At 62.6% G+C, this 57671-nt stretch carries 40 protein-coding genes (1 of these 40 cut by a window edge); 23 read left to right on the forward strand and 17 right to left on the reverse strand.

The genetic code is table 11. From position 1 onward, the window contains the following. The first annotated feature begins 130 nt into the window (after window positions 1-130). Window positions 131-1015: a threonine/homoserine exporter RhtA gene (gene rhtA, locus LG385_RS12695; RefSeq protein WP_225774577.1), complete on the forward strand. Its 885-nt coding sequence runs from the start codon at window positions 131-133 to the stop codon at window positions 1013-1015. Window positions 1016-1024: 9 nt separating this feature from the next. On the opposite strand, the gene LG385_RS12700 is transcribed toward rhtA, so the two are convergent. Continuing rightward, complete coding sequence (locus tag LG385_RS12700) at window positions 1025-2833, reverse strand: aminopeptidase P family protein (protein ID WP_225774578.1); 1809 nt, start codon at window positions 2831-2833, stop codon at window positions 1025-1027. A gap of 174 nt (window positions 2834-3007) precedes the next feature. Between LG385_RS12700 and LG385_RS12705 the strand changes: the two genes are divergently transcribed. From LG385_RS12705 to LG385_RS12715, 3 genes are read left to right on the forward strand one after another with little or no spacing between them, the layout of a single operon-like run. Next, window positions 3008-3385 carry a termination factor Rho gene (locus LG385_RS12705; protein WP_225774579.1) on the forward strand — a complete coding sequence of 126 codons (378 nt, stop codon included), beginning with the start codon at window positions 3008-3010 and terminating at the stop codon, window positions 3383-3385. A 14-nt stretch (window positions 3386-3399) separates the two neighbouring features. Beyond that, window positions 3400-4509, forward strand: a complete 1110-nt coding sequence (locus LG385_RS12710; RefSeq protein ID WP_225774580.1) for a DUF3182 family protein — start codon at window positions 3400-3402, stop codon at window positions 4507-4509. After that, complete coding sequence (locus LG385_RS12715; RefSeq protein WP_225774581.1) at window positions 4493-5263, forward strand: alpha/beta hydrolase family protein; 771 nt, start codon at window positions 4493-4495, stop codon at window positions 5261-5263. The genes LG385_RS12710 and LG385_RS12715 overlap by 17 nt, the downstream gene beginning before the upstream one ends. A 13-nt stretch (window positions 5264-5276) precedes the next feature. Here LG385_RS12715 and LG385_RS12720 read toward each other — a convergent pair whose 3' ends face one another. The 3 genes from LG385_RS12720 to LG385_RS12730 all read right to left on the reverse strand — a co-directional run bounded on the left by LG385_RS12720 (window position 5277) and on the right by LG385_RS12730 (window position 7242). Beyond that, the gene (locus LG385_RS12720; RefSeq protein WP_225774582.1) at window positions 5277-5531 is read right to left on the reverse strand and encodes a hypothetical protein; all 255 of its coding nucleotides are present in this window, start codon (window positions 5529-5531) and stop codon (window positions 5277-5279) included. Window positions 5532-5697: 166 nt separating this feature from the next. Beyond that, complete coding sequence (locus tag LG385_RS12725; RefSeq protein WP_225774583.1) at window positions 5698-6705, reverse strand: ABC transporter substrate-binding protein; 1008 nt, start codon at window positions 6703-6705, stop codon at window positions 5698-5700. 66 nt (window positions 6706-6771) lie between these two features. Then, complete coding sequence (locus LG385_RS12730) at window positions 6772-7242, reverse strand: hypothetical protein (protein WP_225774584.1); 471 nt, start codon at window positions 7240-7242, stop codon at window positions 6772-6774. A 309-nt stretch (window positions 7243-7551) separates the two neighbouring features. Between LG385_RS12730 and LG385_RS12735 the strand changes: the two genes are divergently transcribed. Further along, complete coding sequence (locus tag LG385_RS12735) at window positions 7552-7815, forward strand: DUF2789 family protein (RefSeq protein WP_181122540.1); 264 nt, start codon at window positions 7552-7554, stop codon at window positions 7813-7815. Window positions 7816-7821: 6 nt separating this feature from the next. Here the strand turns inward: LG385_RS12735 and LG385_RS12740 are convergent, their stop codons facing one another. Together LG385_RS12740 and LG385_RS12745 are read right to left on the reverse strand one after the other, a co-directional pair. Next, the gene (locus LG385_RS12740) at window positions 7822-9432 is read right to left on the reverse strand and encodes a methyl-accepting chemotaxis protein (RefSeq protein ID WP_413247325.1); all 1611 of its coding nucleotides are present in this window, start codon (window positions 9430-9432) and stop codon (window positions 7822-7824) included. 112 nt (window positions 9433-9544) lie between these two features. Continuing rightward, window positions 9545-9949 (reverse strand): TraR/DksA family transcriptional regulator, encoded by a 405-nt coding sequence (locus tag LG385_RS12745; protein ID WP_181115795.1) that lies wholly within the window; start codon window positions 9947-9949, stop codon window positions 9545-9547. A gap of 267 nt (window positions 9950-10216) precedes the next feature. Between LG385_RS12745 and efeU the strand changes: the two genes are divergently transcribed. From efeU to LG385_RS12780, 7 genes are all read left to right on the forward strand, one after another. Further along, window positions 10217-11056, forward strand: a complete 840-nt coding sequence (efeU, locus tag LG385_RS12750; protein WP_225774585.1) for an iron uptake transporter permease EfeU — start codon at window positions 10217-10219, stop codon at window positions 11054-11056. A gap of 8 nt (window positions 11057-11064) precedes the next feature. After that, the gene (gene efeO, locus LG385_RS12755; protein WP_225774586.1) at window positions 11065-12261 is read left to right on the forward strand and encodes an iron uptake system protein EfeO; all 1197 of its coding nucleotides are present in this window, start codon (window positions 11065-11067) and stop codon (window positions 12259-12261) included. Window positions 12262-12274: 13 nt separating this feature from the next. Further along, window positions 12275-13579: an iron uptake transporter deferrochelatase/peroxidase subunit gene (gene efeB, locus LG385_RS12760; RefSeq protein ID WP_225774587.1), complete on the forward strand. Its 1305-nt coding sequence runs from the start codon at window positions 12275-12277 to the stop codon at window positions 13577-13579. A 17-nt stretch (window positions 13580-13596) separates the two neighbouring features. Further along, window positions 13597-14418: an iron uptake system protein EfeO gene (gene efeO, locus LG385_RS12765; RefSeq protein ID WP_225774588.1), complete on the forward strand. Its 822-nt coding sequence runs from the start codon at window positions 13597-13599 to the stop codon at window positions 14416-14418. 152 nt (window positions 14419-14570) lie between these two features. Continuing rightward, window positions 14571-15638: a phosphotransferase family protein gene (locus LG385_RS12770; protein ID WP_225774589.1), complete on the forward strand. Its 1068-nt coding sequence runs from the start codon at window positions 14571-14573 to the stop codon at window positions 15636-15638. Between the two features lie 11 nt (window positions 15639-15649). Continuing rightward, window positions 15650-16414: an SDR family oxidoreductase gene (locus tag LG385_RS12775; protein WP_181115809.1), complete on the forward strand. Its 765-nt coding sequence runs from the start codon at window positions 15650-15652 to the stop codon at window positions 16412-16414. A gap of 135 nt (window positions 16415-16549) precedes the next feature. Further along, window positions 16550-17329: a TSUP family transporter gene (locus tag LG385_RS12780; protein WP_225774590.1), complete on the forward strand. Its 780-nt coding sequence runs from the start codon at window positions 16550-16552 to the stop codon at window positions 17327-17329. Here LG385_RS12780 and nudC read toward each other — a convergent pair. The 5 genes from nudC to gnd form a co-directional block, all read right to left on the reverse strand. Beyond that, the gene (nudC, locus tag LG385_RS12785; protein ID WP_225774591.1) at window positions 17297-18127 is read right to left on the reverse strand and encodes an NAD(+) diphosphatase; all 831 of its coding nucleotides are present in this window, start codon (window positions 18125-18127) and stop codon (window positions 17297-17299) included. The two genes, LG385_RS12780 and nudC, sit on opposite strands and share 33 nt — an antisense overlap. A gap of 28 nt (window positions 18128-18155) precedes the next feature. Beyond that, complete coding sequence (locus tag LG385_RS12790; RefSeq protein ID WP_225774592.1) at window positions 18156-18968, reverse strand: crotonase/enoyl-CoA hydratase family protein; 813 nt, start codon at window positions 18966-18968, stop codon at window positions 18156-18158. A gap of 54 nt (window positions 18969-19022) precedes the next feature. After that, window positions 19023-19838, reverse strand: coding sequence for an HAD family hydrolase (locus tag LG385_RS12795; protein WP_225774593.1), 816 nt, complete (start codon window positions 19836-19838; stop codon window positions 19023-19025). Further along, complete coding sequence (gene zwf, locus LG385_RS12800; protein WP_225774594.1) at window positions 19835-21346, reverse strand: glucose-6-phosphate dehydrogenase; 1512 nt, start codon at window positions 21344-21346, stop codon at window positions 19835-19837. Before zwf ends, LG385_RS12795 begins: the two co-directional genes overlap by 4 nt. 103 nt (window positions 21347-21449) lie before the next feature. Next, on the reverse strand, window positions 21450-22427 hold the full coding sequence (gene gnd / locus LG385_RS12805) for a phosphogluconate dehydrogenase (NAD(+)-dependent, decarboxylating) (RefSeq protein ID WP_225774595.1): 978 nt from the start codon (window positions 22425-22427) through the stop codon (window positions 21450-21452). A gap of 313 nt (window positions 22428-22740) precedes the next feature. On the opposite strand from gnd, the gene LG385_RS12810 reads away from it, so the two are divergent. After that, a complete protein-coding gene (locus LG385_RS12810) occupies window positions 22741-22923 on the forward strand; it encodes a DUF6026 family protein (RefSeq protein WP_181115840.1) in 183 nt (60 codons plus the stop codon). Window positions 22924-22970: 47 nt separating this feature from the next. Here LG385_RS12810 and LG385_RS12815 read toward each other — a convergent pair whose 3' ends face one another. Together LG385_RS12815 and LG385_RS12820 are read right to left on the reverse strand one after the other, a co-directional pair. Further along, window positions 22971-27518 (reverse strand): dermonecrotic toxin domain-containing protein, encoded by a 4548-nt coding sequence (locus LG385_RS12815; protein WP_225774596.1) that lies wholly within the window; start codon window positions 27516-27518, stop codon window positions 22971-22973. A 91-nt stretch (window positions 27519-27609) separates the two neighbouring features. After that, entirely contained in the window at window positions 27610-32349 is a 4740-nt protein-coding gene (locus LG385_RS12820) for a dermonecrotic toxin domain-containing protein (protein WP_225774597.1), read from the reverse strand. A gap of 347 nt (window positions 32350-32696) precedes the next feature. Here LG385_RS12820 and glgA point away from each other — a divergent pair, with 347 nt between their 5' ends. The 7 genes from glgA to LG385_RS12855 all read left to right on the forward strand — a co-directional run bounded on the left by glgA (window position 32697) and on the right by LG385_RS12855 (window position 44611). Beyond that, entirely contained in the window at window positions 32697-34268 is a 1572-nt protein-coding gene (gene glgA / locus LG385_RS12825) for a glycogen synthase GlgA (protein WP_225774598.1), read from the forward strand. 15 nt (window positions 34269-34283) lie between these two features. After that, entirely contained in the window at window positions 34284-36077 is a 1794-nt protein-coding gene (treZ, locus tag LG385_RS12830) for a malto-oligosyltrehalose trehalohydrolase (protein WP_225774599.1), read from the forward strand. Further along, window positions 36074-38164, forward strand: a complete 2091-nt coding sequence (gene malQ / locus LG385_RS12835; RefSeq protein WP_225774600.1) for a 4-alpha-glucanotransferase — start codon at window positions 36074-36076, stop codon at window positions 38162-38164. The genes treZ and malQ overlap by 4 nt, the downstream gene beginning before the upstream one ends. After that, window positions 38161-40947: a malto-oligosyltrehalose synthase gene (locus LG385_RS12840; RefSeq protein ID WP_225774601.1), complete on the forward strand. Its 2787-nt coding sequence runs from the start codon at window positions 38161-38163 to the stop codon at window positions 40945-40947. The genes malQ and LG385_RS12840 overlap by 4 nt, the downstream gene beginning before the upstream one ends. Window positions 40948-40961: 14 nt before the next feature. Continuing rightward, on the forward strand, window positions 40962-41303 hold the full coding sequence (locus tag LG385_RS12845; RefSeq protein WP_225774602.1) for a DUF2934 domain-containing protein: 342 nt from the start codon (window positions 40962-40964) through the stop codon (window positions 41301-41303). A gap of 155 nt (window positions 41304-41458) precedes the next feature. After that, entirely contained in the window at window positions 41459-43648 is a 2190-nt protein-coding gene (glgX, locus tag LG385_RS12850) for a glycogen debranching protein GlgX (RefSeq protein ID WP_225774603.1), read from the forward strand. A 228-nt stretch (window positions 43649-43876) separates the two neighbouring features. After that, a complete protein-coding gene (locus tag LG385_RS12855) occupies window positions 43877-44611 on the forward strand; it encodes an endonuclease/exonuclease/phosphatase family protein (protein WP_181116376.1) in 735 nt (244 codons plus the stop codon). A 79-nt stretch (window positions 44612-44690) separates the two neighbouring features. Here LG385_RS12855 and glgB read toward each other — a convergent pair whose 3' ends face one another. The 3 genes from glgB to LG385_RS12870 are packed head-to-tail and all read right to left on the reverse strand — an operon-like array spanning window position 44691 to window position 52316. Further along, on the reverse strand, window positions 44691-46961 hold the full coding sequence (gene glgB, locus LG385_RS12860) for a 1,4-alpha-glucan branching protein GlgB (protein ID WP_225774604.1): 2271 nt from the start codon (window positions 46959-46961) through the stop codon (window positions 44691-44693). Then, window positions 46958-50278, reverse strand: coding sequence for a maltose alpha-D-glucosyltransferase (gene treS, locus LG385_RS12865; RefSeq protein WP_225774605.1), 3321 nt, complete (start codon window positions 50276-50278; stop codon window positions 46958-46960). The genes glgB and treS overlap by 4 nt, the downstream gene beginning before the upstream one ends. A 13-nt stretch (window positions 50279-50291) precedes the next feature. Further along, window positions 50292-52316 (reverse strand): alpha-1,4-glucan--maltose-1-phosphate maltosyltransferase, encoded by a 2025-nt coding sequence (locus tag LG385_RS12870; RefSeq protein WP_225774606.1) that lies wholly within the window; start codon window positions 52314-52316, stop codon window positions 50292-50294. A 214-nt stretch (window positions 52317-52530) separates the two neighbouring features. Between LG385_RS12870 and LG385_RS12875 the strand changes: the two genes are divergently transcribed. The 3 genes from LG385_RS12875 (at window position 52531) to LG385_RS12885 (ending at window position 55195) form a co-directional block, all read left to right on the forward strand. Then, window positions 52531-52692: a DUF935 domain-containing protein gene (locus LG385_RS12875; protein ID WP_225774607.1), complete on the forward strand. Its 162-nt coding sequence runs from the start codon at window positions 52531-52533 to the stop codon at window positions 52690-52692. Window positions 52693-52905: 213 nt separating this feature from the next. Next, window positions 52906-53985: an enoyl-CoA hydratase/isomerase family protein gene (locus LG385_RS12880; RefSeq protein WP_225774608.1), complete on the forward strand. Its 1080-nt coding sequence runs from the start codon at window positions 52906-52908 to the stop codon at window positions 53983-53985. A gap of 58 nt (window positions 53986-54043) precedes the next feature. After that, on the forward strand, window positions 54044-55195 hold the full coding sequence (locus LG385_RS12885) for an acyl-CoA dehydrogenase family protein (RefSeq protein ID WP_225774609.1): 1152 nt from the start codon (window positions 54044-54046) through the stop codon (window positions 55193-55195). 112 nt (window positions 55196-55307) lie between these two features. On the opposite strand, the gene LG385_RS12890 is transcribed toward LG385_RS12885, so the two are convergent. Continuing rightward, window positions 55308-57671: the 3' portion of an autotransporter domain-containing protein gene (locus LG385_RS12890; RefSeq protein WP_225774610.1), read on the reverse strand. It continues 591 nt past the right edge of the window; the window shows 2364 of its 2955 coding nt (coding positions 592-2955); its start codon lies off the right edge, out of view; the stop codon is at window positions 55308-55310.

A 57671-nucleotide genomic window follows, 5' to 3' on the forward strand; every position in this document is an offset into this window, starting at 1 on the left:
AAGTGGGGCGCATTATAAGGGCTTTCGAGAGGGCGTCAACACTTATTTAACACCTACCGGCAATAAAGCCCGTTGCCGTGGCTGAGGCCTTGCAGGATCATGCACAGCTGCCCTCTGTTTCAGGATTGTCATGCCCTCCCCCGCCTCTCTCCGTACGCTTGCGTTCCCCATTGGCCTTCTCTTGATAGCCATGGCTTCCATACAGTCTGGCGCCTCACTGGCAAAATCGCTGTTCCCGTTGATAGGCGCGCCGGGTACGACCGCCGTTCGCTTGGTATTCGCCGCTGTCATCCTGCTGATCGCCTTGCGCCCTTGGCAAACGAAGATGTCCTTTCACGGGCTTCGCCACGTCTTTGTCTATGGCCTGGCGCTGGGGGGGATGAATCTCCTCTTCTATATGTCGTTGCGCACGGTTCCACTGGGTATTGCCGTCGCGCTGGAGTTCACCGGCCCATTGGCGGTAGCGGTAATGTCATCCCGGCGCAAAGTGGACTTCTGCTGGGTAGGGTTGGCGCTGGCCGGCCTGCTACTGCTGGTACCAGGTGCCGCCAGTGCCGGAGCGGTAGACCCCACCGGCGCGCTGTTCGCATTGGCGGCCGGTGCATGTTGGGCGCTTTATATAGTGTTCGGGCAGAAAGCCGGGGCCGCCCATGGCATTCAGACCGCGGCGCTTGGGGTTACCCTGGCTGCCATCTGTATCGCGCCGTTCGGTGTTATCTCCGCCGGGGCTGCGCTGCTGAATCTGTCGATCCTCCCTGCCGCCATCGGCGTAGCCATCTTATCGACGGCACTTCCTTATAGCCTGGAGATGGTTGCGCTCACCCGGATGCCTGCGCGTACGTTCGGTATCCTGATGAGCATGGAGCCCGCGATTGGCGCGCTGTCCGGGCTGCTGTTCCTGGGCGAGGCGCTTACCTTGAACCAATGGCTGGCGATCGCTGCCATTATCGCCGCCTCGGCGGGTGCAACGCTCACTCTGCCGCGCCAGCCAACCGCGGTAGCGGCGGCTGACTAGGGCAAGGCCTCACACTGCGGCTGTGCGGCTAGTCAACCAGGCCAAGGCATCGCCGTTCACCCTCGGGGCAAGGCGCTCGCGCACCTGGGCATGATACCGGTTGAGCCACTCGCGCTCATGCGGTGTCAGGCGCTCCGGTAGCAGGCAACGGGTGTCGATGGGGCATAAGGTCAGGGTTTCGAACTGCAGAAACTCACCGAACTCACTCCGCGCCGCCGCCCGGGTCGCTACCAGGTTCTCAATGCGCACACCCCAGCGACCTGGCCGATACGTGCCTGGCTCGATGGAGGTAATCATGCCCTCTCGCATCGCCGTATGAGGCGCGGGCGCGGCCTGATAGGCGATGACCTGAGGGCCTTCATGCACATTGAGGAAGTAGCCCACCCCATGGCCGGTGCCGTGACCGTAGTTGACGTTGTCTGCCCAAAGCGGCGCCCTCGCGATCGCATCCAGCAGCGGCGTGAGTATGCCCTCAGGGAAGCGCGCGGCGGACAGTGCCATCATGCCTTGCAGCACGCGAGTACAGTCTGCTTTCTGCTCCTCGGTGGGAGTGCCAACCGGAACCATGCGCGTGATATCGGTGGTACCCCCCAAGTACTGGCCACCTGAATCAATCAGCAGCAGGCCATCACCTTCAATGATCGAATGTGACGATGGCGTGGCGCGATAGTGCGGCAACGCGCCGTTCGGGCCATAGGCCGCGATCGTCGCGAAACTGGGGCATACGTAGCCGGCTTGACGCGCACGTGCGGCAATCAGCTGCTCGTCGATGGTCACCTCGGTCACTACTTCGTTACCCAGCGCGCTCTCCAGCCAGGCGAAAAACTCGCAAAGCGCAGCGCCGTCCCGTTCCATCGCTTCCCGTACATGGGACAGCTCCGCTTCGCTCTTGCACGCCTTGAACAAGGTGCTGGGGTTGATCTGCTCAATCAGCCGGACCGAGTTGGGCAGCTTGGCGACCAGACCCGCGGTGACCCTTGCCGGGTCGATCAACAAGGACGTCTCAGGGTCCAACCCCGCCAGGTCTGTCATCACCTGGTCGTAATCCCGTACTTCCACTCCATCGGCGGCCAGCATGGCCTGCAAAGGGGGAGCGACTGTGCCCTGCCCTACCCACAGCACCGCGTTGTCTTCGAGCACCATCGCGAAGGCAAGGAACACCGGGTTGTAACTCACGTCACTGCCGCGCACATTGAACAGCCAGGCGATATCGTCGACAGTGGCAATGAAGTGAGCATTCGCCCCGGCCTCGGCCATCGCCTGGCGTACCCGCCGCAATTTGCTGGTCAAGGCCTCGGTGGCCTCAGGCGCCGCATGGGCAACCACGGGCTTGCCGGGCAACGCTGGCCGGTCGGTCCACACCTCGGCGATCCAGTCGCGCCCACCCAGCAATTGAATGCCATTGGGCTCAAGCTTTTGCCTCAGGCTGCGCTCGGCCTGCAACGCCAGCACACGAGCATCCACCGCAACGCTGCCGCCATTGGGTACATGCTCGGCAAGCCAATCCAGTGGGCCGGGGGCACCCGGTTGCAGCTTCATCAGGCTGATGCCGCTACCGTTCAATTCCCGCTCAGCCTGTTCCCAATACCGGCTGTCTGCCCACAGCCCGGCAAACGCACCACTGACCACCAACGTACCCACGGAGCCTTCGAAGCCGGAGAGCCAGCGGCGCGCCTGCCAATGGCCCGGGAGGTATTCGGACAGGTGAGGGTCGGCCGACGGTACCAGTAAGGCATCCACACGCTCGCGTTCCAGCAGCGCGCGAACGGCGGCAATGCGATCAGGAACCGAGCCGTGAGGGCGAGAAGAGGATGTCATTGAAGCTCCAGCACCATGAATAAAGAAGCAATCATGCGGCACGCCCGGCATCAGCGGCAAGTCAGGGCCCAGGCGTTGACGCTGAACTTCCGGCGGTTGCGCTCTTCATAACTTGAGAGGATGGCCGTTCAGGCCCGCGTTAGTGTTCCGACTTCGTCAAGCTGGAGGTGCATCATGCCCCGTGGAAGCAAAGACAAATACACCGACAAACAAAAAGACAAGGCTGCAGCCATCGAGAAGCAGTATGAGGCCAAGGGAGTACCCGCAAAGGCAGCCGAAGGGCGTGCCTGGGCTACGGTCAACAAGCAGTCCGGCGGCGGGGAAAAGTCCGGCAGCGGCAAAAGTACCAGCCCCAAGGCGAAATCCCGCGCCCGACATGACAGCGCGGAGCGCGCTGCGGCGAGCCGCAAGGGTGAATCGCGCTCATCCAACGGCTCGCTCGCCACGCAGACGAAAGCCTCACTGATGGCCGAAGCCCGTAGCAAGAATATTCCCGGCCGCTCGTCAATGGACAAGCAGGCCCTGATAGACGCATTGCACAAAGCCTCCTGATGCGGAAGCCGACCATGAATGCAGTCTCGGCCTATGATGCGGTGAAGCTTCTGGCGGGCGATACGGCCACCCCGCAACACGAACGTGACGTTCACCAGAAGCTTGCCGCAATGTTATGCGACCTACTGGGCATCCGGCCTGCGCGGGTGTTACAGACGGACGACACCCCCACACCTCGTACGTACTACCTCCCTGCTCGCACCCTCACAGGCGAGGCCGCGATGCAGTTGAATGTGCACTCGCAGGCAGATTTCTTCGGCGGCTGGGTAAGTGACCCTTTCATCGCCACCAAGGCAATTTCCCATCCTTTATATCCCGACAGCCAGGCGCCTTCCACTTGGCAGCCTGGATTTGCACGGGTGGCAGGCGATGCGCTGCTGCCGGGATGGACTGTTTTCAGTAAGGCTGACGCGGTACGTGCGGGCCGCTCCATGCTCGAACAGGCAGCATTCCGGCTCAAGCCGGTACGGGCGACGGCGGGCCGAGGACAACAAGTGATCGACTCTCTCGCGGCGCTCGAAAGGGCCTTGGCACCCATGGATGAAAACGAGCTGAACGACTGGGGCCTGGTGCTTGAAGAAAACCTTACAGATGTCGAAACCTTCAGCGTCGGGCAAGTACGCGTGGGAGGTCAGACAGCCAGCTATTACGGCACCCAACGGCTGACCGAAGACAACCAGGGTGAATGGGTCTACGGCGGCTCCGACCTCAACGTTTACCGGGGCGACTATGACGCCCTGCTGCAAGACAACCTGGCGCCTGCGCTGAAAACAGCGATACGTCAGGCTCGGGCCTATGAACAGGCCGTGGAAAAGAGCTACCCCGGCTTTTTTGCCTCCAGGCGCAACTACGACATTGCGGTGGGTACTACCCAAGACGGCCGTCGGCTGAGCGGCGTGCTGGAGCAGTCGTGGCGGGTGGGCGGCGCCAGCAGCGCGGAAATCCTCGCCCTGTTGGCATTCAAGCAGGACCCGACGTTGCACAAGGTGATCGCCTCCACCCACGAAGTGTTCGGCCCTTTCAGTGTGCCCGAAGGCGCCAAGCTGTTTTTCCAGGGCGATGACGCCGCAGTAGGCTTCATTACAAAATACGCACGGATCCGACCCTATGGCCATAGTGAGTGAACCCATCGAACTCACCGTCGACGATCAAAGCATCGCCGGCACCCTGTTGAGCCCCAGCCCGAAGCTACCTGGCATTTTATTCGTACACGGATGGGGCGGCAGCCAGCAGCGCGACCTTGGCCGCGCCAAAGGCATAACAGGCTTGGGCTGTGTATGCCTGACCTTCGACTTGCGCGGCCATGCGCGAACCGAAAGCCAGCGTCAGACGGTGAATCGGGAACAAAACCTTAAGGATGTATTGACTGCATACGACAGGTTGGTCAGCCACCCGGATGTAGATCCCAACTCCATCGCCGTTGTCGGCAGCAGTTACGGCGGTTACCTGGCTGCCCTGCTGACCGCGCAACGCAAGGTTCGTTGGCTGGCCCTTCGGGTGCCTGCCTTGTATTGGGACAAGGAGTGGGACGTGCCCAAGTCTGCATTGAACCGGGAAGGCCTGGCCCATTACCGTCGTACTGTGCTCACTCCGGCCGACAACCGCGCCCTTGCCGCATGCGCCGAATTTGCTGGCGATGTCTTGCTGGTAGAGTCAGAGCATGACGACTACGTGCCGCACACCACCCTCATGAGCTATCGCTCCGCCTTCGTCGGCGCTCACTCGCTGACCCATCGTATTGTCGATGGCAGCGATCATGCCCTTACCAGCGAAGCCTGCCAGAAGGCCTACAGCAGTATTCTGACCAACTGGATCAGCGAAATGGTCATCGGCTCTCGTCTGGAAAACTACCCGCACCATTCGGCAGTGTATTCCTGACAAGGCCTGTACCTCAGCTTTCGCGGCCTGCCTGGGCGGCTGGCACAGCATCTTGAGCCAGGCCGGTAGCATTGGCGTTCTGCCCGCGGACCAGCTTGGCCCGGGCCTGAACGTATTGATCGAAAGGCAACCCTTGCCTGTTCAGAGCTTCCATGGACAGCTCGAAGCGCTCTTCAGCGGAATACGGGCGGGTTTCAGGGCCAGCGGTGGTGCAACCGGCCAGAATGGCAACGGACATCAGCGGAATCAGCAGCAGCGAGCGTTTCATGGGAACCTCCAGCCCCATCGGGCGGTTACGTTTCGGGAATGAGCTCAGGCTAAGCCCGCGCTCGTTCACAGAAAAATCACCGGGTTTGATAGTGGCTATTGCTCGCGCAACGGTATGGCGATGGAACCCCCGCGCCAGGGCGCGCGGGGGCTGGTGAAACAGGGGATCAGAGGGTGCCCTGAACCTTGCTGGCGATGTCCGCGGGCAGCCAGGCTTGAAGCCATTCGGGATGAGCCTTGAGCAGCTCGGCCGCCACCTTGCGCGGCTCGAGGTGTTTCTCGCTCATGGTCGCCAGCGCCTGGTTCAGCGGGGTAATGGGCAGGTCTACCTTGGCAAGGAAGGCGCTGATTTCCGGGTGCGCCTGCTCGAATGCAGCGGAAACGCCCACCGACAGCTTCGAGGCCAAAGACCGCGTGGGCCGCGGGCTAGGGTTGCTGGCATCGGTGAGGGTCTTCCAGGCTTCGGCGTCGAACGGCGGCTCTTCCAGTTGAATGAAGTCATAACGGCCGAGCAGTGGCGTGGGGCTCCAGTAATAGAACAGCACTGGCTTGCCCCGTTTTACCGAGGAGCTGATTTCGGCGTCGAGGGCCGCGCCGGAGCCTGCCCGGAAGTTGGTAAAGCTGTCGGTCAGGCCATAGGCCTTGAGCTTCTGCCCGTTCACCACTTCGGATGTCCAGCCGGTGGGGCTGTTGAGAAAACGCCCCTTCCCGGGGCTCTCCGGATCCTTGAACACGTCCTTGTACCGCGCGAGGTCCGTCACGCTACGCAGGTCCGGCGCGAGCGGCTTGATACCCCGGGCGGGGTCGCCCTTGATCACGTAGGCCGGCACCCACCAGCCTTCGGTGGCGCCTTTCACGATATCGCCCAGGCCTTTGACCTGGCCCTTGGCTTCGGCGTCGTTCCACACCGGGCTGCGGCCAGCCCACTCCTCGGCGATCACCTGGATGTCGTTTCTGGCAAGGGCCGCTTCCAGGGTAACCGTGGTACCGGGCAGTGTTTCGGTGGGCAGGCCGTAGCCCTTCTCCACTACATAGCGGAGCATTTCGGTAATGAGGCTACCGCTTTCCCAGTTCAGATCAGCGAACCGGACGGTGTCGTTGGCGCTGGCGCTCGACAGATAACCGAACGCAAGCGCGGCGCAGAACCCCGCCAGGGTTCTATGGAGTCGTTTCATGGGTACCTCCTGGGCTGTAGGCAGATGACAGCCACAGCCTAGCCGAGGTTGCGCCAAACGCTGCGCTTACTGCTCGCTTGCCTTGAACGTGAGCTCACCGGCTCGCCATTTGGCTGCCTTGGCCACTGCAGCCTTGAGAGGTTTGGTCAGCCCTCCCACAAGTTGCTCGTTGGCCGCGAACACCAGCATTACGCTCTGGCCCTGGCGGAGCACCACGCCGTTGCCCATGGGCGTTTGCACGAAGGCGTATTCGCCAAGGCCATAGATGGTGAACTTGAGGTCGCGGAACTTGATCTCGAACTTGCCGCCTTCGCGGCTTGGCAGCACGGCAGCGCGAAAATGATCGCCTACTTTCAACTGCAAACCTGGCTTGTCATCGACTACAAGAGCGGTTTCGGTATCCACTTCAGCCATGTAAAGGCTGTCGGCGGACTGTTCGGTGATGTAGACAAAACGAGATTGAAATAACTTGACCAACTTAGCGCGCAAATCGCCCAGAACAAAAAGAGCGTGCATATCCAGATTGCTGACTGCCAACGAAAGATCCTCAACCCGATGGTAGAACCGGTCACTTCCGGTTTGTGGCCAGCATGCAGCCGACCATGAAAATACGGGGCAAAGCCCTGACATGAACAAATGGCCCGGCAGATGGGCAACGATCGCGAATGGATCATCCCTCTGAAGCGGTTGCCGGTAACCCGGGATTCTCTGCCAAAACCCCCGGTAAAGAAAAGCCCTTTCCGATCATTGTCGAAAACAGTCACGAAAAGGGCGAACTCCGCGCAACATACGGGGTTCAAATCCAGCGACGTAACCGTGTTTACAGAACCTGAATCGGAGCCCCCAATGGAAGACGTCCATCACGACCTGGAAAGCCTGTTCGCCCAACTCGGCCTGGGTACCAGCGGGCCGGAAATAGACAAGTTCATCGACGAACACCAACTTCCAGCCGACGTAAAGGTGTCAGAGGCCGAATTCTGGAACGACTCCCAGGCCGCCCTGCTGAAGGAATCGATCATGGCAGATGGAGAAGAAGCCATGTGGGTCGATGAGCTCAATACCCGCTTGCACCACGACGCCAACCAGCAGGCCACTCCTCCGGCCGTTTGACCGCGCCTACCCCCTTGCCGCCTGGGGTTTGTACCCCAGGCGCAACCCTCCCCAATGGCGACCCTGCACCATGATCGGCACGGAAAGGTCGTGCATCAATTCTCCCGTATCCCGGGTATAGGTCTGCAGCAATAGCGGCTTTTGATGGCTGCCACAGCGGATACCGGTGCGGTCGTCGAACTTGCGCTTGCTGCGTGAATACACCATGTCCTGTTGCGGGTCACCCATTGGCGGCCGGCTGAAGGCCTGATTATGAGTAGGCACATAGCCCTCTGGCGTACAGGCGATGGCGAACACCATCCCCTCATGGCGCTTGAGCAATGGTTCCTGGATCGAGGGCAGGGTGTCATCGGTATAACGATCGAAGCGGGTCTGATACTTGGGCGGTGTGGTGCCCGGAATCAGCCGATACTGGCGATCGAACAGGTCATCGAGGCTGATACGGCCGGCGGCAAGGTCCTGCTCGAAGCGCTGCTCGATAGCACGCGCACCTTCCAGCGCCAGGCTGTACACCCGCTGGTGATAGTCATCCAGCCCCACTTCCGCCAGGCGCTCGCTGATCACCTCCGCCTGCCGCTCCATATTTTCCGCAGCCTGCGCCAGCGCTCGGGTTTGTTCGTCGCTGATGGCCAAATCTTCGCGCATGCCGGCGATAGCTTCGAACAAGGCTTCCAGCTGCTGCTGATTCCCGCGGGCGCCCTCGGCGATGGTCTGCACCTGACGCTCCACGCCCTCTGATAGCTCGGCAATCCGTGACAGCTCGCTGCCCGTGTGCTCTACCTGTTCCACGCCCTGGCGCAGGTCGTCACTGAGCAAGGCAATCTGCTCCATCACGTCAGCGGTACGCTGTTGAATCTCGCCAACCATCTTGCCCACCTCTTCCGTAGCCGTGGCGGTGCGCCCGGCCAGGCTTCGCACCTCGTCGGCCACCACCGCGAAACCGCGCCCGTGCTCCCCGGCGCGGGCGGCTTCGATGGCGGCATTGAGGGCAAGCAGGTTGGTCTGGCTGGCAATCGACTGAATAACCAGCGCCACACGCTGGATATCCTCACTGCGCTGGCTGAGCATCTCGATGGACGCGCGGCTGGCAGTCGCCCGTTCGCTAAGCTGATGCATCCGCTGGATGGACTGTGCCAGCACGCCGCGGCCGCTGGCACTGCTCTGGCGGGCCTGGGAGGACGCCGCCAGGGCTTGCTCGCTAAAGGTACTGGCCAGGTGCTCGGTGCGGATCATGGCCTCGGCGCTGCCAACGATGCGGGCAGCGCCAGCCAATTGTGATTGCACCCTGCCGGCCAGCAGGCGAACCGACCAGGCGACCCCGGCCGCAGAAAGGGCGTTATGGCTTGTGGCGCGTGAAAGGTCGCGCGTAAGGGTGGCCATGGGTGCGGCCGCGACGGGCGTAGCCGGGGCGGACCTGCCGGCTGGCAGCACTGGCAGCCACAGTGCAACCAGCGCCAGCAGCCCGGTGATGGCCGGAGCGAAGCCCGCAAGCTCACTGGCAACGACGGCCATTAGCACCAACAGGCTTTGCAACAGGGCCCGGCGCCATGGCCGGGCCGGGACCGAGGGGCTATCCGGGGTAGACGACAAACCCTGCACTGCACCGGGAAGGTTCATGCCTGCGACTCCTGCTGGGGCTTATTATTGGCTTTCCCCATCTTGGTCTATCGTCGCGTTGCCAGCCATGCTGCCTTCGTCTCACTCGATGACTGGCACCCAGGCGGCGGGATCAGGCCTGGCGCTGATGCCGGTCGATCTGCTCGTGGCGCTCCTGCGCTTCGATGCAGTATTTGGTAGTGGGGCTGATCAGCAAGCGCTTGAGGCCGATAGGCTCGCCGCTGTCTTCGCACCAGCCGAAGGTATCCTCGGCGATACGCCCCAGTGCCTGCTCCAGTTGCGGCAACAGGCGCTGGTCGCGCTCGATGGCATTTACCAGCCAGTGGCGTTCTTCTTCCACGGAGGCAGCGTCCGCCGGGTCGGCCGGGGAGTCCAGGCTTTCGATCGCAATACGGCTCTCGTCGATACGTGCCTGGGTTTCGACCTTCATGGCTTGCAGCAGCTTGGTGAAATAAGCCTGCTGTTCGGCGTTCATGTAGTCATCGGCCGGCATGGCCAGCAACTTTTCCTTCGTCATTGATATCTCGATAAACCTGCGTGAGACGGATCGTTGGCCGGTCGCACCAGCGGTGCCGGGCGACGGGTAAAATCAAATAAGGGGCGGGAGTCTACGGGCGTGAGCAGCATGCAGCAATAGCGCGGGCCCAATTGCCGGAATACCGAGCGCAGGGCGCCGACCGTCGGTGAACATGACAGCTTCATGAAACATGCTGGAACGCACGTTCAATAATGAGTCTCATTATGTTACAAAACGCAATCTCATTCTTTATTGACGCGGTGCTTAATGCTCGTTCCATTCCTGATCATGCTGCGCGAAGGCATCGAAGCCGCGCTGATCGTAGGCATCATCGCCAGCTACCTCAAGCAAACGGGCCGTGGCGAATGGATGCCTGCCGTATGGGTGGGTGTATTCCTCGCCGTGGCCGTAGCGTTGCTGGCCGGTGGTGGCCTGGAACTGGCCAGCGCTGAATTTCCGCAAAAGCAGCAAGAGCTGTTCGAAGGGGTGATCGGGCTGCTGGCGGTGGGCATTCTCAGCTCCATGGTGTTCTGGATGCGCAAGGTGGCGCGCTCGATCAAGCACACGCTTCATGCATCCCTCGACACAGCGCTGGCCGGCTCGCGCAATCAGGTTTTTGCATTGATCGCCATGGTGTTCTTCGCCGTAGCCCGCGAGGGGTTGGAAACCGTGTTCTTCCTGTTGGCCGTGTTTCAGCAGAGCGAGGGCACTGGCGCCCCGCTAGGCGCGCTGCTGGGGCTGATGGTTGCGGTGGCCGTGGGGGTCGCCCTGTACCGCGGCAGCCTGAACCTGAACCTGTCGCGGTTCTTCCGCTGGACCGGGCTGTTCATCCTGGCGGTGGCAGCGGGCATCCTGGCGAATTCCGTGCAGGCCTTGCATGAAGCCGGCGTATGGAACGGCTTGCAGCACGTGGTGTTCGACTGGAGCGCGCAACTGCCTGTCGACAGCCCTGCCGGCGCGGTGCTGGCGGGCATGTTCGGCTACCAGGACACGCCCACCGTCAGCACGCTGGGCGCCTGGGCCGGCTACCTGGTGATCGCGCTGGCGCTGTTTTTCGCACCGGTGCGCCCCGCCCGCAACACCGCACCCACTGTAAGCCATTCCTAAGGTTCTTCATGCCCACATCTGCTCCTCGGCCGCCACGCCTCATGCGCGTGGCCGTAGCCGGTTCGGTGATCCTGATGATCGCCGCTGGCGGCCTGTTCTATTACGCCTCGCAAGTAGCCAACGAAAAACGCAAGGCCCATGCCGGCCAGGAAACCGTTGTCACTATCCACGACCACAGCTGTGAGCCCGCCGCGCTGAGCGTGCCGGCGGGCAAGGCCGCCTTCCGTATCGTGAATGCCTCCGACCGTGCCGTGGAATGGGAAATCCTCGATGGCGTGCTGGTACTCGAGGAGCGGGAAAACATCGCGCCTGGCATGAGCCAACTCATCAATGCCAGCCTTGAACCCGGCCACTACGCGATCACCTGCGGCCTGCTCAGCAACCCCCGTGGCACATTGACCGTTACGGCTACCGCAGAGTCCGACGCCCGCGCCAAGGCGCGTCCTTCGCTCACTACCTTTATTGGCCCGCTGTCCGAGTACCGGGTGTACCTCAGCCAGCAGGGCACAGCCTTGGTGGCGGCAGTCACTGCCTTGTCCGCGGCTATCGATGCCGGAGACCTCAGCAAGGCGCGCGAACTGTATGCGCCAGCCAGGGCGACTTATCAACGCATTGCTGGCGCAGCACAACGCTTCTCCGAATTGAACAATGCCATCGATGCCCGGGCTGACTACTACGAACACCGCGAGCAGGACCCAGCCTTCGCAGGCTTCCATCGGCTGGAGTATGAACTGTTCGATGCCAGCGCCAAGGCTGCTCAGCCGCTGGCACCCATCGCTCGCAAGCTGTTGGCTGATGTAACCCTGCTGAAAACCCAGCTGCTCGCCCAGCCGATTCCGCCCGAGCAACTGGTGGCCATGGTGTCGCGCAACCTGCGCAGCCTGGCCGACCACCGCTTCAACGGCGAGGAAGAGCGCTACAGCCACACCGACCTCAATGGCTTCGCCGCCAACCTGGAGGGGGCGAACAAGGTTGTTTCGCTGATGCGCCCTCTGGTGGAAAAAACCGCCCCTGACGTGCAGCACCGCATCGATAACGCCAGCGCAGCCCTGAATGACACGTTGCAGGCGGTGCGCAGCGACGGCCAATGGCCTGCCTATACCCAACTCACCCAGACGCAGCGCCAGGCAATCGCCGATCGCGCCCGCGATCTGGCCGACGCCCTGGATGGCATCGATCCGGCCCTTGGCCTGTCCGATCTCTGAAGGCATACATGCAATGACCGATACACGCCACCTCCCCTCCCTTGAACGCCGCCGGGTGCTGTTTGGCCTGGGCGCCGCGGGTGCCGCCCTCGCTGGCAGCGGCCTGGGCTGCCCGATGATGGCGCAAGCCAACGAAGGCAAGGTGACCGAGGCGCCGAAAAGCGAACGCACCGAAGACCGCCACCCCTATGAAGGCGTGCACCAGGCCGGGATCGTTACGCCACGCCCTGCCGCGGGCATGGTCGTGGCGTTCGACGTGCTCGCCAACGATCGCAACGACCTTGAGCGCCTGTTCCGCACCCTGGACGAGCGTATTCGGTTGCTCACTCGTGGGGGCCCTGTGGACAACCTGGACCCGAAACTGCCGCCGGCCGATTCCGGGATTCTTGGCCCAGTGGTAAGCCCGGACAACCTCACTATCACGGTGTCCGTGGGCGCTTCGCTGTTCGATGACCGCTACGGGCTGGAGGCGCTCAAACCAAAACGGTTGAGCCGAATGGTGGGCTTTCCCAACGACGCGCTGGAGGAGGATCGCTGCCACGGCGACCTCAGCCTGCAGTTCTGCTCCAACACGCCCGATACCAACATTCATGCCTTGCGGGACATCATCAAAGCATTGCCAGACCTGCTGTTCGTGCGCTGGAAGCAGGAGGGTTCGGTCCCGCCCCAGGCGCCGACCAAGCCGGGCGAGCCTGCACAGAACGCGCGTAACTTTCTGGGCTTTCGCGATGGCAGCGCCAACCCGGACTCCACTGATACCCAGGCCATGGATCGCCTCGTGTGGGTACAGCCGGGCGGTGACGAGCCTGCCTGGGCTGCTCAAGGCAGCTACCAGGTGGTGCGCGTCATCCGCAACTTCGTGGAGCGCTGGGACCGCACCCCGCTGCAGGAGCAAGAGAGTATCTTCGGCCGCCGCAAGGCCAGCGGCGCGCCCATGCAAGGCGGCGATGAGTTTGCCCTCCCCGACTACAGCAAGGACCCGGAAGGCAAGCTCACTCGCCTTGACGCGCATATACGCCTGGCTAACCCACGCACGCCAGGCAGCGAGGCGAACCTGATCTTGCGCCGGCCGTTCAACTACTCCAATGGCGTGAACAAGAACGGCCAACTCGACATGGGGCTGCTGTTCATCTGCTATCAGGCCGACCTGGAGCAAGGGTTCATCACGGTTCAACGCCGGCTCAACGGCGAGCCGCTGGAGGAATACCTCAAACCCACCGGTGGGGGGTATTTCTTCACCTTGCCGGGGGTGCGCAACGCCGAGGACTTCATCGGCCGCGCGCTGCTCGCTTCGCCTTACAACAACACCACTACTTGACCCTGGGGATGCATCACATGAAACGAACCTTGCTCGCGTCCATGATTGCCATGACCGCCCTCGCCGCCCCGGCTTTTGCCGCCACGCCGGCAGGCCTGGACCTGGTACAGCCGACTTCCGACTACAAGATCTACGTCACCGAAGAAGTCGGCAAGCTGGTCAGTGAAACCCAGGCGTTCACCGATGCGGTCAAGGCGGGCGACCTGGCGACGGCAAAAAAGCTCTACGCACCTACGCGCGTACACTATGAAGCGATCGAACCCATCGCCGAACTGTTCAGCGACCTGGATGCCTCCATCGACTCACGCGTGGACGACCACGAGCAAGGCGTGACGGCGGATGATTTCACCGGCTTCCACCGTATCGAATACGGCCTATTCGACCAGAACACCACCAAAGGCTACGAAGGCTTCGCCGATCAGCTGGTCAAGGATGTGAAAGACCTTCAGGCCCGCATCGACGGCTTGACCTTCCCGCCGGAAAAAGTAGTGGGTGGCGCCGCGGCGCTGCTTGAAGAAGTGGCCGCCACCAAGGTGACCGGCGAAGAAGATCGCTACAGCCATACCGACCTGTATGACTTCCAGGGCAACGTGGACGGCGCCAAGAAGATCGTCGAGCTGTTCCGCCCGCAAATTGAGAAGCAGGACAAGGCGTTCGTTGCCAAGGTGGACAAGAACTTCGCCACCGTGGAAACCATCCTGGCCAAGTACAAGACCAAGGACGGTGGCTTTGAAACCTACGACAAGGTAAAGGAACGTGACCGCAAGGCCATGATCGGCCCGGTAAACACCCTGGCTGAAGACCTTTCCACCCTGCGTGGCAAGCTCGGCCTGAATTAAAGCGACACCGCCCGGGGGTGATCGTACCCCCGGGCATTATCTGTTCTGTATGCCCCGCCAACAGCTTCACTGATAACACGCCTGCTAGTCTTGTCCCGGCAAACCTGCGCAATTAGATTGCCAGCCAAGAGCCATTTACCTAAGGGATCCGCATGGCGCTCACTGATCAGACCATCAGCTTGCGTGAAGGCGAAGCACTCGACGGCGCCGCTGTCGATGCCCTTCTCAAGGCGCACTTGCCCAGCCTCAACGGCGCACCCACGATCCGCCAGTTTCCCGGTGGCGCGTCCAACCTTACTTACCTGCTTGCCTACCCGGACCGGGAGCTGGTGTTAAGGCGCCCGCCGTTCGGTCACAAAGCCCGCAGCGCCCACGACATGGCGCGCGAATACCGCATCCTGGATAAGCTCAGCCGTAGTTTCAGCTATTGCCCCAGGCCAGTACTGCTCTGCACCGACGAAAGCGTCATCGGCGCGCAGTTTTACGTGATGGAGCGGTTACGCGGGGTCATCCTGCGCAAAGACCTGCCACCGGAATTGGGCCTGGATGCCGACGCGACCACTGCCCTGTGCAAGAGCTTCGTCGACCGCCTGGTGGAGTTGCATCAGGTGGACTACAAAGCCTGTGGCCTGGAAGACCTCGGCCGCCCCGAAGGCTATGTGCAGCGGCAAGTCGAAGGCTGGTGCGAGCGCTACACCAATGCGCTCACACCGGATGCCCCGGTGTGGACGCCAGTGATGGACTGGCTACGTGACAAGCGCCCCGCCGACAGTGGCCGGGCCAGCCTGATCCACAACGACTATCGCTTCGACAATGTGATTCTCGACCCTGCCAACCCCATGCGCATCACCGGCGTACTGGACTGGGAGCTCGCCACCCTGGGCGACCCGCTGATGGACCTGGGCAATTGCCTGGCGTACTGGGTGCAAGCCGACGATCCACACGCGGTGCAGCTCACTCGTCGCCAGCCCAGCAATGCCCCCGGCATGCTTACCCGCTCGGAAATGGTCGCGTACTACGCGCAGCGCTCGGGCCTCACCGTGGGCAACTTCGACTTCTACTACGTCCAGGGGCTGTTCCGCCTGGCCGGGATCGTCCAGCAAATCTATTACCGTTATTTCCATGGGCAGACCCGCGATCCGCGGTTCGCTCAATTCATCGCCATGAACGCCTTGCTCGAGCAGATGAGCCTGCAGGTGATCGGCCGTTCTACCCTTTGAGAGGAGGTTGCATGCCCACCGATCTATTTGACCTTGGCGGCAAAGTCGCTTTTGTTTCTGGTGCCAGCCGCGGCATTGGGGAAGCCATTGCACGGCTGCTGGCGGCCCAAGGCGCCCACGTGATCGTTTCCAGCCGCAAGCTCGAGGGCTGCCAGGCGGTGGCCGACGCGATCGTCGCGCAGGGTGGCCAGGCCACGGCGTTGGCGTGCCATATCGGCGAGCCTGAGCAGATTCAGCAGGCTTTCGAGACCATCCGCTCGCGCTTCGGCCGGCTGGACGTGCTGGTCAACAATGCCGCCACCAACCCACAGTTCTGCCATGTGCTGGACACCGACATCGCGGCGTTCCAGAAAACCGTGGACGTGAACATTCGCGGCTACTTCTTCATGTCGGTGGAAGCGGGCAAGCTGATGCGTACCCATGGCGGCGGCAGCATCATCAACGTAGCGTCGATCAATGGGGTATCGCCTGGTGCGTTCCAGGGGGTGTATTCGATCACCAAGGCGGCGGTGATCAACATGACCAAGGTGTTCGCCAAGGAATGCGCAGCCCTGGGCATTCGTTGCAACGCACTGCTGCCAGGGCTCACCGACACCAAATTCGCGTCGGCGCTGGTGAGCAACGAGAAGATTCTGGCCCAGGCGCTTACCCACATTCCGCTGGGGCGCGTGGCGGCGCCCACGGAAATGGCCGGCGCGGTGCTGTACCTTGCCAGCGCCGCTTCCAGCTACACCACGGGCACAGCGCTCAATGTGGATGGCGGGTATCTGGCCTGAGCAGCTGCGGGTGCTACTCACGGCTGCGGCATGGCCGGCAGCTGTGAAACTTTATTCGACATTCCCGGGCTCCGCGCCCGGTCCCATGTCGATTCAAGCTAGAATGCGCACCCCGTTCCGACGCAGTAGCGCGCCATGCCTTTCGATCTCAGCGTTGCCCCCACCACCCTGGCCATCCTCGCCGGGGTGGCGTTCCTTGCCGGTTTCATCGATGCCATCGCTGGCGGGGGTGGCTTGCTCACCACGCCTGCCCTGCTTACCGCCGGCCTGCCCCCGCACCTGGTGCTCGGCACCAACAAGCTCAGCTCCACGTTCGGTTCAGGCATCGCCAGCTTCACCTATTACCGCCGCAAGTTGTTCCAGCCCCGGCAATGGGTGCACGCGCTGGTATGCACCGGGATAGGCTCACTGCTTGGCGCTGGCGTGGCTCACTACCTGCCGGCCGAGTGGTTGAATAAAATGCTGCCGGTGATCGTATTTGCCTGTGGGCTTTACCTGTTGTTCGGCGGCACGCCCAAGGCGCCGCTGGACAGCAACGCACCGGTGCGCAAGAAATGGCAAGCGCCGCAGGGGCTTGGGCTCGGGTTCTACGATGGCGTGGCGGGGCCGGGCACAGGTGCGTTCTGGACGGTCAGCAGCCTGCTGCTCTATCCCATTGATCTGGTAAAGGCCAGCGGTGTGGCGCGCAGCATGAACTTCGTCAGCAATGCCGCCGCGCTGGCAGTGTTCATCGCTTCGGGGCAGGTGGACTGGATCATCGGCCTTACCATGGGCATCAGCCTGATGGTGGGTGCGTTCCTGGGCGCCCGCACCGCCATCAACGGCGGCGCGGCCTTCATTCGCCCGGTATTCATTACCGTGGTGCTGGCGCTGACCGTACGGCTAGCCTGGCAGCACTGGTTCGGGCAAGCCTGACCGGCGCGCAACATACAGGTCAATCAGATAGCGCGCGATGGAGCGCGACGCCGGCAGTGGCGGCAGCGCGTCGATGCGGAACCAGCGGGCGTCCTCGATCTCATCCAGCTGAGGAATGATCTCCCCGCTGGCGTACTCGGCATGGAAGCCCAGCATCATCGAGTGGGGGAATGGCCAGCACTGGCTGCCCATGTACTGGATGTTACGCACCTCCAGGCTCACCTCTTCCCGCACCTCGCGGATCACGCATTCCTCGGCGCTTTCGCCCGGCTCGGCGAAGCCGGCCAGGGTGCTGTACACGCCGGTGACGAACCGCGGCGACCGTGCCAGCAGTACCTCGTCGCCTCGGGTGATCAGCACGATCATGCTGGGCGAAATGCGCGGGTAGGCACGCAGCTCGCAGCGGTCACAGTACATGGCCCGCTCACCGGGCACCTGCACCATGGGCTTGCCACAGCTGCCGCAGAAGCGGTGCTCGCGTGCCCAGGTGCCGATCTGCGCGGCATAGGCAAGCATGCGGTAATGCTCGAAGTCGGTCTGCAGCATGAACTGCCGCAGCCCTTGCCATTGGCAATTGCTCACCACTACAGGGCCTTCGAACTCCAGCAAGTACACCGGCTGATCGTCCAGGTAACCTATGCCATGCTCGAACAGAATCGGCAGGCCCAGGCCTTTGAGCCAGTCACGGGCGAACAACACACCCTTGCTGTCGAACATGAAGCCCTCGGGGCTTCGGGCCACGGCCCAGCCCCCGGTGGGTTCGGTATCCAATACTGCGGTAGTCCAGCGATGCGCCATGGTCAAAAATCCTGGTAATGCCGTGCGGTCAATCCTCGAAGCGCGCGGCCTGTTTGCTCAGGCTCGCAGCCAATGCCACCCTGAGGTCGCTTCCCTGTAGCATGGCCGCGTTCCAGGTGGCCACGTATTCAAGCCCATCCTCCACCGAATGGTCGCGCATGTAGCTCAGCATGCGCTTGGTGCCTGTCACCGCCAGCGGCGACTTCTCCGCGATCTGCTGCGCAACAGCGAACACGCCCTCTTCCAGCGCCTGCGCCGTGGCGAATACCTGATTCACCAGGCCCAGCCGCAATGCTTCTTCAGCGCGGACCTCGCGCCCGGTGTACGCCAGTTCTCGCAGCATGCCGTCGCCGATGATGCGCGGCAGGCGTTGCAAGGTGCCCACATCCGCCGCCATCCCCATGTCCACTTCCTTGATCGAAAAGCGAACATCCTGGCTGCAGTAACGCATGTCGCACGTGGCGATCAGGTCTACCGCGCCGCCAATGCAGTAGCCCTGGATGGCGGCAAGTACCGGTTTGCTGCAGCGCTCTACTGCGGTCAAGGCGGCCTGAAGCGCGAGGATCTTGCGCCGTAGCAAGCGTGCGTTGCGGCCAACATCAGGCCCCAGCTCGGCAGCGACCTGGGCGAGCATCGCCAGGTCGATACCGGCGCTGAAATGTTCGCCGGCGCCGCTGAGTACCACCGCGCGCACGTCATCGGAGGCGTCCAGGGTGTCGAATATCTGTTCGATCTCCACCCAGAACGCATCGTTCATCGCATTACGCTTTTCCGCCCGGTTGATCACCACATGGGCGACCGCCCCTCGTCGCTCTACGCGAAACGCGCTGTACTCGGTCATCGCCAGGTCCTTGTTGTTATGGAGCGCGGACTATAGCAATCGCTACCGGCCGGGTCACCGGAGCACGCGCGGCAGAATGAACCGTTCGATCGCGGTGGCCACCCCGTCCTGCTCGTTACTATCAGTGACTACATCCGATGCCTCGCGTACATCGGCACTGGCCTGGCCCATCGCAATCGCCAGGCCCGCTACCCCGAACATCGCCACGTCGTTATGCCCGTCGCCCAGCACCGCTGTTTGCTCCAACGGCACGCCCAGGTGCCGCGCCAGCCGGGCCAACGCCTTGCCTTTGTCCGCTTCAAGGGCCGTGATGTCCAGGTAGTAAAGCTGGGAGCGTGCGGCATGTGCCTTGCCACCGAGCACTGGCTGAATTGCCGCTTCGAGCTGTTCCAGCAGCGCGTGGTCCGCAGTGGTGGCGACGATCTTGTCCACCCGGTCCAGGTAGGGCTCAAAATCGGCTACTTGAACAGCGTCATAGCCCAGGGCATGCCGTTCCGTTTCCAGATGCGCCGCGTCCCGGTTTTTCAGCAGCCAGTCGCCGTCTGCGAACAGCCATACGTCTACCGGGTGCTCGGCGAAGAAGGCCAATGCCGCCTTCACCGCTTCGGGGGCGATGGTGTGCGCTTCCAGCAAGCGGCCGTCCGGGTACACCAGGTTGCCCCCGTTGAAGCCGGCGATCGGTACGGTCACGCCCAGCAAGCGGGCCTGTTCGAGCATCGCCCGCGGTGGGCGGCTGCTGGCAAGAGTAAAAGTCGCGCCGGCCGCCTGGAGTTTCCGTACGGCTTCCACCACGGCTGGCGTGAGGCTGTGATCGCGGCGCAGCAAGGTGCCGTCCATGTCGCTGAGGACCAGCCTGATTGGCGCGCTCATCCGAGGGAATGCCAGGTACGGCCTTCACGGGCCAGCAATTCATCCGCGGCCGCCGGGCCATCGCTGCCGGCAGGGTACTCGCTCAAGCCGCCCTGCTCGCGCCAGGCATCCAGAAACGGCTGCACGGCCCGCCACCCGTTCTCGATATTGTCCGCACGCTGGAACAACGTCTGGTCGCCAATGAAGCAGTCGTATAGCAACGTTTCGTAGCCGGTCGAGGGTTGCATCTGGAAGAAATCCTTGTAGGCGAAGCCCAGCTTCACGTTGTCGATTATCAGGGCCGGGCCTGGGCGCTTGGCCTGCAGGTCGAACCACATGCCTTCGTCAGGCTGGATCTGCATATGCAGGAAGTTGGGCTTGATGTAGTCCACGTTGGTATCGCGGAACTGCGCGTAAGGCGCCGGCTTGAAGCAGATGGCGATCTCGGTGTCCCGCACGCTCAGCCGCTTGCCGGTACGCAGGTAGAAGGGCACGCCCATCCAGCGCCAGTTATCGATCATCACCTTGAGGGCCACGTAGGTTTCGGTGCGGCTGTCGGGCGCTACACGATCCTCTTCGCGGTAACCCTTCATGCCCTTGTCCCCGGCCGCATACTGCGCGCGCACGGAGTTGGCGAGCGCTTCTTCGGTCGTCCAGGGCCGGATGGCACCGATCACCTTGGCCTTTTCGCCGCGCACGGCGTCCGCCCCGAATGCAGCTGGGGGTTCCATCGCAACCATGGCGAGCAACTGGAACAGGTGGTTGGGGACCATGTCCCGTAGCGCACCAATGCTGTCATAGAACCCACCGCGGGTTTCCACCCCCACGGCTTCGGCCGCAGTGATCTGCACGTGATCGATGTAATGGTTGTTCCAGAAGGCCTCGAAGATACCGTTGGAGAAGCGGTTGACCATGATGTTCTGCACGGTCTCCTTCCCCAGATAATGGTCGATCCGGTAGATCTGGGACTCGCTCATCACGTCCAGCAGCTGGGTATTGAGCGCCTGGGCGGTTTCAAGGTCGGAGCCGAACGGTTTCTCCACAACCACACGCCGGTAGGCATTGGGCTGTTCATAGAGCAGGCCGGCACGCGCCAGGCGCTGTGAAACTTCGGTGAAAAACCGCGGCGACGTCGCCAGGTAAAACACGGCATTGCCTGTGCCGGTGGCCTGAAGGGTGCGACCCAGGGTCTGGTAGGTTTCGTCGTTGGTGAAGTCCCCGGTCACGTAGCTGATGCGCTTGGCCAGGGGCTCCCACACAGCAGGATCGATGATGGTGTCTTCGGCTTGCTCAGGGTGGCGGGCACGGGCCTGATCGATGATGAAAGACTTGAGACGTTCGGCGAACTCGGCATCGCCGACTTCGTTGTGGTCAACGCCCACGATATGCAGGTGGGGGTCCAGCAGCCCATCACGGGCCAGGTTGTACACCGCCGGCATCAGCAGGCGTTTTACCAGGTCGCCATGGGCGCCAAAGAGAAACAGGGTAGCCGGGGGTGCCGGCTCGGCCGTGGTTTTGCCTCGCTTCATACAGCTGTCTCCAGCGCTGATGGGCATACGCTGCACGGCCAGTGGCGCGAGCAACGGCAAGTCACCCGGGCTGTGGCGCGCCGCCACAACCCGGGTGTTGGAACTACTTCTTCACTTCGATGTGACCACCGAAGCCAAAACGCATGGCCGACAACATCTTGTCGCCATAGGTGGCTTCCTGACGGGAGCGGAAGCGCGCGAACAACGAACTGGCCAGCACCGGTACCGGAACAGCCTGTTCCACGGCTGCGTCGATGGTCCAACGGCCTTCGCCGCTGTCGGACACCGAGCCTGAGTAACCGGCAAGTTCGGGGTCCGACACCAACGCGTCAGCGGTGAGGTCCAGCAACCAGGAGGACACCACACTGCCCCGGCGCCATACCTCGGCGATGTCGGCCAGGTTCAGGTCGTAACGCTGGTCTTCCGGCAGTTGGGTCGAATTCTTCGTCTTGAGGATGTCGAAGCCTTCGGCGAAGGCCTGCATCATGCCGTACTCGATGCCGTTGTGAATCATCTTCACAAAGTGCCCAGCGCCAGCAGGGCCTGCGTGGATATAGCCCTTTTCGGCACGAATGTGCTCGGCTTCGCGGCCCTTGGTACGCGGGATTTCACCCACGCCCGGCGCGAGCGTTTCGAACAGAGGCTCGAGGCGTTCGAAAACAGCCGTCTCGGCGCCGATCATCATGCAGTAGCCGCGGTCCAGCCCCCAGACGCCACCCGAGGTGCCGACGTCCACGTAGTGCAGTTGTTTCTCCAGCAAGGCCTTGGCGCGGCGGGCGTCGTCCTTGTAGAAGGTGTTGCCACCGTCGATGATCACGTCGTCCGGCTCGAGCAGGCCGGCCAGTTCATTGATGGTGTCCTCGGTCGGCGCGCCGGCGGGCAGCATTACCCATACCGCGCGAGGCCGCTCGAGGTTGGCGACGAGGTCTTCCAGGCTGTGCGCCCCCTTGGCGCCTTCCGGCTCGAGCGCTTGCACGGCTTGCGCGTTGCGGTCGTATACCACCGTGTGATGGCCGTTACGCATGAGGCGTCGTGAAATATTCCCACCCATGCGACCCAGTCCCACGATTCCCAATTGCATGCCGGTAACTCCAGAAAATGTAAGAAAAGCCGTAACAGCTTATAGCAGCCCGCCGCTGAAGGTTAGTCCGAAGCACCTGCGGAAGGTTTCAGCCCTCTATGTAAAAGTTCCCGACAAGCGGTAAACCGTCTCAAACCCGCGCGCGACGTGGCTTTGGCGTCATTTACCTGCCGGAAGCCGAGACAACGTTGAAATAAAAAGTTCCCAAGCGGCCCTAAAGAAATCAGAATCGGAGCCGATCAAGGACATAACCCGGCGGGGAACACCCCACGAGGTCAGCCCTTAACGTAGTGATCCGCCATCGAGGTGTGCAATGGGTAACGTAGTCGTAGCCAAACAACCCCAAACGCTGTACGTCACAATCCGTCGTGACGAGTTGCACGACCTCAAGGCCGAGCGCGACCAGCTCAAGCGTAAAGTCGCCCAGTTGAGCGCCATGCTCTCCCAGGCTACCCACGGCGCTCTCGACTTCGTGCCCACCGCGCGTATCGCCTGATACCGCGAAGCAGGCACGGCATTCAGTGCCGTGCCTGGCGCTCCCCGTCAGGAGCGGTTCAGAAACAACTCCCTTGCTGCTACAGGATCGATTCGGCTTCGATAGATCTTCAGCACGTCTGCATCCGAGGCCGCTTGCGCCAGCTGGGCTTGTAGCCCGGTAAAACGCTGGCTCACCGTTTTCAAATGCGCCGCCACATATTGGCTATCCGCTACATCAAGGCTGGCATAGTGGAAATGCGCATACCACAGCACTGTGCCGTTCGGCTCACGTATGGCGTATTCCTGCACAAGGTCTTTCCGCTTGCCCTGCCCCTTGAGCGCAACCCGGCTACCTGATCGTTCCACTCTCGCCTCTCCTTCCCGCACCAGGTAGCGCACTCGTTCTGCCGTTGGCAGGGCCGCCTTGGTAAGCCGGATGCGCAAGGTCCGTCCCTCGGTGATCAACCGCGCCGCCATGTCACGAAGCGCCCGAGCCTTGCGCTCGGCACTACCCCAGGCTTCGACCGCCACATCGGTTTCATTGCGATGGGTGAGCCCACCCTCGATCCTGTCGGCAAGATCCGCCAGGTTTCGAGCAGAGCCAGTCAATAGCTCTTCCAGTTCCAGCGGGATGCGGGTAACCCGGGCCAATCTTGGCGCCTGCTGCAGTTGTCGGGTGGCACCTTCGAGCTGGCGATCAGCCTCCTCGGCGAGGCGCTCCAGGTCGTCATGCGGCCCTCGATTGGAGGGTGACGCTGCGGCAGACGGCAACGGCTGCTCGACCCAATCACCATGGGCCGGGTCTTGTTCAAAGCGGGCAACCACCGTGTTATCCAGCGGGGACACCACCTCCGCGATTTCCTCGGCAGGTTTTTCAGGCCTGGTACGCACCCTGGCGACCACGGCGCCCCGCGTGCGGGTGCGGATCACCCTGCGCCCTCCATGGGCCGCCCCGGCAGAAGGCTTTGCAGGCGCCTGCGTCGAGGCGGTGGTTTCACGAAGCAGGCGCCCAAGCCACGCTTCTGCGTCTGCATTCAGAGTCGCGAGCATCCCGGACAGCCGATCCAGCGCTGGCGTAACATACTCCGGACGCAGGGTCTGTCGCAGCCATTGCAGGGTGTCTTCTGCCGCTTGGTAGGTGTGAACCACCCCATCGAGCAGTTCCAGGGCGGCGCCGTGCGCCAGCGCGGTATCAAGCGTCATTTCCTTGTGGGTGTTCAGCCCCAGCGTCAGTGGCTTCATGGCCTCATGAACGCTTCGCCGAACGCTCTCATCCCCCACCATCGGTTCTTCCATCAGGCTCAATTCGGTGTATACGCTCAAAGCCCTGTATTCAATAAGCTGCCGGAACGTCGCCATTCTCGGTTCCAGGGCTGCCAGGGCGGCTCGACCGGCCACCGGTATTTCACCCAGCTTGCGCATCCGTTCATCCAGCCGCATACGCCAGCGGACACCTGCATCGGCAACGTCCCGGTATTCATGAAGAAACGCAAACCAAGCCGTAACCTCGGCCGGCTGCATGGCCCCATCCGCCTGGAACGCCGGCGCGCTCACTTGAGCAGCGGTCAGCTGGTCCATCAACAGGTCGCGGTTAAGGCTAAGGTAGTAAGCACACAGGTTGGCTTCGGCAGTGAGCGCGACACTCAGTTCCTTGCCGCGCTCCGGCATGGCGACCTCGGCACTAATACCCTCATATTCCTCTCGCAGGCCGGCGCACGTATCCAGTGCCTGCGACACGCGCGCTGCTTCTTCGAGCCGGCGAGCGTGGGCGGCACTGGTGTTGCCGGCGCTGATGGCCTTATCCCCCTCCACTCCCGCTGCACGCACCACGCGATAGGTCCGTTCGATTTCAGTGAGGCATTGCCTTGCCCGCTCACGCCTTTGTCGATTGAGCTCACGCTGCTGCTCGATCCTGCGCTTGGGGGCTCCGCCCCGAAGCCGGAGCCGCAGGTCCAGGCGCCAACGCCCCGCTTCGTCGCGGCGCAGCCAAGGGCCATTTGCCTCCCCTGACACTGGGTCCAGCACAACGGCTTCGCCATTTCCGGGTGCTACCTCGAACAATGCGCCATCGATCCAGGCGAGCCAGCGGCGATCATCCTGCAACAATCCTTTCAGCGGGCCGGCAGGCACCTGCGGCGGGAGATCTGTGGGGCGAGGCGTGGCCAACTGGTCCAGGCGCTGGCGCAGCGCCGCGTTCAATGTCATGGTCGCCGTACCCCAGCCTGCTTCAAGCACCGCGCGTTCCGGCAAAGCAGTGGGGGTCCCATGGCCAGTTACCATTTCAACACTGCCCGTCGAGGAAGGGGTTCCGAGGGTTCGGGTTGACGCTTCGCTGACGAGGGCCAGGGCAATATCAAACAGCAATTCATCCACACCGGAATCCGGCGGAGTGTCGGGGCCGCCAACCCCATTGAAATGCTCGTCCAGTGCATGCCCTATCTGTATCAGCCAGCCGGCCGTGGCGACGGGGCCGCTGAAAAAAGGCGTGACTTGATTAAACATAAGCCAACCCACCTCTCGGGCGGAAATCCAGAAGCTTTCCTGGTTCGACACGGTCTGCCGGTCGGCGGCCAGCGTGAGTGCATCCACTACCCCTTCATAAAACGCATCCAGAGGATTGCCTTGCACCGGCACCGGCATCACCGTGGCGGGCGTGATAGTGGGCACCGGTGAAAATTCATCGCCTTGGCCAAAGCGCAGCCAGTGTGGGGCACGCAACCCACCGTTGCGGTAGCGCGTCTGTGCCGTTTCGCTCAGCCAGCTCAGAACCATTTGACGAAGTTGCGGTTCGTCCATGATGGCCTCCATGAGCTTTCCACGGCTTTGAAACTGCCTCAGCGGTAGCGAAGCCAGGGGAGCGTAAAGCACAACGTTATCGCTGGCTTCGGGCTGGTACAGCAAAAACATCCCGGTAGCGATGTCCGGGGGCAGGCCGATAGCCGCTTCAAGCCCTAACCTGGCTACCTTTGGGCGAGGTAGTTCGTTGTCGGGCACGAAACTGCGACGCACCAACGTCACACCCTGCTCGTCGAAGCCACATTCCTGCTTGAGCCGAAGCTCCAGCGCCAGCAACGGCACTTGCACCGCGACCATTGCCTTGAAGGTGCCTCGCCGCCGAGCCGCCTCCTCGCCAGTTGTCACCGCCCCGTGCAGCAACCTCAGATAGGCCCCTCCCACATCCACGGCTTTGACCAAAGCTATCGCGCTACCGTCGTCCAGCCAGGCCGGAATTGTCTTTCCCTCCCGAGGGCTGATCGTCATCCATCCCGCAGGGCGCCCACCGGTGTTCAGCAAGCTGAGATCCACCAGGCTGATCTGCTGCTCACTCAAATGAATACTGCCGGCTCCCCCGGCGATGGAAAGGAGGTCATCGTCGGTGCGGGTGAAGATGTGCACCACGACGTCGTCCGGGTCGGCCAATGGCGCAAGTGGATGCTCCGTGGCAGCCTGCTCGATCAACCGCTGTCGGGCGTACTGCGCCGCCGTCGGAATGCCCGAGAGGAAGCCGTCATCGCCGGTGGTACGCCGGGCAGCGAGCAGCGCATCAAGGCCCAGGGCATAGCGTAGGCGGTCGCTCTGGATGGCTTCGGTCAGCCAGCGCGGCAGCTGACGCTTCAGGGTATCGCGGCGGGCAAGTCGATGCCCGTTGTCAAGCGTCCACCCGGGAACGATAGCCTCCATCGTTGCGGCGAACGTGTCTGCGTCGAGGCTGGATTCACGCAACGCTTCGGCTTTGTCGAGCGCACACGCCAGATAATCCTCCAGTATCACGATGGCCCAGGCGGAAAACGGGTCTCCCGCTACAATAGCTTCGCCCACCACTGGCAAGGGATCCCCAAAATAGCGAGCAGCCGCCGCTGCGTCACGGAAATGCCGAAATCCGGTGTCCGCGCTAAAGGCTATCCATGCCGATGCAGTGCCCCGAGCCGTCACTAGCAGCGTCGGCGCCGATTCACCAGCAGTACGCAGTAACCGTACCTGGCCCCGTTCCGGTTCGGCAGCTTGGAGTGCCGAAGGCGGCAGGCCGAGCGACACGCGGACCATGGCCCGCTCCGAAGCCGACAGCAGGCCCGCAGCTTCGCTATCGCCCACGGCCTGATTCACCCGTTCCTTCAGGTACGCAGCCATCCAGGCCCAAGGGCTTTCGCCGTTTTTGTCGGGAGCTTGCCAATATTCCATCCAACGTTCGCACCAGGCGTCTACAACGAAGGGGCTGACAAGATCGATTTCCTCGATGACCTTGTTCATGTCACAGGCTAACCGAGCGGGGTATTCACTGCCCCGCTCCAGGGTAAGAAAGGTTTCCTCGGCGGACAGCGGGAGAGGTGCGCCAGCGATGAAGCGGTTCAGAATGGCCGCCGCCAGCGGCTGAATCTGATAGCCAACGAACGCCAGCTGTCGCTGTTCCTGGCGCCACAGGCTGTGCCCAAACGCCAAGGTATCGGGTGGCGTGTGGTTAGAGCCTTGCGCGGGCAAGGCCGCTGCGAGCGCGGGACCCAGCAGGTCCATCGCGGTATTTGCGAGGGTCGGCCCATCCGCCAGCCGGCGGGCTACCGGGCCGGGCAGCCAGTGAAGTGGAACGGAACGAGAGGAGGCAGTATACGGATCGGGCATGGTGAGGCTCCTGATGGCAAAGGAGCACGGAGTGTCGCTGCCTTCCAGGAGGTGGGGGCGATACTGGAATACCGCCCCGGCCAAGCCCGTGTCAGGGCAGAGAGAGGAACAGCCGTCGGGCCGCCGCCAGGTCGATCCTGCTGCGGTAGATCCCGATGACTTCCTCATTGTCACGGGCTTGCTGTAGTTGTTTCTGATACCCGTCGAACCGCTGGGTCACGGTTTTGAGGTGAGCGGCAGTAAACCGTTCCGCTGACGCGGTCGTGGTGTCGTAGTGAAAGTGAGCGTACCAGAGCGGATGCCGCTGGCGGTCCTGAATCTCGTACTCCTGAACAAAGTCACGCCGCCCACCGCGCCCGAGAGGCGTGCGCCCCCCAAGCTTGCGGATAGTGACCTCCCCTTGCTCCACCAGGAAATCGAGCCGCGCGACCGTAGGTAACAGGCTCTTGCTGATCTCCACGCGTGCGTGTGTCCCCGTGCGGCGGGCAATGCCCGCCAGGTCCCGAAGTTCGTGAGCCTTGCGCTCGGCCGAGCCAGGCTGTTGTGTTGCCGCATCAGTTTCGTTGAGCTGGGTGAGTGCTTCTTCGATGTCCTCGGCCGCCGCCTCCAGCCGGCGTGCGCTGCCGTGGTACAGATCCTCGATCTCGACCGGCACCCGGGTGGCCAGCTTGAACCTTGCCAGCGTGCTCACTTCTTCTCGTACCTGGCGCATCGCTTTATCTGCGTCGGCGACCAGGCTATCAAGGCGTGCGCCCAATCCTTGCGCCGGCTGGCGCACGGGCACCGCTGGCTTGTTCCACGCGCCCGTGGTGGAGTCCTGGCGCCAGGTCGCCAACACCCGGCCATTGGAAATAACCTGCGCCACCTTTTGTTGCGTCCGGTGATCGGTATGGGTATGGGCCATCACCGACTCCCCTTCAGCGGTAACAATGACCTGCGTGGCAACAGGCTGTGGCGTGCTCGAGGCCTGGCGCGGAACGCTCGTTGCGGAGGCCGGCCGCGGACGGGGCCGACGCAGCGCATTTCGGCGGGCGCTTGTGCTGGAGACCACAGGCGTTACGGCACCGCGCACCAGCTCTCCCATGCGGGCCTCAGCATCCTCTCGCATCGCCACGGCTATACGTTCGAAGCGCTCCAGGGCCGGCATCACCCCTTCGGCGGCGAGCAGTTCCTTGAACACACGCAGCGCATCTTCCACGCGCTGATAGTGATGAAGGGCGGTATCAAGAACTTCCATCGTTTGCTGGGGTGTCGCTGAGGGGGCGGCGATCAGGTCGGCATGGGATGTACCGTGGACCAACAGCGGCTCCAGCGCTCGGTGCACCTGCTCGGCCAGTGCTGGATTGCCACGAAGCGGCTCTATCACCAGGCCCAGTTCGCAATAGGCCAGGGAGGAACGCAACTCCATTGGCGAGTGGAAGGTGTCCACAACACGAGCATTCTGTTCCAGTGTACGGGCGCCAAGCCGCGGAATCGCTTCGAGCTGCCGGACCGTATCATGATGCAACTGAACATAGGTCAGGGACTGCTCGGTCAGGTCCCGGTAGCGCTCGATGAAGGCGACCCACCCTGCAGGATCACGAAGCACCAGTTCGTTCAGCGCCTTTTCGCTGACTTTCAGATAAGGCGACTTCTGAGCGCACAACTGCGAGAGTTGGGAAAGGTTGTCCGTGATGGTTCGGCTGATGTGCAATTGCCTGGCAAGTACTTCGCAGATCCGCTCGGCGAAATCGGTAAGGGGCGTGGCCTTGTTCAACCCTTCATAGGCCGTAATGAGCCGGGCGCCGTGTTCGTGCCCGTCTCGCAGCAGCTTATCCAGGGCCTCCCTTTCTTCCATGGCCGGCTCGTCATGCTGTGAGGCCCGCTCGACTCGCTCGGCAACGGTGTTGGCGCGTGTGCGCAGGGATTCGTAGTAGCCTACGATCTCAGCGTAAAGGCGTTCGCCCTGCTGGCGATCCACTTCGTTCTGCCGTCGACGCGCCTCGATCCGCCGCTTCGGCCCGCCCCCTCGCAACCGTAGCCGCAGATCGAGGGCCCAGCGCCCGGCCTCGTCCCGACGGATAAACGGCCCTTCCTGGCCTTCAGGGCCAACGATCCTGAGGTCGACGTCTTCCACGCTGACCGCGTAGTAATTGTGCTGCCACTTCATCAACCATTGCCGATCGTCCAGATACAGCCCTTGATACGGCCCATGGGGGATGGGGCTCAGCGGCTCGCTGGGCGGGCTGGCGCGCAGCGCGACCAACGCTTGTGTCTGGGTTGGCGAAGGCACCAGGCTGACAGCGGACCAACTCAGGTCCAGGTCAAGCGGCCGGCTCACGGCTTTCGCTTCCGCGACCGCCGTTTCTGCCCAGCCCAGCATAGTCACCGGCCTGGGAAGCTGCGGAGCTGGCGCCTCGGGCGGCTCGGACGCCTCGCCGACCGCACCGTCGCCGATCGCTCCACCTGAGCTGGGCTCAGGTTCCTGCAGGCGCTCGGGTTCATCAACCGGCCAATGTACAGCTTCGCCCAGAAGAAGCATTGCAACGCTGAGCAACAGGTTGGTTCGAGCCGCTGCCGATGCGCTTTCCGACTGATCGAGGGTGTTGAGGTAAACGTTGAAGGCATCGCTGAGTTGAACCAGCCAACCTGCGGTCGCCAGCGGGCCGTTCAGCACGGGCATCAAGGCGGTAAATAGCGTTTGCGCAAGCTGGCCAAGCGAAACCCAACGGTCTTCGGCGTTGGAAACCGAGCGCCGCTCGGCCATTTCAATCAGGGCCTTCACCACCTGTTCATAGAGTGTGTGCAATCGCGGAGCAGCCAGCGGCACCAGTACCGGACGGGCCAGCGACGGAACCTGTAACGGCGCGAACTCATCACCCTGGCCAAAACGCGCGACGCGTGGCTCCCGCAGGCCTCCCCGGCTATAGCGGGAACGACCCAGGTCGGTCATCCAGAGCAGTGCGCTCTCTTGAAGCTCGCCAGGGGCGCACAGCTCATCCCATAACGCATCAACTGAGCTGAATTGGCGAAGCGGCTTGGCGTGCAAGGGCCGGTACAGTACGCAGGGCGCGGAAGGATCGGTATCCCGGGTAAAAAGGTAGGTGCCAGCGATAATATCGACACCGTACTCCGCGCCGGCGGTCACACCCAATCCCACCAGATGGGCGGGCTCTGGTGTGGGTAGCGCGCCAAGGCCCTCCTCCACCAATTGATAACCGTCGCGGTCCATGGCGCATTCGCCTCGCAGCATCAACTCCCAGGCCAGCAGTGGTAGCTGAAGGCTAACCTGATGGCCAAACAGGGTTTGCCGGGCTTGTGATTCAGGCCCTTCTACCAGCCGCCTTCGAAGCATCGCGGGGTACTGTTCACCAACGTCGATCGCCCGGACCAGGGCCTTTAGTTCATCCTCAGTCAACCAGGCAGGCACGGTTGTACCGGGGCGGGCCGCGATATCCAACCAGGCTGCTTCATGGGCAGCCTGGTTATCGATGGCCAGCGCGGTCACGCTTAGTGCTTGCTTCACGAAGTGCGGCTCCGACGGCCCCCCTGTGACTGCGATCGGATCGGGTACCACAGAAACAAGCGTCAGTACGAGGTGCTCCGGTACCAATGCCGGCCCTTCCGGGTGCAACCGGGCGGCCTCCTCGCGAAGGCGCTGGTATACGTAGGCTTCAAGGGTGGGAATGTCATGCAAAAACCAGCTCCCCGTCACTTGTGGCCAGCTAAGGGCAAGCTGTGCAAGTGCTCCCGCGAAGTGCCAGCGGTCGACTGCCGGCGCTCGACGCAGCCAGTCGGGCAGTGCTCGCTGCAAGTCGCGAGCATTGCGCTGCTGCCTTCTGGCATCGATCTGAAAGAAACCGGTGACCACATCGCTCGACGCTTTCAGAAGTGAGGTCGCTGACGAGGACTCAGTCGTACGAACCCAGCCTGTTACCCCGCTAAGCTGGATCAATTGAGTTTGCAACAGGCTGCGGGCCAGCGCGCAGAACACATCACCCGTCACCTCCACCCGTTGCAAGGTCGCATCCTCAGCCCCGTCCCAGGGGCTCAGCATCGCGTGGATGGCGTTTCGCAACGCCCGGGTGGAGGGAAAATACCGCAGCCCTCCATTGAGCGAAAACAGCAGGTGGTCATCGCCCTGGCCGTCCCCGGTAAAGCTGACCAATAATTGCGGATCGAGCCTCGCATCGAACGGCAATGCCGTATCGCCTTCCTGTATCTGCAGCAGGTATACCCTGACCGGATCGGCAGGTCGCTGCCCGACGATGGCTTCGTTTGTGCGCCATGTGGCGACCGTCAGGCCGGCTTCATAGGCGTGCGTAGGCAAGGTTCCAGCGCTACGCCCGCTATGCAAGCCCTCGATCAAGCTGTCTCGAGCATAGTCAGCCATCCATTTCCAGTGGGTCTCGCCCTGGGAATCCGTTTCGCTCCAGAACAGGGCAAGGGCCTCCTCGAACGATTCGATCAGGGTCGGCCGCACCGCGTCCAGTTCTTGAGCCACGTGTTGCAGGTCGACTGCAAGCTCCGTCCATTGGGCACCCTGCTTCTGGATCAAGGTTTGATAACCGGGCACTACCGTGAGCGCCGTCTGACGTACGAAGAGGTCAATGAGCAGTTCAGGCAGCACCACATAGTTCAACTCCCCCTCTGCCCCGCCGGTTGGGGGCCACGCCAGAGCAAGGCTGCCGGGGTCAGTCTCGATAGGTGGCTGCAAGCGCAAGAGCGCCTGCCCGACCAGGCGCGTAGCGGTAGATAACAAGCCCGGTTGGCGGCGAAAACGTTTCACGGCGGCCCCGGCGACGGGGGAGTAACGGCTGATAACACTAGGAAGGCTTAGAGGCACAGGCATTGCAGGCTCCTGGTGGGTTGGGAGGCCGCCATGCAACCGTAGACGGGGGCGGGTTGTCTGGTACGCAAGTACCGCTTCGCTTCAACCCAGCGGGCCGCCGATTCACGCCTACACTCATTGGGGCAAGTCCGTAGTGCCGATGCAAAGAAATCCGAAACTTCTGAGTGCCGCCCGGGTCAGGTAAACAGTGAGTGATGCGCGGTTTTGAGCGTGCCCTCACCCACCCCTCCAGGAGCGATTCATACCGCGGCGTTTCACCCGCGGGCCGGCCATACGAGCGGCATTGGGGTCGGATTAGAAAAACCAGAGATCTGCCAGAAGTCATTTACGCTACGGGAGAGAGTTTGATGATCAGTGCCGCTGTCGAAACCCATGGAGAGCGCTTCAATCAGCAGGTCAGCGAGGTTGCCTCGCTGCCGGCTATTACTTCGACCAGCAGGGTGCTGCAACCGGACCACACGGCGAATCCGAACCGCAAGAAAGTGCTGTTCGTGACATCGGAAATGGCGGATCTGATCAAAGCCGGGGGCCTGGGCGACGTGTCGGCGGCATTGCCCCGCGCGATGAGCCACCTGCACGACGTGCGCGTGCTTATTCCCGGCTACCCTCAAGTGCTGGAAAGCGACAACCCTATTCACATCGTGGGCGAACTGGGCGGCCACGCGGCCTTGCCGCCCTGCAAGGTCGGGCGTATGGACACTGCCGATGGGCTGGTGATCTACGTACTTATCTGCCCCGAACTGTACGAGCGCGATGGCAACCCCTACGGCGCCGTGAACGGCCGGGACTGGCCCGATAACCACATCCGCTTCGCCCGCCTGGGCCTGGCCGCCTGCGACATCGCCGCCGGCCATGGCATGGTGCACTGGAAACCCGATCTGGTTCACGCCCACGACTGGCCGAGCGGCCTGGCCCCGGCCTACATGCACTGGCGCGGCGTGAACGTCCCTACCCTGTTTACCATTCACAACCTGGCCTACCAGGGCGTAGTGAGCCTGGCCTGCTGCCCGGAGCTGGGTATTCCCGAGCACGCCCTGCAGCAGGAAGGCATGGAGTTTTACGGCAAGCTGTCGTTCCTCAAGGCCGGCATGGCCTATTCCAGCCACATCACCACGGTGAGTGCTACCTACGCCGAAGAAATCACCACGCCGGAGTTCGGCTGCGGGCTGGACGGCTTCCTAACCAGCAAGGCGCATCAGGGCCTGCTCAGCGGTATTCCCAATGGCATCGACGCCAGCTGGGATTCGGCCACCGACCCTCATCTGGTTTGCCCCTTCAGCCTGAACGATTGGGACGGCAAGGCGGTGAACGCCGAGCATGTGCGCAACCTGTTCGGCCTGGCGCCTTCCACTGGCCCGCTGTTCGCGGTGGTATCGCGCCTGGTGTACCAGAAAGGCCTGGACCTCACCGAAGGGGTGACCGACTACATCGTGCGCAACGGCGGCCAGATCGCGATCATCGGCCGAGGCGAGCCTGAAGAAGAACAGGCCATGCGCGACCTGGCCAAGCGTTATCCGGGGCAAGTGTCGGCCCGAATCGGCTTCAACGAAACCGACGCCCGGCGCATGTTCGCTGGCAGCGACTTTTTGCTGATGCCCTCGCGCTATGAGCCATGCGGCCTGAGCCAGATGTACGCCCAGCGGTTCGGTTCGTTGCCCGTGGCACGCAAAACGGGTGGCCTGGCCGACACCATCGAAGACGGTGTGACCGGTTTCCTGTTCGACGAACCTTCGGTGGCGGCCTACGAGGAGGCCCTGAAACGCGCCTTCTACGCCTTCAGCAAGCCGGACCTGCTGAACGCGATGCGCTGCCGTGCCATGACCCAACCATTCAACTGGTCTCAGGCCGTTGAACCCTACGCCGAACTTTATACAAAGCTGGTCAACCGCTCACATGGGCGGGCCGGGCGGCATTACTGATCGAGGAGCGCCGACATGGCTGACCTGCAACCTGTTACCTGGGCACACGGGGCCACCCGTGTGGGCGATAACCTAACCCGCTTTGCCCTCTGGGCCCCTGATGCGGAAAACGTCAGGGTGGTGTTCGATGACGGTGAACAGCTCGTCATGATCAGGCAAGCCGAGGGCTGGTTCACCGCTGAGGCTGCCTGCGACGCAGGTACGACCTACCGCTACCAGATCAATAACGACCTTACCGTGCCCGACCCTGCTTCGCGGGCGCAGCAGAGTGATGTTCATTCCGCCAGCGTAGTGGTCGATCATGCCACGTACCCCTGGCGCCACGCCCAATGGCAGGGCCGCCCGTGGCATGAAGCAGTTATCTATGAAGTGCATGTTGGCCTGATGGGTGGTTTCGAGGGTGTGGCCAGGCAACTGCCACGGCTGGCGGCGCTGGGCATCACCGCGATCGAACTGATGCCCATCGCCGAGTTCCCCGGCGACCGCAATTGGGGCTATGACGGCGTGCTGCCCTATGCACCCGAGCACTCCTATGGCACCCCCGACCAGCTCAAGGCACTGATCGATACCGCCCATGAGCACGGCCTGATGGTGATTCTGGACGTGGTGTACAACCACTTCGGGCCGGACGGCAATTTCCTTAACAGCTACGCCAAGGGCTTCTTCCGCGAAGACAAACACACTCCCTGGGGCGCCGCGATCGACTTCCGCCGCCCGCAAGTGCGCGACTTTTTTATCGACAATGCCCTGATGTGGCTGCTCGATTACCGCTTCGACGGCCTGCGGTTCGACGCCGTGCACGCCATTGAAGACCCCGATTTCCTCCAGGAAATGGCCCGGCGCATCCGTAAAGCCATCCCGGCCGGCCGTCACGTGTGGCTTAACCTGGAAAACGAACATAACGAGGCTCACCTGCTCCAGGAAGGCTACGATGCCCAATGGAATGATGACGGCCACAATGCGCTGCACGTGCTGCTTACTGGCGAAACCGAGGCCTATTACGAAGACTACGCCCAGGACACCACGGCCAAGCTGGCGCGATGCCTGGGCGAAGGCTTTGTGTATCAGGGCCATACCAATCGCCACGGCGTAGCGCGGGGCGAGCCCAGCGGGCACTTGAACCCTACCTCGTTCGTGCTGTTCTTGCAGAACCACGACCAGATCGGCAACCGCGCGTTTGGCGAACGCTTGTCTCAGCTGTCGCCGGAACCTGCCCTGCGCGCCGCCACTACTCTGCTGCTGGCCTCGCCGATGATTCCCCTGATGTTCATGGGCGACGAGTGGGGCGCGGCCGAGCCGTTCCAGTTCTTTACCAGCTTCCATGGGGAGCTGGCCGAGGCCGTACGCAACGGCCGCCGTTCCGAGTTCAAGTCCTTCAGCGCTTTCCAGGACCCGGAGCGCCGCGACAAGATACCGGACCCGAATGCGGAGTCCACATTCAAACACTCGCGGCCCGCCTTCGATGACTTCGAGAAACACCAGCGCGGCCCTTGGGTGGAGTTGTACGTTCACCTGCTGAGCATGCGCCGCCGCGACCTGATGCCACGGCTGCCAGGCAGCCGCTCGCTCGGGGTAACGATTCTGGCCGACAAGGCCGTCTCGGCGCGCTGGCAGTTGGGCGATGGTTCGACCTGGCAGATCGACTTGAACCTTAGCGAACAGGCGGTGGCGGCAGAGCTGCCCTTCGACCGTTACTGGCTGTTCGATAGCCGTGGCCCGAACGCGCGCTTCGATGAAGCCGGCAAGCTTCCGGCGTACACCGCGCTGGTCAGCCTTATCCCTCGCGCCCCCTTGGAGGCCATTTCATGAGTGACCAAGCGCTCAGAAGCCTCGCCGAAAAGGTCGGTATCGCGGTGGAATGGACCGACGCCAACAATCGCCCGCAAACCGTAAGCCCTGACGTGCTGCGCAACGTGCTGAGCGCGTTGGGCCACCCGGCGAACAGCGACGAGGATGTGACCGAAAGCCTGCGCGTGATGCAGGCAGAGGAAGACAATCACCGCCTTCCTCCCCTGCTCACAGCCGATTATGGCAAGCCCCTGCCGTTGAGCCGCTGGTTGGCCCCGGGAGCAGCCTGCACGGTGCACCTGGAAGACGGCGGCGAACTGGAGCTCAAGCTCGACGCCCAGGCGGCACTGCCCGGCATGCTCCCGGTGGGTTACCAGCAGGTTCGGGTGGGCGATCAGCACTTCACCGTAGCCGTAGCTCCGGCCCGTTGTTACAACGTGGCCGATGCGCTGGGTATCGATGCGCCTCGCGCCTGGGGGCTGGGCGTGCAGTTGTATTCGCTGCGTCGGCCCCATGATGGCGGCTTCGGTGACACGCAGGCACTGGAAGAGATGGTACGCGCCGCCGGCGAGCGCGGCGCCGACGCTTTGGCCATCAGCCCCATGCATGCCATGTTCAGCAGCGATACCACCCGCTACAGCCCGTACTCACCGTCCAGCCGGCTGTTCCTCAATGCGTTGTATGCCTCGCCCGGCGCGGTATTGGGTGAGCACACGTTGCGTGCCGCCATTGAGCACATGAACCTTGAAGGCACCCTGGCAGAACTTGAAAAGCTCGAACTGGTGGATTGGCCCAGGGCCGCCGAGGCCAAGCTGAGGTTGCTGCGCGCGCTCCACGAAGATTTCACCCGTGCCGCGCACCCCATGCAGGAGGACTTCGCCAGTTTCCGCCAGAAAGGCGGCGAAGCCCTGGCAGACCATTGTTGCTTTGAAGCCCTGCAAGCCGAATGTGCCCGCAAGGGCGAAAGCCAGGACTGGCGACAGTGGCCCGAAGCCTGGCGCCACCCACGCAGCCCGGGGGTGGCCGAATTTGCCAAGGCACACGAGCAGGAAATCGAATTCTATGCCTTCGGCCAATGGCTGATCGCCCGCAGCCTTGAACGCGCTCAAACTGCCGCCAAAGCCAGCGGCATGCGCATCGGCCTTATCGCAGACCTGGCCGTGGGCGCGGACGGTGCCGGCAGCCAGGCCTGGAGCCGGCAGGATGAACTGCTGGCAGCAGTGACCGTAGGCGCTCCGCCGGACATCCTCAATCGCTCGGGCCAGAGCTGGGGCATCTCCGCCTTTTCTCCTGAAGGGCTCAAGCGCAATGGCTTCCGGGCCTTTATCGAGATGCTGCGGGCCAACTTCGCGCACGCCGGCGGGCTACGGATCGACCATGTGCTGGGCCTGAATCGTCTGTGGGTGATCCCTCAGGGCGAGAAGCCTACCGAAGGTGCCTACTTGCACTTCCCACTGGATGATCTGTTGCGCCTGCTGGCACTCGAATCCCATCGCCACCAGGCCATCGTGCTGGGTGAAGACCTGGGTACTGTGCCGGACGGGCTGCGGGAAAAACTCGCGGCCCGGGACATCCTTGGCATGCGCGTGTTGCTGTTCGAACAGAACCATCCCGGTGACTTCAAGCAATTGCTGGAGTGGCCAGACAACGCTCTGGCTACGACCAGCACCCACGACCTGCCGCCGCTCAAGGGCTGGTGGCACACCAACGAAATCGGCTGGACCCGCCGCCTGGCGCTGATCGACGAGAACACCGAGCGGGAATGGCGTGAAACCCGGGTGAAGGAAAAGCGTGGCCTGGAGCACATTCTCAAGCAGGACCCGCAAAACTTCGTTGAAGAGCGCCAGGACCCGGACATTGCCGACCAGGTAATCGATGGCAGCGTTCGTTTCGTGGGCCATACCCGGGCCCCCCTGGTGCTGTTGCCCATCGAAGACGCCCTGGGCCTGGTTGAGCAGCCCAACCTGCCCGGCACCGTTGACGAACACCCCAACTGGCGTCGGCGCCTGGAGGCGACCGGTGCTGCCCTGCTGGACCTGCCCGACCCGGCGCGCCGCCTGGAACTCCTTGCCGTAGCCCGCCGACAAGCTCATGAGCGTGACCGATGAAGCCATTTACCGCCAGTATTCGCCTGCAATTCCACAAAGATTTCACCCTCGATGACGCTGTTGCGTTGGTGCCGTATTTCGAGCAACTGGGCGTAAGTCACGTCTATGCCTCTCCCTTGCTCAAAGCCCGCGCTGGCTCCATGCATGGTTATGACGTGGTCGATCCCACCGTGGTGAACCCCGAGCTGGGTGGCGAACCCGCCTTGCGCAGGCTCGTTGCCGCGCTGCGGGAACGGCAAATGGGGCTAGTGCTGGATATCGTGTCCAACCACATGGCGGTGGGTGGCGCCAGTAACCCTTGGTGGCTGGACCTTCTGGAGTGGGGCCGTCGCAGCCCCTACGCCAACTTCTTCGATATCCAGTGGCATTCGCCCGACCCCCTGCTCGAGGGCCAGCTGCTGATTCCATTCCTGGGCAGCGACTACGGAACCGCACTGCAACAAGGTGATATCCCCCTGCGCTTCGACGCCGAAGCCGGCAGCTTCTATGTGGAGCACTATGAGCACCGCTTCCCCATCTGCCCGCCAGATTACGCAAGCATTCTGAGCATTGCGGTGGACAACCGGCTAGAAGCGATAGGTGAACGCTTCGGCGCGCTGGCTCATGACGCCGATGCCTATGCGCAGGCACCGGCACTGCGCCAGGAGCTGGCTAACCTGGCGGCCGAGGGTGCAGTGTTCCGGGCATTGGAAACCGTCCTCAAGCTGTACGACTCCACTACGCCAGAAGGTTTCGATCGCCTGCACCGTCTGCTGGAACGGCAACATTACCGCCTCGCCAGCTGGCGCACCGCCGCAGACGACATCAACTGGCGCCGCTTCTTCGACATCAACGAACTGGGCGGGCTGCGCGTGGAGCGTGGCGAGGTGTTCGAGGCTACCCACGCCAAGATCTTCCAGATGGTAGAGGAAGGCCTTGTAGACGGCCTGCGAATCGACCACGTGGACGGCCTGGCGAACCCTCGCGCCTACTGCCGTAAACTGCGCCGTCGCGTGGAGCGGCTGCTGCCAAAGCGCCCCGCTGAATCGAAAGTGGAGCACTTCCCGATTTTCGTGGAAAAGATCCTCGGCAATGGCGAGCAGCTACACCGCGACTGGAACGTGGACGGCACCACCGGTTATGAATTCATGAACCAGGTGTCGCTGGTGCAGCACGACCCGCGTGGCGAGCAGCACCTGAGTGACCTGTGGGTACGGATGAGCGGACGCAGCGCCGACTTCATGGAAGAGGTGCGTGCCGGCCGCCGGTTCGTGCTCCACGGTACCCTGGCGGGCGATTTCGAATCCGTGGCCCAGGCCCTGTTGCAAGTGGCCCGCAGTGACCTAATGAGCCGGGATTTTACCCTGGGCAGCATCCGCCGGGCGCTCGAATCGTTGATCGTGCATTACACCGTTTACCGTACCTACATCACGCCGTGTGGCCGGCCCGCCGAGGACGAGCCTTTCTTCGCCCAAGCGGTGGAAGGCGCCCGCGCCGACCTCGGCGAGGGCGACTGGCCGGTGTTGGACTTCCTCGTGCGCTGGTTGGGCGGCGAGCCGTGGCGCAGCCTGCCGGTGGGCCGTCGCAGGCAAACGCTGCGCCACGCCTGCGTGCGATTCCAACAACTCAGCTCCCCTACAGCCGCCAAGGCCATGGAAGACACAGCTTTCTACCGGAGCGCCAGATTGATCTCGCGCAACGACGTGGGCTTCGATCCTGAGGTATTCAGCGCGCCCCCGGAAGCGTTCCATGAAGCGTGCCAGATGCGAGCCGCGGCGTTCCCGCGCAACCTGCTGGCAACGGCGACCCACGACCATAAACGCGGTGAAGACACCCGCGCACGGCTGGCGGTGATCAGCGAACGTAGCACCTGGTACGGTGCGCTGATCACCCACTGGCAGGCGCTGGCGAGCAGCCTGCGCGGCGAATATGCCGATGGCCCCGCCCCGTCCGGTGGCGATGAAGCCATGCTGTATCAGGCACTGCTGGGTAGCTGGCCGCTCGACCTGCAAGCCGACGACGCCGCAGGCCTCGCGGCCTACGCCGAACGCATGCAGCAATGGCAACAAAAGGCACTGCGCGAAGCCAAGCTGGTCAGCAGCTGGAGCGCGCCCAACGAAGCTTATGAGAGCGCCTGCCGGGACTTCCTGCAAAACCTGCTCACGGCCGATAGTACATTGGCGCTGCGCCAGTCCATCGTTTCGGCGGTACACGTACTTGCACCGGCGGGCGCGCTGAACGGGCTTGTACAAGCCACCTTGAAAGCTACCGTACCCGGCATCCCGGACCTGTATCAGGGCGCCGAATTCTGGGATTTCAGCCTGGTCGATCCGGATAACCGCCGACCCGTGGACTACACTGCCCGGAGCGAAGCGTTGGCCACCGCCACCGACCCGCTCGCGCTGCTCGAAACCTGGAGCGACGGGCATGTGAAGCAAGCACTGATCGCCGCCTTGCTGAATATTCGGGCCAAGGAGCCGGCCCTGTTCCTGCAAGGCGACTACCTGCCGCTGGAGGTTCATGGCGAACAGGCGAATCGAGTGCTGGCGTTTGCCCGGCACCATCAGGGCCGCAATGCGATCGTGATCGTGCCGCGCCTATGCAGCGAATTGCTGGCCGAGGGCAAGTTGCTCGTTTCGGACGAAAAATGGGGGGATACGTGTGTCCGGCTTCCTGAAAACCTTTCGCGGCTTGAATTTAAGGGACTTTTTTCATCTCAGGCAGTCACATTGGACAAGGACTTGCGGATGAGCACGGCGCTGAAGGCATTCCCCGTCAACCTCTATCTACAAAGTGACTCGTGATCAGGAGCATGGCTATGAGTGTTAGCGATAAACGCGTTGAAGAGTTTGCCTACTACATCTGGGAATCGGAAGGCCGCCCGGAAGGCCATGCGCAGCGGCACTGGGAAATGGCGCGCAAGCTGGCCGAGGCTGAAGACAAGGCCCCCGCAAAGCTGCCCCGCAAGGCCCCGAAAAAGCCCAAGGATGAGGTGACCCCGGAGGCAGCTAAACCTGCCGCCGCGACCAAAGCCAAGGCTGCACCGAAGGCCGCGCCCAAGGCGGCGGCCAGCAAGCCTGCCGCGGCACCCAAGCCTGCCGCCAAGGCAGCGAGCGCCGAGAAAAAACCTCGCAGCGCCAAGAAGCCTGCAGCGAGCTGACCCCCGCCCCCGCCCGGCCGGCTTCCCGCCGCCGGGCTTGCAGCAACTCTACCCAGGCCGCCAGCGCGGCCCTTCCGGGTAGCGTGCGTAGTTAGCGGTCCAGCCGCCTCGACATCTCTTTTTTATTCAAGCGTTTGAAACGTGAAGGACTCCCCATGAGCCGGCAAAAGAAAACTGAACCCGCTGAAGCGGCCGCTACCCCTGATATTCCCGAATCGCCCATTGATCCGTCCCGTATCCGCGAAGGCCTGCCCTTCCCACTCGGCGCAACCTGGGATGGCCTCGGCGTTAACTTTGCGCTGTTCTCGGCCCATGCCACCAAGGTGGAGCTGTGCCTGTTCGATCCCAGTGGCGAACATGAAATCGCCCGTATCGAGCTGCCCGAATACACCGATGAGATCTATCACGGCTATCTTCCGGACGCACATCCCGGGTTGATCTACGGGTACCGGGTGTACGGCCCGTACGACCCGAAGAACGGCCACCGCTTCAACCACAACAAACTGCTGATCGACCCCTATGCCAAGCAGCTGGTGGGGGAGCTCAAGTGGTCCGAAGCCCTGTTCGGCTACACCATCGGCCACCCCGATGACGACCTGAGCTTCGACGAACGTGACAGCGCGCCCTTCGTGCCCAAGTGCAAGGTGATCGACCCGGCCTACACCTGGGGCCAGGATCAGCCCGTGCGGGTGCCGTGGGACAAGACGGTCATCTACGAAGCCCATGTACGCGGGCTGACCATGCGCCATCCTTCGGTGGCCGAGTCGGTACGCGGCACATTCGCAGGCATGAGCAACCCCGACGTACTTGACCACCTCAAGAAACTGGGCGTGTCGTCTGTGGAGCTGTTGCCTATTCACGGCTTCCTGAACGACCAGCACCTGCTCGAAAAAGGGCTGAACAACTATTGGGGCTATAACTCCATTGCGTTCTTCGCGCCGCATTCCAAATACCTGGCCAGCGGCAAGATCGCCGAGTTCAAGGAAATGGTCGCCCACCTGCACGAAGCAGGCCTGGAGGTCATTCTGGACGTGGTGTACAACCACACCGCCGAAGGCAACGAGCGCGGCCCAACCCTTTCCATGCGGGGGATCGACAACGCCTCGTACTATCGCCTGATGCCCGACGACAAGCGTTACTACATCAACGATTCCGGTACCGGCAACACACTGGACCTGAGCCACCCTTGCGTACTGCAAATGGTCACCGACTCGCTGCGCTACTGGGCCAGCGAAATGCACGTGGACGGGTTCCGCTTCGACCTGGCAACGATCCTGGGTCGTTACCACGATGGTTTCAGCGAGCGTCACAGCTTCCTCGTGGCCTGCCGTCAAGACCCGATACTGCGTTCGGTAAAACTGATCGCCGAACCATGGGACTGCGGCCCGGGCGGTTATCAGGTAGGTAACTTCGCGCCAGGCTGGGCGGAATGGAACGACAAGTTCCGCGACACTGTGCGTTCGTTCTGGAAAGGGGACGAAGGCAAGCTGGCAGCATTCGCCTCGCACATGACCGGCTCTGGCGATCTGTTCAACCATCGCGGTCGTCGGCCGTTCAGCTCCGTGAATTTCGTTACTGCCCACGATGGCTTCACCCTCAAGGACCTGGTGTCCTACAACGAGAAGCACAACGAAGAGAACGACGAGAACAACCAGGACGGTACCAGCAATAACATGTCCTGGAACCACGGTGTTGAAGGCCCCACCGATGATCGCAATATCATCGAGCTGCGCCTGCGCCAGATGCGTAACTTCTTTGCCACGCTGCTGTTCTCCCAGGGCACGCCCATGATGGTGGCCGGCGACGAGTTCGCCCGTACCCAGAACGGCAACAACAACGCCTACTGCCAGGACAGCGAGATCGGCTGGATCAACTGGGAGCTGGACGAGGACGGCAAGCAGTTGATGAAGTTCGTGCGCCGGCTCACCAAGCTGCGCCTGACGTACCCGATGCTCCGTCGCAATCGCTTCCTGGTGGGCACATACAACGAGGAACTGGGGGTCAAGGACGTGACTTGGCTGGACCCGCATGGCAACGAGATGACGCCGGAGCAGTGGCAGGATAACAATGGCCGCGCGCTGGGGATGCTGCTGGACGGCCGTGCCCAACCTACGGGTATTCGCAAACGCGGCGACGACGCTACCTTGCTGATCATCGTCAACGCCCACCACGACGTGGTGAATTTCACGCTGCCGGAAGTGCCTCAAGGCACCCATTGGAATTGTCTGGTGGACACCAACCGCCCTACCCTGCGCGACCCAGAGGCGCTGGACTTTGGCACGGAGTTCATGGTGACCGGCCGTTCGTTCCTGCTGTTCGAAGCGCATCACGAAGAAGACGACTGATTTGCTGGCTCTCGATCTGCGCCCGTAGGAAGCGGGCGCCGTGCAACGGGCGTAGCTCGCGAAGAAGCTTGCACGGGTCCTAGGAGGAGGTCGCTGGAACTGCGCTAGCCATCCTCGGGTCTGAAGCTGTGACCGTTTTCGATTCGAGGAGCCACTGTGTACGCCGAGCCAGCCGAGGGTGCCAGCAACCCGCATGGGGGCGCAAAACGCGACCGTGAGGTTCACCGCATACGTGTCCTCACGGTCAATACGCACAAAGGCTTCACTGCGTTCAACCGCCGATTCATTCTGCCGGAGCTGCGTGAAGCGGTACGCAGCACCAGCGCGGATATCGTGTTCCTGCAGGAAGTGCTGGGCGGCCATGACCGCCACGCCTCACGCTTCGCCAACTGGCCGCAGGTGTCCCAATATGAATTTCTGGCCGACAGCATGTGGCCCGAATTCGCTTATGGCCGTAATGCGGTCTACCCCGACGGCCATCACGGCAACGCCCTGCTCTCCAAGTACCCTATCCTCCATTACCGCAACCTGGATGTATCCATCACGGGGCCGGAGCGGCGCGGGTTCCTGCACTGCATCCTGCAGGTGCCTGGGCACGAAGACGGCGTCCATGCCATCTGCGTTCATTTGTCGTTGATGGAGCACCACCGTCAGCAGCAGCTTCGGCTGTTACGCCAACTGCTGGACTCGCTGCCACCGCATGCCCCGGTGATCATCGCCGGGGATTTCAACGACTGGCAGCTCAAGGGCAACGCGACCCTGGCGCAGTATGGCGACCTCCACGAGGCATTCGAGCGCAACCTGGGCCAGTTACCTAAAACCTACCCTGCCCGCTTCCCCATGCTGCGCCTGGACCGCATCTACCTGCGCAACGCCACCAGCCACCAACCGCGGATCCTCGGCACCCGCCCGTGGACACACCTGTCAGACCACCTGCCGCTGGCGGTAGAGATCCACCTTTAATTGCCCACGTTTAACCTGTGGGAGCTGGCGGAGCCTGCTAATTACCCGGCTCCGACAGCCCCTTGAGATTCAGAGGCGCTCACTCGTGGGGTGCATCCGACCCCAAAGACCTCGCTTGCTTGACCACCTGAGGCTGCAGAATCAGCACACCCAACGGCGGCAATCGCAGATTCAGCGAATGGACCTGGCCGTGGCTTTCGATCTCTTCGCTGGCCACCGCGCCGCCGTTGCCGTAGTTGGAACCGGCATAGGTTTCCGCGTCGCTGTTGAACACCTCGTCCCACAAGCCCGCCACCGGCACGCCAATGCGGTAGCTATCACGCGGCACGGGGGTAAAGTTCGCCACCACCAAAAGCGGCTCGCCATGGCGGCTCCAGCGCAGATAGGCGTACACGCTGTTCACTGCGTCATCGCCAATCACCCACTGGAAGCCCTGCGGCTTGCAGTCCTGTTCATGGAGTGCCGGCTCCTCGCGGTACAACCGATTCAGGTCGCTGATGGCCTGCTGCACGCCCTTATGCTCTGAATACTGCGTGAGGTACCAGTCCAGCTGGTGGTCATGGTTCCACTCGCGGAACTGACCGAATTCGCACCCCATGAACAGCAATTTTTTGCCGGGATGGGTCCACATGAAGGCCAGGTAGGCCCGCAGGTTCGCGAACTTCTGCCAGCGGTCGCCCGGCATCTTGTCGATCAGCGAATGCTTGCCATGCACCACTTCATCGTGAGAAATCGGCAGCACGAAGCGCTCCGAGAACGCATACATCAGCCCGAAGCTGAGTTCGTTGTGGTGATGCTGACGATGGATAGGGTCGTTCTGAATGTAATGCAGCGTGTCGTGCATCCAGCCCATGTTCCACTTGTACGAGAAGCCCAGGCCGCCTTGCTGGGTACTTTGGCTTACGCCTGGCCAGGCCGTGGACTCCTCGGCGATCACCAGCGCGCCGGGGGTTTCCTGGACGACCACGTCGTTGAGGTGGCGCAGGAATTCGATCGCCTCGATGTTTTCACGGCCGCCATACTGGTTGGGTACCCACTCGCCGGCCTTGCGCGAATAGTCGCGGTAGAGCATCGACGCCACAGCGTCTACTCGCAAGCCGTCGATGTGGTAATGCTTGAGCCAGTGCAACGCCGAGGCAATCATGAACCCGTGCACTTCGGTGCGCCCGAGGTTGTAGATCAGGGTGTTCCAGTCCTGATGGAAGCCTTCCAGCGGGTTGTCGTATTCGTACAGCGCAGTGCCGTCGAACCGGGCCAGGCCATGTTCATCGGTCGGGAAATGCGCGGGCACCCAGTCCAGGATCACCCCGATATTCGCCTGGTGGCAGGCGTCTACAAAGGCCGCGAACTCGTCCGGCTCGCCGAAGCGGGCCGAGGGGGCGAACTGGCTCAGCGGCTGATAGCCCCACGATCCCCCGAACGGGTGCTCCATCACCGGCATCAGCTCAATATGAGTAAAGCCCAACTGCTGAATGTAAGGGATAAGCCGATCGGCCAGTTCGCTCCAGCTGTAGTGCCGGCTGAATTCACCGGCTTCGTCGGTTTCCACCATCCAGGAGCCGGCGTGCAGCTCATAGATGGACAGCGGTTTGTCGGCACCGGCGGCCTCCTGGCGCCCTTCCATCCAGGCCTGGTCGCCCCATTGGTGGCGCAAGCGCGTAGCTACTCGCGAGCCGGTGGCGGGCGGCAATTCGGTCCAGCGCGCCAACGGGTCTGCCTTGAGCGGCAAGACGCCGTGCTGCCCTAGCACTTCGTACTTGTAGATTTCACCTGCGTTGAGCGCGGGGATGAAAATCTCCCAGACGCCGCTAGGATGGCGCTGGCGCATGGGGTGGCGACGGCCGTCCCAGCCGTTGAAATGGCCTACAACCGATACCCGGCGGGCATTGGGCGCCCACACCGAGAACCGTACGCCTTCCACGCCGTGAACGTTGATCACCTGCGAGCCCATGGCGTCGCTGAGGTTGCGATGATTACCCTCCGCGAACAGGTAAAGATCCATTTCACCTAGCTGCTGGCCGAAGCTGTAAGGATCGTGAGCCACCTGTACACCGGTGGCCCAATGAATCTTGAGCCGATAATCCCGTGTGCCTTCGAGGCGGCCAGCGAAGAATCCAGGCACCGAAGGATGTTCTTCGAGGTGCCCGATCGTATCTTCACTGTGGCTGCTTACCAATTCCACCCGCATGGCATGGGGCAGATAAGCCCGTACATACAGGCCCTCCGCTCCATCTCCGTGCGGCCCCAATACCGCGAACGGGTCGGGGTGCTCTGCACGCACCAATGCCTGTATGTCCGCGTCTGGCGGAAATACGCCCTGGGCGCGGCCCTGTCCCTGTTGCGCACTCATGTGTTGTCTCCGTTGATAGCCAGCAGCCCGAAGAGGCCATGCAAGGGCACGGCCAACCAGCTCGGGCGATTCTCGGCTTCGTAAGCGATTTCGTAGGCAGCCTTTTCCAGGCTGAAGAGTTCGAGCGCGGCACGCTCGCCTTCGGGGTCTTCCCAGGCATGAGCCAAGGTAGCGCTGGCCAGGCCATACGCTTCTATGAACGCCTGACGCGCTTCCGCCAGGTAGCGGTCGGCTACACGCTGGCGAGCATCGGCGGCTTCTGTGGAGCTGTCCACGGCCTGGGCACTGCGCACCGCCATGGCCGCGGCATAGTCGAACGAACGCAGCACACCACTCACGTCTTTGTACGGGCTGTACTTGCCACGGCGCTCTTCCAGCGGCCGTGCCGGCTCACCTTCGAAGTCGATCAGGTAAGCATCGCCCTGCACCACCAGTACCTGGCCCAGATGAAGATCGCCATGAACCCGCATCACCAGGCCACCCACGGCGGTACGGGCAAGCCGTTCCACGTGGGAAAGCAAGGCCTCGCGCCGGCCCAGCAGCTCTGCCACCTTGGGTTTGGCGTCATCCGTGAAGGTGTCCTTGTGTTGTTCGAGTAAGTGCAACGCGCGTTCGACCTGCGCCGTTACGCTTTTGCTCCATGCCTGGGCATCTTTTTCATCACTCACCCGCGCGGCGAAGTCCGGGTTGTCGGTGTCCCCTGCCAGCGCAACGTGCATTTCGCCCAGGCGTTGGCCGAGCATGCCAGCGAACGCCTTCAGTTCTTCGAGCGCGTTGTAGTGCTGCTCCTGCTCGGAACGGGCGGCGTCCAGCTCATCGCGAACGGCCCGCTCGAGGTTGTTCTGGGTCCATTCCCAGGCGTCGCCCTGGTTGTTCAGGTAGCCCTGGGCAATCATCAACAGGTGCGGCACACCGGCTTCGTCCACGCGCACCACCGAGCCCATCAGTGGCGAAATGTTCTGATAGCCTGCCTCGGTGAGGAAGGCGCCCATTTCTAGCTCCGGATGGACGCCACCGCTTACCTTGCGGATCATCTTGAGCACCATGCTGCCGTCGATCACCACCGAACTGTTGGATTGCTCGGCGGACAAGTAGCGGATCGGGGGCTCGTCCGCCACGTTCAAGGCGTCCATTTGGGCGGTATGGGTGAAGCGCAACTGGCCCTCGGCGCACGGCAATACGCTGTCCGCCTTCAGCCCACGCACTACGGCGCGGATAAAGCTTTCGAGCACGAAGGCGTCGGTCAGCAAGCCTACCTTGTTGTTGCGGCGCACCCGGGTGAGCGCCAGTTGCTGGGGCAAGGCGCTGCTGATCAGGTCTTCCGGGACGAACCCGAACGGGAACTGATACCGGCTGAGTACGCCCCCGCTGCTCACTTCGATTTCGCTGAGCAGTACGGGCACCGGCAATTGGCTGAAGCGTACGCCATAGGCCACGCGAATGCTGTCGATGGCGTTGCCCTTGCCACCGAACCAGCGGCGCTTGGGCAAGTACTGCGGCAAGGTGGTGTGCTCGATGGTGTGACGGGCTGGGCCGTCGAGCAATTCTTCCAGGCGCTTCTTGAGCACCAGCGTTTCCAGATCAGGCATAGGTTGTGCGGCCTCCACGTGCCAGCTAGGCATCTGGTTCTCCGGGGCAAGCAGGAACCAGTAAAACCCATAAGGGGGCAAGGTCAGCAGGAACGGCAACTGACCGATGGGGGGAAAGGCATTTCCGCCGAGCATTTCCACCGGCACCATGCCGGCATACGGCGACAGCTCCAGCTCGGCGGCCTGGGCAGCCCTGGACACGTTCGCCACGCACAGGATGTGCTCGGTGCGGCCCTCGGCATCGGTGTACTCGCGCAGGTACGCAAGAATCCGCCGGTTGCTGGGAGTCAGCATTTTCAGCGTGCCGCGGCCGAACGCTTGTTGCTGCTTGCGCACCGCCAGCAAGCGCCGGGTCCAGTTCAGCAACGAATGCGGGTCGCCGGCCTGGGTTTCCACGTTCACAGCCTGATAGCCGTACAACGGATCCTGGATCGGTGGCAGCACCAGGCTGGCGGGGTTGGCGCGGGAGAAGCCGCCATTGCGGTCCACCGACCATTGCATCGGCGTGCGTACCCCGTCGCGGTCGCCCAGGTAAATGTTGTCGCCCATGCCGATCTCGTCCCCGTAATACAGGGTAGGCGTTCCCGGCATGGACAGCAGCAGGCTGTTGAGCAGTTCGATACGGCGGCGGTCACGCTCCAGCAAAGGCGCCAGGCGGCGCCGAATGCCCAAGTTGATCCGCGCACGGCGGTCGGCCGCATAGTGGTTCCAGAGATAGTCCCGTTCGCGGTCAGTGACCATCTCCAGCGTCAACTCATCGTGGTTGCGCAGGAAGATTGCCCATTGGCAGTTTGGCGGGATCTCTGGCGTCTGGCGCAGGATGTCGGTGATGGGGAAGCGGTCCTCCTGAGCCAGCGCCATGTACATGCGCGGCATCAGCGGGAAGTGGAATGCCATGTGGCACTCATCGCCGTTATCGCCCTTGCGGTCGCCAAAGTACAGCTGGGTATCCTCAGGCCACTGGTTGGCTTCGGCCAGCAGCATCCGGTCCGGGTAGTTGGCGTCGATTTCGGCGCGGATCTCCTTGAGTACCTTGTGGGTTTCAGGGAGGTTCTCGTTGTTGGTGCCGTTGCGCTCGATCAGGTACGGGATGGCATCCAGGCGCAAGCCGTCGATACCCAGGTCCAGCCAGTAGCGCATCACTGCAATAACGGCTTTCATCACCTGAGGGTTGTCGAAGTTCAGGTCGGGCTGGTGAGAATAGAACCGGTGCCAGAAGTACTGCCCTGCCACCGGGTCCCAGGTCCAGTTCGACTTTTCGGTGTCCAGGAAGATGATCCGGGTGCCGTCGTACTTCTTGTCGTCATCGGACCATACATAGAAGTCCCGCGCCCGCGACCCCTTCTTCGCTCGCCGCGCCCGCTGGAACCACGGGTGCTGGTCGGAGGTGTGGTTGATCACAAGCTCGGTAATGATCCGCAGGTTGCGCTTGTGCGCCTCGGCGATGAACCGGCGTACATCGGCCATGGTGCCGTAGTCGGGGTGCACAGCCTTGTACTCGGAAATGTCATAGCCGTCATCGCGCCGGGGCGAGGGATAGAACGGCAACAGCCAGATGGTGTTTACGCCAAGCTCGGCGATGTAGTCGAGCTTGGCGATAAGGCCAGGGAAGTCCCCTATGCCGTCATTGTTGGAATCGTGAAACGACTTTACGTGTACCTGGTATATCACCGCATCCTTGTACCAGAGCGGGTCATTCAAGAACGCCTCGCGCGATTTCTTGGCCATTTATACGCATCCGTCAAAAGGCAACTTTTTCCATTCGCCAGATACCGAACGGCATATGCGGCTCCAGGCGGGTCCATTGTGTTTTGCCATGCCATGTCCAGCGGTGCCCGGTCATCAGGTCTTCGCCGTTCACCGAAGCATCGTCGTCCAAACCCAACTCCCACAGCGGCAGTTCGAACTGCGCTTCTTGAGCGTTGTACGGGTCCAGGTTGATCGCTACCAGGATGAAGTTCTTTTTGTCCGGGGTGCGTTTACCGAAATACAGGATGTTGTCGTTCCACGCATTGTAGAAGGCGAACCCGAGGTGGGTTTGCAGCGCGGGGTTCTGCCGGCGAATGCGGTTGAGCTGGGCGATCTCGGCGATGATGTTCCCCGGCTGGGTAAAGTCCCGCACGCGGATCTCGTACTTCTCCGAATCCAGATACTCTTCCTTGCCGGGAATGGGCGCCGACTCGCACAGTTCAAAGCCCGAATACATCCCCCACAGCCCCGACCCCATGGTGGCGAGCGCGGCGCGGATCAGGAACCCGGGGCGCCCGCTTTCATGCAGGAAGAACGGGTTGATGTCCGGTGTGTTCACGAAGAAGTTCGGCCGGTAGCACAGTGACCATGGCGGCTGGTTGAGTTCGGTGAAGTACTTGTGCAACTCGGCCTTGGTGTTGCGCCAGGTGAAGTAGGTGTAGCTCTGGCTGTAACCGACCTTGCCCAGGCGGGCCATCATCGCCGGCTTGGTAAAGGCTTCGGCGAGGAACATCACATCCGGGTCACGGCTGCGGATTTCCTCGATCATCCACTGCCAGAATGGCAGCGGCTTGGTGTGTGGGTTATCCACGCGGAAGATCTTCACCCCTTCCTGTACCCAGCCCCACACCACCTCGCACAGCTCTGTCCAGAGAGAGGGCACCGCATCGGCGGCATAGAAGTCGACGTTGACGATGTCCTGGTACTTCTTCGGCGGGTTTTCGGCGTAACGGATAGTCCCGTCCGGGCGCCACGAGAACCATCCCGGGTGCTGCTTGAGCCACGGGTGGTCCTGGGAGCACTGGATGGCAAAGTCCAGGGCGATCTCCAGGCCGTGCTCGGCTGCAGCCTTCACCAAACGGCGGAAGTCTTCACGGGTGCCCAGCTGTGGATGGATGGCCTCATGGCCACCTTCAGGGCTACCGATGGCATAAGGGCTGCCGACGTCATCCGGGCCGGCTTCCAACGAATTGTTGCGGCCCTTGCGGTGCGCACGGCCGATGGGGTGGATGGGCGTGAAATAGAGTACGTCGAAGCCCATGTCGCGGATCATCGGCAACCGGCTGTGCACGTCGTTGAACGTGCCATGGCGGTTGGGGTCGTCGGTGATAGACCGGGGGAACAGCTCATACCAGCTGGCGAACTCCGCCAGCTTGCGCTCCACCTCAACCGGGTATTCGGGGCTGCGGCTGAGGAACGGGCGGTTATCGGCTTCGCGCATGGCCTGGGCGGTGGCCGGTTCCAACAGCAAGGCAACACGTCGATCCTGATCGAGCCCGCCCAGGAGGTCATGGATGGCCTGCAAACGATCGCGCAGTTCACCCTCGCTGCGGCCGATGGCGTGCATCAGGTGCAGCCGGCCCTCCTCCAGTTCCAGGTCGATGTTCACCCCGGCGCCGTATTTCTTTTCCAGCTCGTAGCGGTAGCTGGCGAAATCATCGCGCCAGGCTTCGATCATGAAACTGTGACGGGCCACTTCGTCGAAGCTGATCTCGGCCTGCCAGCTGTCGTTACCCAGGTCCTGCATGGGCGTGCTGTGCCAGTGACCATCGCCCACCTTGTGCCAGCGCAGCAGCACGGCCAGCTTCTCGTGCCCGTCAGTGAATACCTTGGCGTCCACGGTAAGCATGCGCCCGGGCAAGGACTTGATCGGCCAGGCCCCATCGTCAAGCACCGGGGTTACGTCTTCGATCGCGATGCGCGGCAACAACAGCGCCTCGGACACACTCAAGCGGTGCTCCGGATGCTCACCGTGAGGGGCCCCTGGGCCCGTTTCAAAGGTTTGTTCCACCGTCATCGAGTTTCGCTCCCTACGCCCCGTGGACGCGTTGCGTTCGCTGTATGCCTTGCCGAAGCCGGGCGGCCTCGACCTTTGAATTCGGAGGCTGGCCCTAAATGAAAGTTCAAGCAGCCTGCGTTGCGCGCTATATGCAACCTCCGGGCGGCTCGGTTGAGCCTTAGGGGCTACGCTGAGGTCACGATGTGAAACCCCGCGCCAAAGGAGCATAGCCATGTCACTGCCATTGCCTGAACCGCTTGACGTACCCGACCCGAATATCGATGAGCCAGCATTGCCACCGCCCGTGGACGACCCTGACAATGCGCCCCCGTTACCCGGTAGCCAGCCGGGCGTCGGCGACCCACCGTCAGAGGCCCCGCCCGCCCAGCTGTAACCCGCGTAGCCACGCCTTTTCAGGCGCCTGCACCACAGCCGAACCATGGGGCGTGGATCCGGTCTGAATCTGGTGGTCAGCCACGTGCAAATACGCACGCCGTGGCTGCGCCAATGCCCGTTGAAGCGCGCGAAGGTGGCTGTCAGGATGCTTGCCATCCCGGCAACGCGCGCGCCCTCGGGCCCGCCTAAACAATAAGCAGGGACCTCGCTAATGTCTGCACAGGCTATTTCCGCCAACGGCCAGGAGGCCGGCGTCACCGATGACACCGTTTTGATCGAGGTGCGCAATCATGTGGGGTACCTCACGCTCAACCGTCCCTCGGGCATCAACGCCCTGACGCTGGAGATGGTCCGCACCCTTCGTGCCTGCCTGGCCGAATGGGCGGATGATCCGCAGGTGTTCGCCGTGGTATTGCGCGGCGCCGGGAGCAAGGGCTTCTGCGCGGGTGGCGACGTACGCGCCTTGTGCAAAAGCTACGAACACCACGACACCGTGCATCAAGCGTTCTTCGCCGAAGAATACGAACTCGACCTGGCCCTGCATCAATTCCGCAAGCCTGTGGTCGCGATCATGGACGGTTTCACATTGGGTGGTGGCATGGGCCTGGCGCAAGCCGCCGAACTGCGCATCGTGACCGAGCGCAGCTGGCTGGGCATGCCGGAAACCGCCATTGGTTTCTTCCCCGACGTGGGCGCCAGCTATTTCCTGTCCCGGCTGCCAGGTGCCATCGGGCTGTATCTGGGCATCACCGGCGCCCGTATCCAGGCCGCCGATGCCTTGTATTGCGGGCTGGCCGACTGGTTCGTGGAACACGACCGGCTGGCGCAGTTCGAGGAGCGGCTGGGCCAGGTGGACTGGTCGCCGATGCCGCTCAAGGATATCCAGAACATATTGGCCAAGCTTGGCGTGCAAGCACTGCCCGAACCACCGCTGGATCGCCTGCGGCCTGCCATCGATCATTTCTTCAACCAACCGGAGGTGCCCAGCATCATTGAACAGCTTCGCCAGGTGAACGTGGCCGACAGCCGCGACTGGGCCTTGCGCACCGCGGATGAAATGGCCCTGCGCTCGCCGCTGGCCATGGCGGTCACGCGTGAGATGCTGGTATTCGGCCGGCAGCTGAGCCTGGAGAGTTGCTTTGCCATGGAGCTGCACCTGGCGGCTCAGTGGTTCGAGCGCGGCGACCTGTTGGAGGGCGTTCGTGCGGTATTGATTGACAAGGACAACCGGCCTCGGTGGAAACCCGCACCCGGCCAACGACAATTACAAGAACTATTCGAAGGCCTCTGACCCCACAGGCCCGCGCAGCGGGCGACAGGGGCGTAGCAGGCCGCGCAGGGAGTGACACATGCAAGACCTCGAGTTTACCGAAGAGCAGGTCATGTTCCGGGATATGGCCCGGCAGTTTGCCCAGGCGCAAATCGCGCCCCACGCCCAGGCCTGGGAAAAGGCGGGCTGGATCGACGACCAGGTCGTTGCGCAAATGGGCGAGCTGGGCTTGCTCGGCATGGTGGTTCCCGAGCAATGGGGCGGCAGCTACCTCGACTACGTGGCCTATGCGTTGGCCGTGGAAGAAATTTCCGCCGCCGACGGCGCTGTGGGCACCCTCATGAGCGTGCACAACTCGGTAGGGTGCGGGCCAATCCTCAAGTTCGGGACTGCCGCCCAACAGGATACCTGGATGCCACGGTTGGCCAGCGGGCAGGCGATTGGTTGCTTCTGCCTGACCGAGCCCCACGCCGGCTCCGAGGCCCACAACCTGCGCACCCGCGCCGAGCGCCAGGGTGACGAGTGGGTGCTCAACGGGGCCAAACAGTTCGTGACCAACGGCCGCCGGGCCGAGCTGGCCATCGTGTTCGCGGTTACCGACCCCGAGCTTGGCAAAAAGGGGCTGTCGGCGTTCCTGGTACCCACCTCCACGCCCGGGTTTATCGTGGACCGCAGCGAGCACAAGCTGGGGATCAAGGCCTCGGACACCTGCGCCATTACCCTCAGCGACTGCCGCATACCCGCCGAGAACCTGCTTGGGGAACGCGGCAAGGGGCTGAGCATCGCGTTGTCGAACCTGGAAGGCGGGCGGATCGGCATCGGCGCACAAGCGGTCGGTATCGCCCGGGCCGCGCTGGAAGCAGCACTGCGCTATGGCACGGAGCGGGTGCAGTTCGGCCAGCCCATCGTGGAGCACCAGAGCGTCGCCAACCTGCTGGCCGACATGCACACTCGGGTAAACGCCGCCCGGCTGCTGGTGCTGCATGCTGCCCGGCTGCGCTCGGCTGGGCTGCCCTGCCTGTCCGAAGCCTCCCAGGCCAAGCTGTTCGCCTCGGAAATGGCCGAATGGGTATGCTCCAAGGCGCTACAGATCCATGGCGGCTACGGCTATCTGGAAGACTACCCGGTGGAAAAATACTACCGCGATGCCCGCATCACCCAGATCTACGAGGGCTCCAGCGAAATCCAGCGGCTACTGATCGCCCGCGAACTGGTGCGAAACGGGGTGTGACTGCCGCGCCCCGCAGCGGGCCATCAGCCGTAGCAGCCTGGCTTGCCAGCGATTGACGCATCACTGCGGTAAAGCAGGTCGCTAGCACGCTACGCTGCTGCAGGCGCCCTATTCAAAACGGTGCATTCACCCGCAGCGAGGCACTGTGGTCGGTGTAATCGCTGCGGCTTTGAGCGTCGTAAGTGAGCGACACCTCGGTGCCGCCGCGCAGCGTGCTCACTACTCCTGCCCCGCCTCGCAACAGCCAGGGGCTGGGCTGTTCGCCGGTGATGGTGAAGCTGTCGTGGGGGGCGCCGGCAAAGGCGGCGGTGCGAGTGCCTGGATCATTGATCAGGTCGTAACCCATGCCCAGGTTCAACCGTAGCCGCGTTGCCGCGCCCATGTCCTGTTCCAGCCGGGCGTCGAAGCCTGCAATCAACTGCCCGGTGTCCCGTGCCGCCACGTTCAACAGCAGCGGTTGCAGGCCTGCCGGGCCCCGCTCTTGATATCGCCCCTCGTGCACATGGTTGTAATCCAGCCGCAGCGACGGCATCAGCCGCGTGCGCTCGCCGAGGTCGTAGCGCTGCGCCAGGCTGCTGCCCAGTGTCGCCACTGCGCTGTCATAGCGGGCATGTGCCGCGCCGGCCAACAGCTCCCGCTGCCCGTCCACCTGGAGGCTACCTGCGCCGCCGTATAGCATCCATTCCGTTCGGGCATCCAATGCATGGGCGCTGTAGCCGAGGAATTGCCACAGGTCGAGTTCGTTTTGTTGCGGCCCACCCGATACACCCCCGGCCGTACCGCCCCTGGCGTAAGCAAACGCTACCCCTACGCGGTGCGTGGCGGAAACCGGAGTGTCCAGGCCGATCACGCTGCCGCCGGCACTGTCGACGCCGCTGTCGCGGTTGCCGCTGTAACTGAACGGTTGGCTCCACAGCTCACTAGCGCCGCTGTCACCGACCCGGCTCAGGCCCAAGGCGCCGGCACTCATGCGCCCTTGCACCGCTTGGCCAATGGAGGCCAAGGCTGCCTGGCTGGTGCGCAACGCCGCATTGTCCATGGGCAGCGCCTGAGCCAGTGTGGCAGCCACCTGAGCATTGCTGCTGGCGCCCACGAAATAACCGGTCAGCGGGCTCGCAGCGCCTTTGGCCAATTGCCGGTCAACCACCGCCGCTGCGCCCGCCGCTCCACCCAACCCTGCATGGCGAACGGCACTGGCGACGCCGTCAGAGGCCTTGGGCGAAAGTGTAAGGTCCACCGTGTTGCCATCTTTCACCGCGCCGAAGTTGAACAAGGCTGAAGTGCTGGTCACATTAAAGGTGCCATCGGACACCAGCCGCCCGGCGCTGATCACGTCCGCCAGGCTGCTGACGGTAAAGGGGGTATTAGAGCTGTACAGGCCAACGTCCAAGCGGGCATTGCTGGGCAACGTCGCCGTGCCACTGACTTTCAGCTGGCCATAGCTTTGCGCACTGGCGACCCATGTCTGTAGTACGGCGGTACCGGCCTGGGTGTAATCACCGTCGATCCGCGCGGGGTTCAGCCCGGTGATCGGGGTGTTTACCGCCAACGTACCTCGGTTCACGAAGCGCTCTACCTCGAACACGCTGCCGCCTTCCATCATGTAAGCGGCGTTGCTGTAAAGGTACGCGCGGGTGCCCGGGGCATGCACGGGCGCGTCGAACCAGGTGATGTAGCGGCCGGCGATGGTCAGCGTATCCAGGCGGCTGTCGTCATCCACATAGAGGGCATAGTCAGCGCCGGACAGCGTGCCGTACGCCCACAGGGTTTGCACATGAGCACCCTCGCCTATCCGCAAGCCAATCGCCTCACCCGCCAACGCGCCGCGGTTTTCCAGCGTATCCACGGTGGTGGTTCCCAACAGGGCCATCGCGGTCTGGCCGCGTACGGTGCCGCTGTTCACCACCTTGCCACCAATGCGCACATTCTCCAGCCGAATGCCCTGGTCGTAGCCCAGGATGGTGCCGCTGTTGCGCAGGTCTGCGCCAATGTCACCGCCAGTGACGCGCAGCCCTACGCCCTGTTGCTCGTCCTCGGCCACATTACCAACGATGCGCCCGGTGTTTATCAGGCTGCCAATGATATGGCTGCTGTTAAGTCGCATGCCTGTGCGCCCCTGGATCAAACCCTGATTGCGCAGGTCACCCACAATTACCGCGCCTTGGTCGGCATTGAGCGCAGGGGCGAAGTGGCCGCCGTCCATGGTGCCGCGGTTGATCAAACTGCCGCCAATCATCCCGCCATACAACGACAGCCCGGCGTAGCCCGTCTGCCCGGTGGAAATGGTGCCGCGGTTGATGAAATCGCCCTTCACCAGCGTGTCGCTCAGTGACACATCGCCAGAATACGCATGCAGGGTGCCCGTGTTGGTGAAGCTCCCGAACACGCTATCGTTGATATTGATGTTGGAGCCCGACTCGATGGTGCCGCTGTTCACGAAGCCACCGTCGATCACGGTATTGCTCATGAAGAACGA

Source organism: Pseudomonas sp. Marseille-Q5115 (assembly GCF_916618905.1).
GTDB classification, from domain to species: domain Bacteria; phylum Pseudomonadota; class Gammaproteobacteria; order Pseudomonadales; family Pseudomonadaceae; genus Aquipseudomonas; species Aquipseudomonas japonica_A.

What these genes read in the sequence shown, in the direction of transcription:
- rhtA (WP_225774577.1), top strand. Translation starts at nt 131, where the DNA reads ATGCCCTCCCCCGCCTCTCTCCGTACGCTTGCGTTCCCCATTGGCCTT.
- efeO (WP_225774586.1), top strand. Translation starts at nt 11,065, where the DNA reads ATGCCCACATCTGCTCCTCGGCCGCCACGCCTCATGCGCGTGGCCGTA.
- LG385_RS12745 (WP_181115795.1), bottom strand. Translation starts at nt 9,949, where the DNA reads ATGACGAAGGAAAAGTTGCTGGCCATGCCGGCCGATGACTACATGAAC.
- LG385_RS12715 (WP_225774581.1), top strand. Translation starts at nt 4,493, where the DNA reads ATGGCCATAGTGAGTGAACCCATCGAACTCACCGTCGACGATCAAAGC.
- glgB (WP_225774604.1), bottom strand. Translation starts at nt 46,961, where the DNA reads ATGAGTGCGCAACAGGGACAGGGCCGCGCCCAGGGCGTATTTCCGCCA.
- LG385_RS12720 (WP_225774582.1), bottom strand. Translation starts at nt 5,531, where the DNA reads ATGAAACGCTCGCTGCTGCTGATTCCGCTGATGTCCGTTGCCATTCTG.
- LG385_RS12780 (WP_225774590.1), top strand. Translation starts at nt 16,550, where the DNA reads ATGCCTTTCGATCTCAGCGTTGCCCCCACCACCCTGGCCATCCTCGCC.
- LG385_RS12770 (WP_225774589.1), top strand. Translation starts at nt 14,571, where the DNA reads ATGGCGCTCACTGATCAGACCATCAGCTTGCGTGAAGGCGAAGCACTC.
- treZ (WP_225774599.1), top strand. Translation starts at nt 34,284, where the DNA reads ATGGCTGACCTGCAACCTGTTACCTGGGCACACGGGGCCACCCGTGTG.
- LG385_RS12815 (WP_225774596.1), bottom strand. Translation starts at nt 27,518, where the DNA reads ATGCCCGATCCGTATACTGCCTCCTCTCGTTCCGTTCCACTTCACTGG.
- LG385_RS12845 (WP_225774602.1), top strand. Translation starts at nt 40,962, where the DNA reads ATGAGTGTTAGCGATAAACGCGTTGAAGAGTTTGCCTACTACATCTGG.
- malQ (WP_225774600.1), top strand. Translation starts at nt 36,074, where the DNA reads ATGAGTGACCAAGCGCTCAGAAGCCTCGCCGAAAAGGTCGGTATCGCG.
- LG385_RS12790 (WP_225774592.1), bottom strand. Translation starts at nt 18,968, where the DNA reads ATGACCGAGTACAGCGCGTTTCGCGTAGAGCGACGAGGGGCGGTCGCC.
- gnd (WP_225774595.1), bottom strand. Translation starts at nt 22,427, where the DNA reads ATGCAATTGGGAATCGTGGGACTGGGTCGCATGGGTGGGAATATTTCA.
- glgA (WP_225774598.1), top strand. Translation starts at nt 32,697, where the DNA reads ATGATCAGTGCCGCTGTCGAAACCCATGGAGAGCGCTTCAATCAGCAG.
- LG385_RS12870 (WP_225774606.1), bottom strand. Translation starts at nt 52,316, where the DNA reads ATGACGGTGGAACAAACCTTTGAAACGGGCCCAGGGGCCCCTCACGGT.
- treS (WP_225774605.1), bottom strand. Translation starts at nt 50,278, where the DNA reads ATGGCCAAGAAATCGCGCGAGGCGTTCTTGAATGACCCGCTCTGGTAC.
- efeB (WP_225774587.1), top strand. Translation starts at nt 12,275, where the DNA reads ATGACCGATACACGCCACCTCCCCTCCCTTGAACGCCGCCGGGTGCTG.
- LG385_RS12735 (WP_181122540.1), top strand. Translation starts at nt 7,552, where the DNA reads ATGGAAGACGTCCATCACGACCTGGAAAGCCTGTTCGCCCAACTCGGC.
- efeU (WP_225774585.1), top strand. Translation starts at nt 10,217, where the DNA reads ATGCTCGTTCCATTCCTGATCATGCTGCGCGAAGGCATCGAAGCCGCG.
- efeO (WP_225774588.1), top strand. Translation starts at nt 13,597, where the DNA reads ATGAAACGAACCTTGCTCGCGTCCATGATTGCCATGACCGCCCTCGCC.
- LG385_RS12700 (WP_225774578.1), bottom strand. Translation starts at nt 2,833, where the DNA reads ATGACATCCTCTTCTCGCCCTCACGGCTCGGTTCCTGATCGCATTGCC.
- LG385_RS12885 (WP_225774609.1), top strand. Translation starts at nt 54,044, where the DNA reads ATGCAAGACCTCGAGTTTACCGAAGAGCAGGTCATGTTCCGGGATATG.
- LG385_RS12795 (WP_225774593.1), bottom strand. Translation starts at nt 19,838, where the DNA reads ATGAGCGCGCCAATCAGGCTGGTCCTCAGCGACATGGACGGCACCTTG.
- LG385_RS12740 (WP_413247325.1), bottom strand. Translation starts at nt 9,432, where the DNA reads ATGAACCTTCCCGGTGCAGTGCAGGGTTTGTCGTCTACCCCGGATAGC.
- LG385_RS12875 (WP_225774607.1), top strand. Translation starts at nt 52,531, where the DNA reads ATGTCACTGCCATTGCCTGAACCGCTTGACGTACCCGACCCGAATATC.
- LG385_RS12820 (WP_225774597.1), bottom strand. Translation starts at nt 32,349, where the DNA reads ATGCCTGTGCCTCTAAGCCTTCCTAGTGTTATCAGCCGTTACTCCCCC.
- LG385_RS12840 (WP_225774601.1), top strand. Translation starts at nt 38,161, where the DNA reads ATGAAGCCATTTACCGCCAGTATTCGCCTGCAATTCCACAAAGATTTC.
- LG385_RS12705 (WP_225774579.1), top strand. Translation starts at nt 3,008, where the DNA reads ATGCCCCGTGGAAGCAAAGACAAATACACCGACAAACAAAAAGACAAG.
- LG385_RS12880 (WP_225774608.1), top strand. Translation starts at nt 52,906, where the DNA reads ATGTCTGCACAGGCTATTTCCGCCAACGGCCAGGAGGCCGGCGTCACC.
- LG385_RS12710 (WP_225774580.1), top strand. Translation starts at nt 3,400, where the DNA reads ATGAATGCAGTCTCGGCCTATGATGCGGTGAAGCTTCTGGCGGGCGAT.
- LG385_RS12810 (WP_181115840.1), top strand. Translation starts at nt 22,741, where the DNA reads ATGGGTAACGTAGTCGTAGCCAAACAACCCCAAACGCTGTACGTCACA.
- LG385_RS12725 (WP_225774583.1), bottom strand. Translation starts at nt 6,705, where the DNA reads ATGAAACGACTCCATAGAACCCTGGCGGGGTTCTGCGCCGCGCTTGCG.
- zwf (WP_225774594.1), bottom strand. Translation starts at nt 21,346, where the DNA reads ATGAAGCGAGGCAAAACCACGGCCGAGCCGGCACCCCCGGCTACCCTG.
- glgX (WP_225774603.1), top strand. Translation starts at nt 41,459, where the DNA reads ATGAGCCGGCAAAAGAAAACTGAACCCGCTGAAGCGGCCGCTACCCCT.
- LG385_RS12775 (WP_181115809.1), top strand. Translation starts at nt 15,650, where the DNA reads ATGCCCACCGATCTATTTGACCTTGGCGGCAAAGTCGCTTTTGTTTCT.
- nudC (WP_225774591.1), bottom strand. Translation starts at nt 18,127, where the DNA reads ATGGCGCATCGCTGGACTACCGCAGTATTGGATACCGAACCCACCGGG.